Origin of the sequence: Mycobacterium sp. (genome assembly GCF_032159775.1) — a bacterium.
GTDB lineage: Bacteria > Actinomycetota > Actinomycetes > Mycobacteriales > Mycobacteriaceae > Mycobacterium.
This window is the reverse complement of sequence record NZ_JAVHWK010000028.1, coordinates 1-51,657: the sequence shown is the minus strand read 5'-3', so window position 1 is coordinate 51,657 and position 51,657 is coordinate 1. Positions and strand designations below refer to the sequence as shown.

General features: G+C 64.6%; 46 protein-coding genes, 1 other RNA gene and 1 pseudogene. 33 read left to right on the top strand and 15 right to left on the bottom strand.

Annotated features, from left to right (window positions below; genetic code table 11):
- Positions 1-760, bottom strand: a 760-nt coding sequence (locus tag QOJ24_RS03225; RefSeq protein WP_526259037.1) for a GntR family transcriptional regulator, incomplete at its 3' end; no start/stop codon positions are given.
- Between the two features lie 121 nt (positions 761-881).
- Here QOJ24_RS03225 and QOJ24_RS03220 point away from each other — a divergent pair.
- A complete protein-coding gene (locus tag QOJ24_RS03220; RefSeq protein WP_526259036.1) occupies positions 882-1,256 on the top strand; it encodes a hypothetical protein in 375 nt (124 codons plus the stop codon).
- Here QOJ24_RS03220 and QOJ24_RS03215 read toward each other — a convergent pair.
- The gene (locus tag QOJ24_RS03215) at positions 1,253-2,515 is read right to left on the bottom strand and encodes an HNH endonuclease (RefSeq protein ID WP_526259034.1); all 1,263 of its coding nucleotides are present in this window, start codon (positions 2,513-2,515) and stop codon (positions 1,253-1,255) included. The two genes, QOJ24_RS03220 and QOJ24_RS03215, sit on opposite strands and share 4 nt — an antisense overlap.
- A gap of 63 nt (positions 2,516-2,578) precedes the next feature.
- On the opposite strand from QOJ24_RS03215, the gene QOJ24_RS03210 reads away from it, so the two are divergent.
- Positions 2,579-2,983 carry a TIGR03618 family F420-dependent PPOX class oxidoreductase gene (locus QOJ24_RS03210; RefSeq protein WP_526259032.1) on the top strand — a complete coding sequence of 135 codons (405 nt, stop codon included), beginning with the start codon at positions 2,579-2,581 and terminating at the stop codon, positions 2,981-2,983.
- A 250-nt stretch (positions 2,984-3,233) separates the two neighbouring features.
- On the opposite strand, the gene QOJ24_RS03205 is transcribed toward QOJ24_RS03210, so the two are convergent.
- Positions 3,234-4,601, bottom strand: a complete 1,368-nt coding sequence (locus QOJ24_RS03205) for an FAD-dependent oxidoreductase (RefSeq protein WP_526259030.1) — start codon at positions 4,599-4,601, stop codon at positions 3,234-3,236.
- 148 nt (positions 4,602-4,749) lie between these two features.
- Here QOJ24_RS03205 and prfB point away from each other — a divergent pair, with 148 nt between their 5' ends.
- Genes prfB through QOJ24_RS03170 form a run of 7 tightly spaced genes read left to right on the top strand, consistent with a single transcriptional unit; the run spans position 4,750 to position 10,248 of the window.
- Complete coding sequence (gene prfB / locus QOJ24_RS03200) at positions 4,750-5,865, top strand: peptide chain release factor 2 (protein ID WP_526259028.1); 1,116 nt, start codon at positions 4,750-4,752, stop codon at positions 5,863-5,865.
- Positions 5,855-6,835: a mechanosensitive ion channel family protein gene (locus QOJ24_RS03195; RefSeq protein WP_526259026.1), complete on the top strand. Its 981-nt coding sequence runs from the start codon at positions 5,855-5,857 to the stop codon at positions 6,833-6,835. Before prfB ends, QOJ24_RS03195 begins: the two co-directional genes overlap by 11 nt.
- Positions 6,832-7,281 (top strand): Rv3103c family proline-rich protein, encoded by a 450-nt coding sequence (locus QOJ24_RS03190; protein ID WP_526259024.1) that lies wholly within the window; start codon positions 6,832-6,834, stop codon positions 7,279-7,281. Before QOJ24_RS03195 ends, QOJ24_RS03190 begins: the two co-directional genes overlap by 4 nt.
- 45 nt (positions 7,282-7,326) lie before the next feature.
- Positions 7,327-8,016 (top strand): cell division ATP-binding protein FtsE, encoded by a 690-nt coding sequence (gene ftsE, locus QOJ24_RS03185; RefSeq protein WP_526259043.1) that lies wholly within the window; start codon positions 7,327-7,329, stop codon positions 8,014-8,016.
- On the top strand, positions 8,016-8,909 hold the full coding sequence (gene ftsX / locus QOJ24_RS03180; RefSeq protein WP_526259022.1) for a permease-like cell division protein FtsX: 894 nt from the start codon (positions 8,016-8,018) through the stop codon (positions 8,907-8,909). The genes ftsE and ftsX overlap by 1 nt, the downstream gene beginning before the upstream one ends.
- 2 nt (positions 8,910-8,911) lie before the next feature.
- Positions 8,912-9,406, top strand: a complete 495-nt coding sequence (gene smpB / locus QOJ24_RS03175) for an SsrA-binding protein SmpB (RefSeq protein WP_526259020.1) — start codon at positions 8,912-8,914, stop codon at positions 9,404-9,406.
- Positions 9,403-10,248: an EamA family transporter gene (locus QOJ24_RS03170; RefSeq protein ID WP_526259041.1), complete on the top strand. Its 846-nt coding sequence runs from the start codon at positions 9,403-9,405 to the stop codon at positions 10,246-10,248. Before smpB ends, QOJ24_RS03170 begins: the two co-directional genes overlap by 4 nt.
- Before the next feature lie 33 nt (positions 10,249-10,281).
- Here QOJ24_RS03170 and QOJ24_RS03165 read toward each other — a convergent pair whose 3' ends face one another.
- On the bottom strand, positions 10,282-11,139 hold the full coding sequence (locus QOJ24_RS03165) for a GAP family protein (protein ID WP_526259019.1): 858 nt from the start codon (positions 11,137-11,139) through the stop codon (positions 10,282-10,284).
- A gap of 85 nt (positions 11,140-11,224) precedes the next feature.
- On the opposite strand from QOJ24_RS03165, the gene QOJ24_RS03160 reads away from it, so the two are divergent.
- The 4 genes from QOJ24_RS03160 (at position 11,225) to ssrA (ending at position 16,643) form a co-directional block, all read left to right on the top strand.
- Entirely contained in the window at positions 11,225-13,474 is a 2,250-nt protein-coding gene (locus QOJ24_RS03160) for a putative bifunctional diguanylate cyclase/phosphodiesterase (protein ID WP_526259017.1), read from the top strand.
- Between the two features lie 46 nt (positions 13,475-13,520).
- Positions 13,521-14,363 carry a maleylpyruvate isomerase family mycothiol-dependent enzyme gene (locus QOJ24_RS03155; RefSeq protein WP_526259015.1) on the top strand — a complete coding sequence of 281 codons (843 nt, stop codon included), beginning with the start codon at positions 13,521-13,523 and terminating at the stop codon, positions 14,361-14,363.
- A gap of 114 nt (positions 14,364-14,477) precedes the next feature.
- Positions 14,478-16,190 carry an ABC transporter substrate-binding protein gene (locus QOJ24_RS03150; RefSeq protein WP_526259013.1) on the top strand — a complete coding sequence of 571 codons (1,713 nt, stop codon included), beginning with the start codon at positions 14,478-14,480 and terminating at the stop codon, positions 16,188-16,190.
- 84 nt (positions 16,191-16,274) lie between these two features.
- Positions 16,275-16,643, top strand: a transfer-messenger RNA (tmRNA) gene (gene ssrA / locus QOJ24_RS03145).
- A gap of 67 nt (positions 16,644-16,710) precedes the next feature.
- On the opposite strand, the gene QOJ24_RS03140 is transcribed toward ssrA, so the two are convergent.
- Both QOJ24_RS03140 and QOJ24_RS03135 read right to left on the bottom strand, forming a co-directional pair.
- Positions 16,711-17,106 carry a hypothetical protein gene (locus tag QOJ24_RS03140; protein WP_526259011.1) on the bottom strand — a complete coding sequence of 132 codons (396 nt, stop codon included), beginning with the start codon at positions 17,104-17,106 and terminating at the stop codon, positions 16,711-16,713.
- 171 nt (positions 17,107-17,277) lie between these two features.
- Complete coding sequence (locus QOJ24_RS03135) at positions 17,278-18,321, bottom strand: zinc-binding dehydrogenase (protein ID WP_526259009.1); 1,044 nt, start codon at positions 18,319-18,321, stop codon at positions 17,278-17,280.
- A gap of 125 nt (positions 18,322-18,446) precedes the next feature.
- On the opposite strand from QOJ24_RS03135, the gene QOJ24_RS03130 reads away from it, so the two are divergent.
- A complete protein-coding gene (locus QOJ24_RS03130) occupies positions 18,447-19,088 on the top strand; it encodes a hypothetical protein (protein ID WP_526259007.1) in 642 nt (213 codons plus the stop codon).
- A gap of 252 nt (positions 19,089-19,340) precedes the next feature.
- On the opposite strand, the gene QOJ24_RS03125 is transcribed toward QOJ24_RS03130, so the two are convergent.
- The 3 genes from QOJ24_RS03125 to QOJ24_RS03115 are packed head-to-tail and all read right to left on the bottom strand — an operon-like array spanning position 19,341 to position 21,381.
- Entirely contained in the window at positions 19,341-20,558 is a 1,218-nt protein-coding gene (locus tag QOJ24_RS03125) for an MFS transporter (RefSeq protein WP_526259005.1), read from the bottom strand.
- Positions 20,555-21,148, bottom strand: a complete 594-nt coding sequence (locus tag QOJ24_RS03120; protein ID WP_526259004.1) for an NAD-dependent epimerase/dehydratase family protein — start codon at positions 21,146-21,148, stop codon at positions 20,555-20,557. The genes QOJ24_RS03125 and QOJ24_RS03120 overlap by 4 nt, the downstream gene beginning before the upstream one ends.
- 11 nt (positions 21,149-21,159) lie before the next feature.
- Positions 21,160-21,381: a hypothetical protein gene (locus tag QOJ24_RS03115; RefSeq protein WP_526259002.1), complete on the bottom strand. Its 222-nt coding sequence runs from the start codon at positions 21,379-21,381 to the stop codon at positions 21,160-21,162.
- A gap of 67 nt (positions 21,382-21,448) precedes the next feature.
- Here QOJ24_RS03115 and pdxR point away from each other — a divergent pair, with 67 nt between their 5' ends.
- The 3 genes and pseudogenes from pdxR to QOJ24_RS03100 all read left to right on the top strand — a co-directional run.
- Positions 21,449-22,882, top strand: coding sequence for a MocR-like pyridoxine biosynthesis transcription factor PdxR (pdxR, locus tag QOJ24_RS03110; RefSeq protein ID WP_526259000.1), 1,434 nt, complete (start codon positions 21,449-21,451; stop codon positions 22,880-22,882).
- Between the two features lie 143 nt (positions 22,883-23,025).
- A complete protein-coding gene (locus QOJ24_RS03105; RefSeq protein ID WP_526258998.1) occupies positions 23,026-23,337 on the top strand; it encodes an FAD-dependent oxidoreductase in 312 nt (103 codons plus the stop codon).
- Positions 23,338-23,436: 99 nt separating this feature from the next.
- Positions 23,437-23,889 (top strand): annotated as a pseudogene (locus QOJ24_RS03100) (FAD-dependent oxidoreductase); the annotation flags it as partial.
- A gap of 628 nt (positions 23,890-24,517) precedes the next feature.
- Here QOJ24_RS03100 and QOJ24_RS03095 read toward each other — a convergent pair.
- Positions 24,518-25,279, bottom strand: a complete 762-nt coding sequence (locus QOJ24_RS03095) for a bestrophin-like domain (RefSeq protein WP_526258996.1) — start codon at positions 25,277-25,279, stop codon at positions 24,518-24,520.
- Between the two features lie 208 nt (positions 25,280-25,487).
- Between QOJ24_RS03095 and QOJ24_RS03090 the strand changes: the two genes are divergently transcribed.
- The gene (locus QOJ24_RS03090; RefSeq protein ID WP_526258994.1) at positions 25,488-27,266 is read left to right on the top strand and encodes an NAD-binding protein; all 1,779 of its coding nucleotides are present in this window, start codon (positions 25,488-25,490) and stop codon (positions 27,264-27,266) included.
- On the opposite strand, the gene QOJ24_RS03085 is transcribed toward QOJ24_RS03090, so the two are convergent.
- Positions 27,267-31,487, bottom strand: a complete 4,221-nt coding sequence (locus QOJ24_RS03085) for an nSTAND1 domain-containing NTPase (RefSeq protein ID WP_526258992.1) — start codon at positions 31,485-31,487, stop codon at positions 27,267-27,269.
- A 106-nt stretch (positions 31,488-31,593) separates the two neighbouring features.
- Here QOJ24_RS03085 and QOJ24_RS03080 point away from each other — a divergent pair, with 106 nt between their 5' ends.
- The 7 genes from QOJ24_RS03080 (at position 31,594) to QOJ24_RS03050 (ending at position 38,515) form a co-directional block, all read left to right on the top strand.
- The gene (locus QOJ24_RS03080; protein WP_526258990.1) at positions 31,594-32,328 is read left to right on the top strand and encodes a VIT1/CCC1 transporter family protein; all 735 of its coding nucleotides are present in this window, start codon (positions 31,594-31,596) and stop codon (positions 32,326-32,328) included.
- A 122-nt stretch (positions 32,329-32,450) separates the two neighbouring features.
- Entirely contained in the window at positions 32,451-33,347 is an 897-nt protein-coding gene (locus tag QOJ24_RS03075; RefSeq protein ID WP_526258989.1) for an EamA family transporter, read from the top strand.
- A gap of 15 nt (positions 33,348-33,362) precedes the next feature.
- Positions 33,363-34,733, top strand: a complete 1,371-nt coding sequence (locus tag QOJ24_RS03070) for an MFS transporter (RefSeq protein ID WP_526258987.1) — start codon at positions 33,363-33,365, stop codon at positions 34,731-34,733.
- 38 nt (positions 34,734-34,771) lie between these two features.
- Positions 34,772-36,331 carry an alpha/beta fold hydrolase gene (locus QOJ24_RS03065; RefSeq protein WP_526259039.1) on the top strand — a complete coding sequence of 520 codons (1,560 nt, stop codon included), beginning with the start codon at positions 34,772-34,774 and terminating at the stop codon, positions 36,329-36,331.
- 141 nt (positions 36,332-36,472) lie between these two features.
- Positions 36,473-37,111, top strand: coding sequence for an HD domain-containing protein (locus QOJ24_RS03060; protein WP_526258985.1), 639 nt, complete (start codon positions 36,473-36,475; stop codon positions 37,109-37,111).
- 13 nt (positions 37,112-37,124) lie between these two features.
- Positions 37,125-38,063, top strand: coding sequence for an NADP-dependent oxidoreductase (locus QOJ24_RS03055; RefSeq protein WP_526258983.1), 939 nt, complete (start codon positions 37,125-37,127; stop codon positions 38,061-38,063).
- A complete protein-coding gene (locus QOJ24_RS03050; protein ID WP_526258981.1) occupies positions 38,060-38,515 on the top strand; it encodes a cupin domain-containing protein in 456 nt (151 codons plus the stop codon). Before QOJ24_RS03055 ends, QOJ24_RS03050 begins: the two co-directional genes overlap by 4 nt.
- A gap of 11 nt (positions 38,516-38,526) precedes the next feature.
- Here the strand turns inward: QOJ24_RS03050 and QOJ24_RS03045 are convergent, their stop codons facing one another.
- A complete protein-coding gene (locus tag QOJ24_RS03045) occupies positions 38,527-38,952 on the bottom strand; it encodes a hypothetical protein (protein WP_526258979.1) in 426 nt (141 codons plus the stop codon).
- A gap of 79 nt (positions 38,953-39,031) precedes the next feature.
- On the opposite strand from QOJ24_RS03045, the gene QOJ24_RS03040 reads away from it, so the two are divergent.
- Positions 39,032-39,181: a hypothetical protein gene (locus QOJ24_RS03040; protein ID WP_526258977.1), complete on the top strand. Its 150-nt coding sequence runs from the start codon at positions 39,032-39,034 to the stop codon at positions 39,179-39,181.
- Between the two features lie 14 nt (positions 39,182-39,195).
- On the opposite strand, the gene QOJ24_RS03035 is transcribed toward QOJ24_RS03040, so the two are convergent.
- Entirely contained in the window at positions 39,196-40,356 is a 1,161-nt protein-coding gene (locus QOJ24_RS03035; RefSeq protein WP_526258975.1) for a hypothetical protein, read from the bottom strand.
- A 209-nt stretch (positions 40,357-40,565) separates the two neighbouring features.
- Between QOJ24_RS03035 and QOJ24_RS03030 the strand changes: the two genes are divergently transcribed.
- The 6 genes from QOJ24_RS03030 to QOJ24_RS03005 are packed head-to-tail and all read left to right on the top strand — an operon-like array spanning position 40,566 to position 46,896.
- Positions 40,566-41,954 carry a purine-cytosine permease family protein gene (locus tag QOJ24_RS03030; RefSeq protein WP_526258973.1) on the top strand — a complete coding sequence of 463 codons (1,389 nt, stop codon included), beginning with the start codon at positions 40,566-40,568 and terminating at the stop codon, positions 41,952-41,954.
- 11 nt (positions 41,955-41,965) lie between these two features.
- Positions 41,966-43,225, top strand: coding sequence for a flavin-containing monooxygenase (locus QOJ24_RS03025; protein WP_526258971.1), 1,260 nt, complete (start codon positions 41,966-41,968; stop codon positions 43,223-43,225).
- Positions 43,222-43,650: a RidA family protein gene (locus QOJ24_RS03020; protein WP_526258969.1), complete on the top strand. Its 429-nt coding sequence runs from the start codon at positions 43,222-43,224 to the stop codon at positions 43,648-43,650. The genes QOJ24_RS03025 and QOJ24_RS03020 overlap by 4 nt, the downstream gene beginning before the upstream one ends.
- Positions 43,647-44,321, top strand: coding sequence for a DUF1028 domain-containing protein (locus QOJ24_RS03015; RefSeq protein WP_526258967.1), 675 nt, complete (start codon positions 43,647-43,649; stop codon positions 44,319-44,321). Before QOJ24_RS03020 ends, QOJ24_RS03015 begins: the two co-directional genes overlap by 4 nt.
- Positions 44,318-45,472 (top strand): M20 family metallopeptidase, encoded by a 1,155-nt coding sequence (locus tag QOJ24_RS03010; protein WP_526258965.1) that lies wholly within the window; start codon positions 44,318-44,320, stop codon positions 45,470-45,472. The genes QOJ24_RS03015 and QOJ24_RS03010 overlap by 4 nt, the downstream gene beginning before the upstream one ends.
- Entirely contained in the window at positions 45,469-46,896 is a 1,428-nt protein-coding gene (locus QOJ24_RS03005) for an aspartate ammonia-lyase (RefSeq protein WP_526258963.1), read from the top strand. Before QOJ24_RS03010 ends, QOJ24_RS03005 begins: the two co-directional genes overlap by 4 nt.
- Here QOJ24_RS03005 and QOJ24_RS03000 read toward each other — a convergent pair.
- On the bottom strand, positions 46,893-48,395 hold the full coding sequence (locus QOJ24_RS03000) for an aldehyde dehydrogenase (protein WP_526258961.1): 1,503 nt from the start codon (positions 48,393-48,395) through the stop codon (positions 46,893-46,895). The two genes, QOJ24_RS03005 and QOJ24_RS03000, sit on opposite strands and share 4 nt — an antisense overlap.
- A 16-nt stretch (positions 48,396-48,411) precedes the next feature.
- Positions 48,412-50,532, bottom strand: coding sequence for an oxidoreductase (locus QOJ24_RS02995; RefSeq protein ID WP_526258959.1), 2,121 nt, complete (start codon positions 50,530-50,532; stop codon positions 48,412-48,414).
- A 124-nt stretch (positions 50,533-50,656) separates the two neighbouring features.
- Here QOJ24_RS02995 and QOJ24_RS02990 point away from each other — a divergent pair, with 124 nt between their 5' ends.
- Positions 50,657-51,589, top strand: coding sequence for a LysR substrate-binding domain-containing protein (locus QOJ24_RS02990; protein ID WP_526258958.1), 933 nt, complete (start codon positions 50,657-50,659; stop codon positions 51,587-51,589).
- The last annotated feature ends 68 nt before the right edge of the window (positions 51,590-51,657 follow it).

Here is a 51,657-nt window from a genome sequence, read left to right as displayed (position 1 = left end):
CATCGGTTCGGTCGCGGCGGAGGCGCTGCACTGTGAGGCTGAAGACGCCGGGGACGTAGTGCTCTTGCGACATCAGGACTGGAACACCGCCCGCGGACCGTTCTGTCTGCTCGAGGCGCAGCAGGGGACTATTGCGCGGGCAGTCCAGCATCTTGGCCAGGCGAACGCTGGCGACAACCGGTGAGATCTCCGCGACGCCGCCCACTAGATGGACGCCGCATCGGCTTTCCAGGAACTGGTAGATCGATCCGCCGTCATAGGAAGGCGACCCCGCTGCCTCGAGGATGCTGAGTGGGATCACGTCGAAGCCGTGGGTTGCGGGCACTCCGTCGACGCGGATGAGGCGCTCGACTCTGAAGGCTTCGGCATCTTCGGGCAGCTCGAGAGCGGCGGTGATCCACGCCCTGATCGGCCCGACCTTCGCCTCCAAGACTTCGACATTGAGGTTGGCCTTGGCGGCCGTAACCGCTTCTGTGACTCCGATGTCGAGGTCGAGGACGCTGTGGACTCGTGTCCGCTTGGGCGTCACGAAGGTGCCGACACCATGAACGCGACGGATCAATCCGTCGCGCTCGAGCCCACTGAGTATCTCGCGCAGTGTCGGTCTGCTGATGCCGTAGCGCTTCGCGAAGTCCGGTTCGGACGGCAGCTTCTCGTTCGGCGCGTATGTGCCGTTCGTTATCTCGGTCGCGAGCTGCTGGCGCACCTCTTCGGAGAGCAACTGCCGCTGCTCGCGTCGTACGTCCGGGCCCTGAGCCACAGTTGTAAGATGTCAGACAACTTACGTGCTGTCAACGGATGCGACTCGAATCGGAATGTCACTGACACAAGAGCGAGGTCATCCGCGACCGAGGTCATAGCGGCAGCCCTACCATGGCCGTGTGTGGGAATTCGGCATGCTGGTGCTGCTCATCGGCGCGATTGCTCTAATCGCGGCCCCGTGGATCATGCGTCGTCGCGGTATGCGGGGCGGCCCAGGTGGGATGGCGCAGGGCAACCTTGTGGTCACAGGTGTCAGCCCACGGCCCGACGAGACCGGTCGGCAGTTCGTGACGATCACCGGAGTCATCAACGGTCCGACCGTCAACGAGCACGTGGTCTATCAGCGGCTCGAGGTGAATGTGAACGACTGGCCGACGATGGGACAGCTGTTCCCCGTCGTCTACGCGCCGAACAACCCGGATAAGTGGGCGTTCGCGCCGTCGGAGCCTCCGCCCGCCTCGGGGCCACCGATCAATCCGCCCCCCTATAGCTAGGCGGCGTTCTCGGCCATCGCGATGCCGATCCTGACTTCCAGCTTCGTCATTTCGATGTCGGGCAAGCCCGGTAGCGGCGGCGCCATCGATCTGTAGCGGTGCTTGGTCGGTGTCACGAATTGAGCTGTGTGCACACCACTTTCGTCGTTGCCTGCGGTGACCCGCCAGCCCGGCGATTCTTTGACGTAGTTGCAGCGTTCGCACTCGCCCAAACCGTTTTCGGCACTTGTCGGTCCGTCGCGGTGTCGAGGTTGGGCGTGATCGCGATGTCGGATCGGCGCATCGCAATACGGGGTGCGACAGGTGTGGTCGCGTAGCCCGATGAACATTGCCAACCCTTTGGGAAAGAACCGCGACCGCGACTCCATCGCTACCAACTGACCCGACTTCGGATGACGGTAGAGCCGTCGGAGCGTGCATCGTGACCGCTCGTCGGTGACCGCTTTGTGCACCAAGCCGCGCGCCACTGACGCCGGGATCGGCCCGTATCCGCTCACCTCGGCCGGCGTGTCATCGTCGCCCAGCAGTGTCTCGTCGGTGATCACCAGGTTCACCGCGATCGGCTCCGCCGCATCGACAGGTCCGCCGGTGACGCGCTCGAAAAACGTGTCGGCCATGACCTGGCCGCGCGAGCGTTCGTCGTAGGTAGTGTCGGCGGCCCGCCTGAGCGCGGCGTATGCACCGACACCCTTGGCGACAGGCAACAGCACAGTCACATAAGTCATCGTGTCCGGCGCCGGGCGGATCGTCACCGTGCGATCAGCCTCGGCCTTCGCCGCCCGGTCCACCACCGCCTGAGGATCGAGGCGGTAGGCGATCTTCTTGGCTTCAGCCTCGATGCGCTTGTCGCCCTTGCCGTCGAGGCCGGCGACATCGGCGCACATCTCGGCATCCAACGTCCGTCGGTCTTCCACGGTCAAGTAGGCCGATTCCCGCACGATCAGCGTCGCCCGCCATTCCGAGAGCGCCCCGCACTCCAGAGCGGCCAGCGTGTGGGGCATCTCGAACACCAACGCGGTGGCGAACCCCAGATGCCTGCCGCCGCGCGTCGGGGAGTCGCGTCGCGCCAACCCCACCTCGCTCGCGAGCCCACGGCATTGCTTGGCCCGCGGTACACCGGCGCCGGCCTCGGCGGTGCGGCGTTTCTCGGCCAGCACCGCTGTCAGCCGAGCCTGACCGGCAGCAGCCGCCGACTTCACTCGCTCCAGTCGGGCGATCTCGTCGATCAACCCGGCCTCGTCAGTGTCGATCTCGAACATGTGTTCGAATCTACGTCACCGCACCGACAAATACGCTGGAGACCAACACCCGGAAGGAACCGCATGCCCAAACCCCTGCCCGACGATCTGCTCGACCTACTCCGCAAGCCCAGCCCGTGCTTCGTGGCCACCGTCATGCCCGACGGCTCGCCGCAGCTGACGCAGACCTGGGTCACCACCGACGGCGAGCACGTCGTGGTCAACATCGTCGAGGGCCATCAGAAGGCGAGAAACCTCGCCCGCGATAGCCGAGTGGCCGTCAACATCGTCGACCCCGACAATGTGTTCCGCTACTACGCCGTCCGCGGCCGTGTCGTCGACATGACGACAGAGGGTGGCAGCGAAAGCATTGACGAGATCTCGCAGAAGTATCTCGGAATCCCGTACCCGAACTTCACCGGTCAACCAGAAACCCGCGTGGTGATCACCATCGCCGCGGACTCCGTGACGCCGCCTGCCCGCGACTGACTCATGGCTCGGCCGGCTTTGCCCCGGCCGCAGACCCCAGACGTTTCATGATCGCGTCGCGAACTGCATCTGCTCGCACGCCGATCGCGGAGAACATCTCCGGTTCTTCGACCAACCCGAGAACGATGTGCTCAGTACCTATATCCTCGCCGCCCCCGAATCTCGCTACCGCCACTGGCGAACATCTGCCGGCACGACACCCAGCGAGGCGAGCTGATGCGGTGAAGCGTTCGAACACGGGTAGCCGGAGTCAGCTGTGGGCGATCCGCAGCAGCTCGGCCACACTGGTCAACTTGACCCGTGGCCTGCCCCCTGTGCCACCGGCGCCGCGCTCGTGGTCGTCGATGAGCTTCCAGTGGTCGTCGGTGACGACCTTCGGCTGCCGCTCGACGAACCATTCCGCCAACACCTCTGAATGGTTCTCGGCGAAATCGGCCAGGTCCGCATCAGCCAAGTCGCCGACCAGCGTGTCGACGGTCTCCTGCGAGTCGCTCTTGTTGCTGCCGATCACGCCCGTCGGTCCGCGCTTGATCCAGCCGACCACGTATTCGTTGCGGCTGCCCTCGACTCGGCCCCTTGAGTGGGGGATGGTGCCGTTCTTGTCGTCGAACGGCAGTCCCGGTGTCGCCACCCCCCGGTAACCGACCGCACGGACCACCAACTGGGCGGGCACCTCTTCGCGCTCGCCGGTGTCCTTAGCCGAGACCCGGCCCGTGTCGTCGGCGACGAGTTCGTTGCGACCCAACACGATCGACTCGACCTTGCCGTCACCCTTGATCTCGATGGGCGACGTGCGGAACCGGAACACGATCCGCCGCTTGGCCCCCTTGGGTGCCGCGTCGGCGTACCCGCGCAACACCTTGATGTTGTTGCGGACGGTTTTGCCCGCAGCCTCGAGGTCTTCATCGCTGATGTCTTCGAAATCGGCGGGGTCGACGATCACGTCGACGTCACCGAGGCCCTCCAGGTGGCCGAGCTCGCGCAGCTCCAGTGTGGTGAACGGTGCCTGAAGCGGTCCGCGCCTACCGATGACGAGCACCTCCTCGACACCGCGGTCGTGCAGCACCTGCAGAGCGTGATCGGCGATATCGGTGGTACCCAGGACGTCCGGATCGGTGACGAGGATGCGGGCCACGTCGAGCGCGACATTGCCGTTGCCGACCACTACGGCCCTGCCGGTGGACAGGTCGGGTGCCATCTCCTCGAAGTGCGGGTGGGCGTTGTACCAGCCGACGAAGTCGACGGCGGCCACGCTGCCCGGCAGATCTTCGCCGGGGATGTTCAACGGGCGGTCGGACTGCGCGCCGACGGCATAGATCACCGCGTCGTAGCGGTCGGCCAGCTCGGTGGTCTGGACGTGCTCGCCGACGACGATGTTTCCGAAGAACCGGAACCTCGGATCGAGGGCAGTCTTCTCGAACTGGGCGCTGATCGATTTGATCTTCGGATGGTCGGGCGCAACGCCGGAGCGCACCAAGCCCCACGGAGTCGGCAGCATCTCGAGCATGTCGACTCGGACGTCGGCTTCGTCGTCGGAGTCCGCGAACTTCAGTAGTGACGCCGCGGCGAAATATCCGGACGGGCCGGAGCCGACGATCGCTATGTGGTACGGGCGCATTCGGTGACCCTCACTGTCGCTGCTCAGCGGCCCGCAAGGGGCTGTCGCATGGTCGCCGAGGCTCGTTTCCCCCACCTGATGCTAGAACGCGCACCCGCGCTGCTGCCGCTGGTCAGGAAGAACTCCCTGGCCGGTACCCTGAACTTCCGTGGATCCCGACCGTCAAGCCGATATCGCCGCACTCGACGCCACCCTCACGACGGTGGAGCGGGTGCTCGATGTCGACGGGCTCCGCGGCCGCATCGAGAAGCTGGAACACGAGGCATCCGACCCGAATCTCTGGGACGACCAAACCCGCGCCCAGAAGGTCACCAGTGAGCTTTCCCACACCCAAGGCGAGTTGCGCCGCGTCGAGGAGCTGCGCCAGCGCCTCGAAGATCTGCCGGTGCTCTACGAAATGGCCGCCGAGGAGGCCGGGGCGAGCGGCGACGACGCGCTGGCCGAGGCCGACGCCGAGTACAAGGCGCTGCACGAGGACATCGCGGCGATGGAGGTGCGCACCCTCCTCGCAGGCGAGTACGACGAGCGCGAGGCCTTGGTCAACATCCGTTCCGGTGCGGGCGGGGTGGACGCGGCGGATTGGGCCGAGATGCTGATGCGGATGTACATCCGCTGGGCGGAGCAACACAAGTACCCGGTCGAGGTGTTCGACACCTCCTACGCCGAGGAAGCAGGCATCAAGAGCGCGACGTTCGCGGTGCACGCCCCGTTCGCCTACGGCACGTTGTCGGTGGAGCAGGGCACCCACCGCTTGGTGCGCATCAGCCCGTTCGACAACCAGAGTCGACGCCAGACGTCCTTCGCCGAGGTCGAAGTGCTTCCCGTGGTGGATACCACCGACCACATCGAGATTCCCGATGCCGACGTGCGGGTCGACGTCTACCGATCCAGTGGTCCCGGTGGGCAGTCGGTGAACACCACCGACTCGGCGGTTCGACTCACGCACATCCCGACCGGTATCGTCGTCACTTGCCAGAACGAGAAGTCGCAATTGCAGAACAAGGTCTCGGCAATGCGGGTTCTCCAAGCAAAGCTGTTGGAACGCAAGCGTTTAGAAGAACGTGCTGAGTTGGATGCGTTGAAGGGTGACGGCGGCAGCTCGTGGGGCAACCAGATGCGCTCCTATGTTCTGCACCCGTACCAGATGGTCAAGGACCTGCGCACCGAATACGAAGTCGGAAATCCCGCAGCAGTACTGGACGGAGACATCGACGGGTTCCTTGAGGCCGGAATCCGTTGGCGCAACACAAACGATGACGAATAGCACCGTACTTGCATTGAATTTGGCCGATGGCTGGAGTGGTTTCTGGCGCGGCGATATCGGCGTCTGGCTTCTGGACCGCGGGGTGCGGATAGCCCTGCTGGTGATCGGCGGCCTGCTGGCCGCCCGGTTCATCAACTGGTTCGCCAACAGGGTCGTACGACGGATCGACGCCACATACCGGGAAAGCGACCAGTTGGTGCGCTCCGAGAGCACCAAACATCGCCAGGCCGTCGCATCAGTGATCTCGTGGGTATCGGTGGCGATACTGTTCGTGATCGTCGCGGTCGAGATCACCGACATCGTCGCGATCCCGGTCGGCTCGCTGGTGGCCCCGGCCGCGGTGCTCGGTGCCGCGCTCGGTTTCGGCGCGCAGCGCATCGTGCAGGACCTGCTGGCCGGCTTCTTCATCATCACCGAGAAGCAGTACGGCTTCGGCGATCTGGTGTCGCTGACGGTCGCCGGCATCGCCGCCCCGGCCGAGGGCACCGTCGAGGACGTCACGCTGCGGGTGACGAAGCTCCGATCCGCCGAAGGTGAGATGTTCACCATCCCCAACGGGCAGATCGTCAAGACGCTGAACCTGTCCAAGGACTGGGCACGCGCGGTCGTCGACATCCCCGTGCCGACATCGGCGGACCTCAATGCCGTCAATGACGTCCTGCACGACGTCGCGGAACGGGCCGTCGAGGATCCGGCTTTGAAGGATCTGCTCCTCGATGCCCCACAGATGATGGGCGTGGAGAGCATCGAGCTGGACACCGTCAACCTGCGGATGGTTGCGCGTACCTTGCCGGGCAAGCAGTACGAGGTGGGCCGTCGGCTCCGCGTTCTCGTGGTTCGGGCTCTGCGCCGGGCAGGCATCGTCGCGTCCGACGGAAACGTCCCGATGGTCGCCGCGATCCCGCATTCGTCGGAGGTGTCCGCAGGCGAGGGAGCGGAGACGCAGGCCGCGCCGGAGCAGAAGCAATGACGTCGTGGTTCAAGACGAAGCTCGGCGGCCGCTTTCGGCTGTCGACCTTAGTGCTCATCGCAGCGTTCGTTGCGCTGTTCTGGGTGCAGCAGTCCGTCCAGCCCCAGCCAACACCGGAGGCACCCGTTCCCGCCGTCGTCCCGCCCGGCTTCGTTCCCGACCCGAACTACACCTGGGTGCCGCGCACACAGGTCCGGCGGCCGAAGGAGCCGGAGTACACGACCACCACCACCGCTCCGACGACGACGACCGAGACAACGACACCGGCGCCGCAGGACACCACGACGAGCCCGACATCGCCGAGCCCGACGACGACGGTGGTCGATCCAGATGGCCCCGGTGGCCCGCTCGGACCGCAGACGCTGATACAGACCCCGACCGTAACGGCGCCGCCCGCCACGCCCGCCCCTGGCGCGGTGCCCGCCACGCCAGAAGCGCCGAGATAGCTCGGCGGAGCCTGCCTTGTCCCACCGCTACACTGGCGAGCCGTGATGATCACGCTCGACAACGTCAGCAAGCTGTACAAGTCCTCTGCGCGTCCCGCGCTGGACAATGTCTCGCTATCGATCGACAAAGGTGAGTTCGTGTTTCTCATCGGTCCTTCGGGTTCGGGCAAGTCGACGTTCATGCGATTGCTGCTCGCCGAGGACTCGCCGACCAAGGGTGACGTGCGGGTGTCGAAGTTTCACGTCAACAAGCTGCCCGGCAGGCACGTCCCCAGCCTGCGGCAGGTCATCGGTTGTGTTTTCCAGGACTTCCGGCTGCTCCAGCAGAAGTCGGTCTTCGAGAACGTGGCATTCGCCCTCGAGGTGATCGGCAAGCGGCGTGACGTGATCAACCGCGTGGTGCCCGATGTGCTGGAGATGGTCGGTCTTTCCGGTAAGGCGAACCGGCTACCGGGCGAGCTTTCCGGCGGCGAGCAGCAGCGCGTCGCGATCGCACGTGCCTTCGTCAACCGCCCACTGGTGCTTCTGGCCGACGAGCCGACGGGAAACCTTGATCCCGAGACCAGCAAGGACATCATGGATCTGCTCGAGCGCATCAACCGCACCGGGACGACGGTTCTGATGGCCACCCACGACCACCACATCGTCGACTCGATGCGTCAGCGCGTTGTCGAGCTCAGCCTGGGCAGGCTCGTCCGTGACGAGCAGCGCGGCATCTACGGAATGGATCGCTAGTGCGCTTCGGCTTCCTGGTCAACGAGGTTTGGAACGGTCTTCGTCGCAACGTCACCATGACGATCGCGATGATTCTGACCACCGCGATCTCCATCGGGCTGTTCGGTGGCGGCCTGCTGGTGGTGCGGCTTGCCGACAACTCCCGCGCCATTTACCTGGACCGGGTCGAAAGCCAGGTCTTCCTGACCAACGATGTCTCGGCCAACGACCCGACCTGCGACGCCGATCCATGCAAGGAGCTGCGACAGAGGATCGAGGACCGTGACGACGTGCGCTCCGTGCGGTTCCTCAATCGCGACGATGCCTACAACGACGCGATCAAGAAGTTCCCGCAGTACAAGGATGTCGCGGGCAAGGACGCGTTTCCCGCATCGTTTGTCGTCAAGCTGGACAATCCAGAACAGCACAAGGACTTCGACGATTCGATCGCAGGGCAGCCGGGCGTACTCAACGTGCTGAACCAGAAGGACTTGATCGACAGGCTCTTCGCGGTGCTCGACGGGCTGTCGAACGCGGCCTTCGCGGTGGCGCTCGTGCAGGCCGTTGGGGCGATTCTGTTGATAGCCAACATGGTTCAGGTCGCCGCCTACACGCGCAGAACCGAAGTGGGAATCATGCGGCTGGTCGGCGCAAGCCGCTGGTATACCCAGCTGCCGTTCCTGGTGGAAGCCTGTTTGGCCGCCTTCATCGGAGTGGTCATTTCGATCGTCGGCTTGATCATCGTGCGCGCGCTGTTTCTGGAGAACGCGCTCAACCAGTTCTATGAAGCCAATCTCATTGCGAGAGTGGACTATGCCGACATCCTCTACATTGCCCCGGTGCTGATATTCGTCGGTGTCGTGATGGCCGGCATCACGGCTTATGCGACCTTGCGTCTCTACGTCCGAAGATAGCCGTGGCCAAGAAAGCGGACCCGACGAGGTCAAGCAACAACCGGGTGGTCGCGACCAACCGTAAAGCGCGACACAACTATTCGATCCTCGAGACGTTCGAGGCCGGGGTTGCACTGATGGGCACCGAGGTTAAAAGTCTGCGCGACGGCCAGGCTTCGTTGGCCGACGCCTTCGCGACCGTCGACGACGGCGAGATTTGGTTGCGGAACCTGCACATCCCGGAATATCACCACGGCAGCTGGACCAATCACACACCGCGGCGCAACCGCAAATTGTTGTTGCACCGCAAACAGATCGACATGCTGGTCGGCAAGATCCGGGACGGGAACCTGACGCTGGTGCCGCTGTCGCTGTATTTCTCCGACGGCAAGGTCAAGGTGGAGCTCGCGCTGGCCCGCGGTAAGCAGGCGCACGACAAGCGCCAAGACATCGCACGTCGAGACGCGCAACGCGAGGTGACCCGTGAGCTGGGTAGGCGCGCCAAGGGCATGAGCTGATCGGGATCGCCCTCGCGCTGGCTTCGGCGTTCGGGTACGGCATCAGCGATTTCGTCGGCGGAATCGCATCACGCCGTGTTGCGGCACTGCGCGTGGTGCTGGTGTCCTACCCGGTCGCGTTGGTGCTGCTGTTGGGGCTGGCGCTGATCGTCGGCGGGGACATCTCCGGCGACGCGATGTTCTGGGGCGGCCTGTGCGGCGTCTCCCAGGCGTTCGGCATCTGGTGGTTCTACGCCGCGTTGGGCGCGGGTCCGATCGCGGTGGTGTCACCGCTGACGGCGATTCTGGTCGCCGGCATCCCGGTCGGCGTGGGCCTGGCGCTGGGGGAGCGGCCCGGAGCCGTCGCAGGCGCCGGCGTCGTGCTCGCTCTGGTCGCTGTCGTCCTGGTGAGCCGCGAGGTGACCGACGAGGATGTCGCCCCGCACCGGTTCACCAGGAAGGTGGCCTGGCTGACAGTGGGCTCAGGCGTGGCGTTCGGGCTGAACTTCGTGCTGATCGCCCAGGCGCCGCCCGAGGCGGAGCTCTGGCCGTTGGTGTTTGCGCGGCTGGCGGCCAGCCTGCTCGTGGTCGTCATCGCGGTGGTGACGGGAAATGTCCGGATACCGAGCGGAACACCGCTGAGGTTGGCGCTGCTGGCGGCGGTACTCGACGTTGGGGCGAACATCGCGATGCTGTTGGCGCTTCATGCGTCTCTGTTGTCGCTGGCCGGCGTGCTGATGTCGCTGTATCCGGCGGCGACGGTACTGCTTGCCATCGGGGTGCTGCGGGAGAGGGTCACCCGGTGGCAGGCCGCCGGCATGGTGCTGGCCCTTGCGGCCGTCGCCATGATTGCCGCCGGTTAGTCGCTTCGCCGGGGCAGTGCCGGGCAACGCGCCTCACAGGCTGCCGATGCCGTTGACTATCAGCAAGGCGGCCACGACGGCGATGATGACGGCGATGAGCTGCCTGCGTCGGGGGAGCACCCAATCATGCACCCGCAGCATGACCGTTTGAGTACGGTCCGGTGCGACAAGCGCGCTGACGAGCGGGATCTCGGCGAACGCCAGAGCCACGACGTGGTAGACGGCCAACGCAACGACCTGTGTGCCCGCCGGGGCGCCCGAGGCGAGGATGGCCGCCAGCGCGGCGATGAACTGTAGTGGTGTCGCAAGCCAGGCGCCTGCGACAAACGCCACCCACAGCGATCCGCCCTGCATCGCAACGCCCGCGCGCGTCGTGAGCCGCGACCAGGCGCCCGGGGTCGACGGCACCACCGCCGGTGGCTGCGTCTCAACGTCGGGTACCGCCACCCTGGTCCCCCGTCGGCTCGGGAACCGCACCGCGATCATCGTGGCCAACAGGAAGGCGAGCACGCCGATGGTCACCTGGACCAGCCCGACGGTCGAGGTGGCGGTCGTCGACTCCAGGTCCTTGATGTAGTCCAGCGCGAGGTCATGCAGGAGCAACAGCACACTAAGTCCAACGCCGAATCCCATGGCCAGGCCGCCGAGCCAGAACGCGAGCAGTTGGAGCATGGGCCGTGGACGCGAGATCACGAGGATGGTGATGCCGATTCTCAGCGGGTCGGCCATCGCCGCCAAGGCCATCACCAGCACCGCGCCCCACACGACGGGGACGCTACCCCGCGGCGGCGGGTGGCGCTCCGTGGCGCCAACCAGGCCGCCGTGAGTTTGCTCCGCACCCACCGGATGCGGCAACAGGTGAACTGAGGCCACCTCTTGATAGGGCATCATGGCAGATAACAGTTGCCAGACAGCGCGACGAGGAAGAGGTCAGGTGAGGGTCACGGGCAGCCGGCTCCGGCTTGGTTTGTTTGCCGTGGTATTCGCGTTGCTCTGCGTCAATGCGCTTGCGGTTTGGGGCCAGCAAGCGGCCCAGGTGGTGTTCACAGCACTGCAGGCGACCATCGGCCTGGCGGCCATCGTGTGCGCATTTGTGGTCGCGCGCCGCAAACGCGGCCTGGCCAGGTCATGGCGGCTGGCGGTGGTCGCGGCCTTCGTTGGTTCGCTGGTCGGCGACCTGCTCTGGTATGCGGGCCGCGCAACCGTCGAAGGCACGGCACCGCCCCTTGCCGTAGCGACCTATTTCCTGCCCCCACTGCTCACCCTGGTCATCACCGTGCTTCTGGTGCGCTCCGGTGGACCCATTCCCCGAGGGCGCGGTGCGGCACGCGGTTCGCGCGTCATCATGGTCCTGGACGGGCTGATATCGACCATCACGTTCTCGCTTTTGGTGCTGATCTCCGGCTTCGGCGACAAGACCGGCGCAGTCCTGCCCCGGTCGGACAACACCGCCGTGCTTGTCGTCTATGCGTCGCTCGAACTCGTCGTCGTGGTGACCGCGATGCTCACCATGATCGCCTACCGCCAGGACCGCGCCTATCGGGCGAACTACCTCCTGCTGGCCGCCGGTGTGATCACCATCGCCTCGTCGGACCGGATGGTGACCTATTTTCGTACCGTCGGCATTGAGGGCGGCCACCTCTGGGGCAGCATCGGGTTCGTTCTCGGCCAACTGCTGATCGTGTACGCCGTGCTGGATCTGCCGGCGTATCCGGTATCGAAGCGAGCACGAGACGCCGTCGACTGGGTGCAGCTCGCGCTGCCCTACGTCGGGTTTCTCGGAATGGCGGTGCTGTACTCCTTCCATCTCTATATGGGAAAGCGGCTGAGCGGATTCGAGCTGAGCGCTGCGGTGGTGCTGGTGATGCTGGTTGCCGTTCGGCAGATGATCGCCATGCGCTCACAACGACAGCTGACTGAGCGGCTGTACGACGCGCAGGGCCGCCTCGCCCATCAGGTGCACCATGACTCGTTGACCGGACTGCCCAACCGACTGCTGTTCGGGCAGCGTCTCGACGACGCGATCGGCGCTGGACCGTTCGTACTGATCTTCGTCGACCTCGACGACTTCAAGGAGGTCAACGACCGCTTCGGCCATGCCGGCGGCGACGAACTGCTGCGCGCGGTTGGCGAGCGACTTCAGCGCTGCATCGGCGACGCCGACACGCTGGCGCGCATCGGCGGCGACGAGTTCGCGATCCTGATCGACGGTGAATTGGAGGCGCCCGAGGTGGTCGCGGACCGCATTCGGGTCGCCCTGCGCGATCCGTTCGCGATACACGGTTCCTCGATCCGCGTCCGCGCCAGCATGGGACTGGTTCGTCCCGAACTCAGTGAGCCGCCGCCGACATCTGACGATCTGCTCCGGCAGGCCGACGTCTCGATGTACGCGGGCAAGCGGGTCGGCAAGGACACCGCGGTGATCTATCGGCCGTCACTCGGCGTCTCGACGGACTTTCCGACCGCGCTTCGACAAGCCAAGGGCGGCGTACCAGCCGGCTTCAGCCTGGCTTACCAGCCTGTGGTCCAGCTTCCCGACAGCACGCCCGTCGCGATCGAGGCACTCGCGCGGTGGACTGCGCCCAACGGAGCCGACATCCAACCCGACGCGTTCGTCGCCGCGGCGGAAGCCGCCGGTCTTGGCGCCGCGCTTGACGCCATGGTGCTGGATCTGGCCTGCACGGAGCTCGAGTCGGCAGGCGGGGACCTCGTTCTGCACGTCAACATCGGTGCAGCGCGGCTGGGCAGCCCGGAATTCGAGCGGCAGGTCCGAGAAACGCTCGACCGTTGCGGACTGACGCCGAGCCAGCTCGTTCTGGAGATCACCGAGACGGTGCCAGTGGTCGATCTGGCCGACGCAGCCGCGCAGATCGCCCGCCTGAACGAGATGGGGATCACCGTCGCGTTGGACGACTTCGGTGCGGGATACAGCTCGCTGACCTATCTGCACGCGCTGCCCGTGCAGATCATAAAACTGGATCGCGGTTTGGCGGTCGGCCCGGAGCCGGCTCGGATCGAAACGCTGTACCGCTCGGTCATCAGGCTGTGCGACTCGCTCGGCATCGAGGTCATCGCCGAAGGCATCGAGTCGACGGCGCAAGCCGACACGGTTTTCGCCGCAGGCTGCCGGTTGGCGCAGGGCCACCTGTTCGGGCGGGCGGTGCCGATCTCCGATGTCCAATTTCACCGACCGACGGTTTCCGTGCCTCAACACTCCGGGGATTAGCGGCAGTTCGCGGTCGCTCGTACGCGGGGAGCGGTACCGTCGGCCCGTGAACAGCCCCCCGCGGCCGGTGACCCGGCTAGACAAATCCGAGGTACTGAGCGGACTTTTCGCCAGCTGGGACGCGATCGACCGGGCCGTCGACGACTTGCCCGACGATGCCTGGGACACGGCGACGTCGCTGCCGGGCTGGACCGTGCACGATGTCGTCGCGCACGTGACCGGCACCGAGTCGATGTTGCAGGGCGCAGGCACTCCGGAAGCGGACATCGACGTGTCGACGCTCCAGCACGTCCGCAACGACATCGGCGTGCTGAACGAACGCTGGGTGCGCAAGCTGCGGGGCCTTCCGCATGCGGATCTGCTGGAGCGCTTCCGCGCGACGACGGCGCAGCGCCGCGAGGCGCTGTCTGCAATGGGGGAAGGGCAGTGGCACGAGCTGACTGCCACGCCGGCGGGACCGGACAGCTACGGCAGGTTCATGCGCGTGCGGATCTTCGACTGCTGGATGCATGAGCACGACGTCCGTGAAGCCGTCGGGCGCTCGACTAATGACGGAGCCTTCGCCGGGGCGGACTCCCGATTGGCGCTCGACGAGATCGCGGCGAGCATGGGCTTCGTCGTCGGCAAGCTCGGCGGGGCACCCGAAGGGTCGCGGATACGGCTCGAATTGACCGGCCCGCTGTCGCGCACCATCAACGTGGCCGTCGATCAGCGCGCCCGGGTGGTCGACGAACTCGACGCAGAACCGACGGCGACGATCAGCCTCGACGGTCTGCTCTTCACCCGACTCGCAGGCGGTCGCACGGCCGTCGATCACGACGCCATCACCTACACCGGCAATCAGACGGTCGGCAGGCGGATCGTCGAGCACGTGAACTACGTGATCTAAGCGAGCAATTTTCCACATCTTTGCGGACGCTCTGAATTTGAGATCTTTTCCCACGACTATCGTGCTAACTTCGTTTGCTGGCTGAATGTCAGCTGTGAACTCACCGGGGGAAACATGAAGATTCAAGGCAGGCGTTGGGCGCTGGCCGCAGTTACGGCGGCACTGGTCGTGGCGGGCTGCTCGCCCGGTGACAAATCCGAACCCGGAGACTCCGCGCCCCCGAAGCCTGCGGACTCGATCACCCGCATCAAGGACAAGGGCGTGACCGCCAAGGGCGGCACTGTCTATGTGTTGAATTCCGCCGACTTCGCGTCGCTGGACCCTGTGAACAATTACATGACCGATTCCAGTGAGGTTGGTCGGCTCATGAATCGGACGCTGACGTTCGTCAAAGACACCCCTGGCGAGGACCTCTCGGTGCAACCCGACCTGGCCGAGTCGTTAGGCGACTCTAGTGACGGCGGCAAGACATGGACCTACAAGCTGCGCGAGGGCTTGAAATACGAGGATGGCAAACCGATCACCGCAGCCGACGTGAAGTACGGGGTTCAGCGTTCATTTGCGCAGGACGTGTACGACATGGGCGCGACGTACATGGTCGACCTGCTGGCGAATGAGACCGACTACGCCGGGCCTTACGCGACGCCCGAGAAGGACCTGACCTCCGTCGAAACGCCCGACGACCGCACGCTGGTGTTCCATTTCAAGGGGCCGCAAGCCGATGCGGACTGGATGCTGTCGCAGATGTATACCGCGCCGGTCCCCAAGGCCGCTGATATCAAGCAGGCCTACGCAGACCGCCCCCTCGCGTCGGGGCCGTACAAGATCGAGAAATATACGCGCGACGAATCGCTGGTCCTAGTCCGCAATGATCAGTGGGACCCCGCTACCGACCCGAATCGACCGGCGTATCCCGACCGGTTCGAATTCTCCGTCGGTACTGGCGGCGATGCCACCAAACGCCTGCTCGCGTCGAAAGGCGACGACGCGTATGCCGTGACCCTCAACACGTCGCTGTTGGAAGCGCCGAAACTCGACGATCCGTCGGTTGACGCGCGGTTCATCAACGGGCCGGGACCTTGTGTCGATTACTTGGCGATGAACACACAAAAAATCACCGACCCGGATGTACGCCACGCAGTCGCCCTCGCGGCCGACCGGCTGAGCATTCAGCAAGCATACGGAGGCGATCTGTTTGGCACGATCGCCGATTCGATCAACCCGCCGACAGTTGTTGGCTTCTCGGCTCCGGATCTCGGCCTGAAGCCGCAGGGCGATGCGGAGGCTGCCAAAAAGCTCTTGGCGGGCAAGGCCGTTCCCCCATTGCGTCTGGCGATCACCGCGGAAGGGCGGTTGTTCAAGGTCACCAGCGGCTTGCTCAAGAAGAATCTGAACGCTGTGGGTATCGACGTGACCATTGACGAATACAAAACGGACGACGAGTACGCCGCTGCCATCGAAGGTGATGACCCACCGGGCCTTTCGTTCGAAGGGTGGTGTGCGGACTGGCCGACACCGGCTACGGTCGTCCCCGCGGTGTTTGGTCCCGATCCTGACGGCAAGACGTACGGATCGAGCAACATCACCCGGTATTACGACCCCGCGACGGCGAAGGAAATGCAGGACCTGTTGTCGTCGACCGAACCCGCATCCGCCGTCACCACCAAGTTGATCGATCTCGGCAACAAAATTCAGACGTCGGCTTGGCCGCTGTTGCCGACAATCCTGAACAACACCCCGGAGGTCGTCGGCGCCAACCTGACCAACGCAGGCATCTCACCGCTCTTCGGAGTGTTCGACCTCAACACCGTCGCGGTGAAGAAGTGATGTATCTGGGACTATTTAAGCCCTGGCCATTGTTACTGTCACCGCTAGAATGAAATGTCCTGCCGAAAGTCGGTAGGGATGCGAGGGGCTGAACGGTTTCGACTTCGCGCATCGAATCAAGGGAAGCGTGCCGGTGCAGGCAAGAGACCACCGTAAGCGTCATTGCAACCAATTAAGCGCCGATTCTAATCAGCGCGACTACGCACTCGCTGCCTAAGCGACTGCGTGTCTGTCAGACCGGGAGCGCCCTCGGCCCGGACCCTGGCATCAGCTAGAGGGACAAACCGCTCAGTCCGGTCGCGGGACTGGGTGGGACATCAAACAGCGACTGGGATCGTCATCCTGACTTGTTCGCGTGATCAGGAGATCCAAGTAGAGACATAGCGAACTGCGCACGGAGAAGCCTCGAGGAAGTGCCGTAGGACCCGGGTTCGATTCCCGGCAGCTCCACAAGATAGAAGCAGGTCAGGACATTTAGTCCTGACCTGCTTCTTTTTAGGCACGGGCTTGGCGCACTTTCCTAGCCGTGGCTGCCCGGTCCGTATTCGCCGAAGAAGTGGCATCCGATCGGGTTGGTTGCGCAGTAAGAACCCGGTTCAGGTGCTGGGGCTGGCGGAGGCGGCGTCCGCACGGGTTCCGAACCGATCCATATATGGCTGTCCATCGGTTCGCCGGTGTTGCCATCCGTGATGGAGACGTTGCCTTCACCGAACGGGACGTACCAATAGTCGTGGCAGACATTCGGGTCCCAACCGAACTGTGCCAACGGCCCTAACGGCACAGGTTGTCCTGGACACCACGTTCCGACGGGATGCTCGGCGGCGGCAGAGCCGGCGCCCAGCCCCAATCCGGCCGCAGCGATGGCGCCTGAGGTCAACGCCCCGACAACGATGTGCCTCATCTTGGTGGTGTGCATGTTCTTTCCTGCGTCCGTCGCGGCCTCCGGGGCTACGAATGATCTGGTGTGCGGTAGCTGATATTTGACGCATCGGCCAATATTCCCTGGTGCTGCAACGCAATCGAACTCCACCAGCGTTGCTACCGATCCCAATAACGAGATATCGAGGGTTCGACTGGGCCGACACCCTTAGGTGCGCCGCGGGTCGATCAAGGTGACGCCAACGGGCGCGGCAGTGTCGAGCGATGGCAACAGACGCGCACCTTCGGTCAGCCCTACTACTTGTTCGACCAGTGTCTGCGGGCGCAACGCACCCGCTTCGATCAGACGCAGCATGCTGGGATAGTCCGCGCTGGCCATGCCATGACTGCCGAGAATGTCCAGTTCCCAAGCGATTACCCGCTCCATCGGCACCGCAGGGTGCCCGCTAACGCTGGGTAGCAGCCCGACCTGAACATGACGTCCTCGGCGTCGCAGGCTGTAGATGGCGTCCGCGCATGTGGCTGCGGTGCCGACCGCGTCGACCGCGACGTGGCTGCCACCGCCGGTGAGCTCGTGCACCTGGGCGACCACATCGCGACCATCGGCGAGGACGGAGTGCTCTGCCCCCAGGCTCCGCGCCAAGTCCAGAGCTGCGGGGGTGCGGTCGACTGCCACAACCCTGGCGCCTGCGGCGACTGCGATCTGCACGGCGCTCAGGCCCACGCCGCCGACCCCGACAACCGTGATCCACTCGTCGCGGCGTATGCCCGCTCGGGCCGTCAGCGCGCGGTAGGCGGTAGCGAACCGGCAGCCAAGTGCAGCCGCCGCGGCATCTCCAATGACATCGGAGACGGCGACCAAGTTGGTATCAGCAGAATGCAGGGCCACGTACTCGGCGAAGGAGCCCCAGTGCGTGAAACCCGGCTGGGTCTGGTTCGGACACACCTGAGCCTGACCGTTCACGCACCACTGGCAGGCGCCGCAGCCGCACACGAAAGGTGTCGTGACTCGGTCGCCGACCGCCCATCGTCGTACGTCGGCGCCCACCGCAGCTACGACGCCGACCAACTCGTGACCTGGAACGTGGGGGAGATGTACGCCGTTGTCGTGCCCGGCCCACGCATGCCAGTCACTGCGACAAAGACCGGTACTGTGCACCTTCACGACAACGCCCGCGGGTGATGGTGCCGGATCGGCGACCGTCCGGACGTCTACAGAACCACCGAACTCGTCAAAGACGACCGCGCGCATGGCATCAAGTCTGCTCGCATATAGCGCGGCTCAGGTTGTTGACATTGTCAAACGCGAGGAGCGGGGCCCTTGCTGTGTCCAGCGTTGTCACCCGGTTCTTGTGCAAGCTCTGACACTCTGTGCGGGTGGATCTGATGTGGGGTGTCGTCGCTCTGACGGTCGCGACGTTGACGGTGCTGCTGGCGCTGCGACGGTTCCTCATGGTGGGAAGCGCGTTGGTGTTCTCCCGCTATGTCGCAGTCGGCGGGTTGGTGGCGTTCTCCACGGACCGTCACGACTCCACCGACCCTCACTGCGGCGGCGCCTACGGCGTGCGGTTCGAGGTGGGCGGGCCCGGGGTCTTCCACAACGTCTCGGTGCACCTGTTCGGTGTGCCGGAATCGGACCACGGCACCGAGTTGCAACGCCCCGCGGTGCGGCACACCATGGCCGCCGGTGACGTTCCGATCGAGTGGACCTTCCGGCTTCCCGGCGAAGCGGCAGAGCGGGCGTGGGTGATGGTGACGTGGGTCCGGCCTTATCTGCAGGGCGTCGAATCGGAGGCGCTTGCGCAGTGGCTGCTGACCGGCCGCCTCTACGAATGGCGGTGGTATTCCGATACGACCCGTTACGTGCGGACGGTGATTCGGTTTCTTGCCCGACGGTGGTCGATGCCGGCAGGTGAGTCGATGCGCGAGTTGCCGCTGTACGGGCGGTGGCGGCGCACCTCATCGAACACAAGCGCCGATCTGTTGGGTCCCGCTACCCGCCCGCCGCCGATGGTCTGAAATGGGCCCTTCTGCCACTCCGTCCACCGCGCCTCTCTCGGCTTCTCTTCTCCTGGGCACCAGGTGGGCCGGCCTGGGCGGCACCCGCTAGCCCCAAAGCGGACCAGACCCAAACCGCGAAGGGCGAAGGCGGCCAAAGCTATTCAGCAATTGCTCGCTTCAGGATCTGCGTGGTGTTCACGGTGTTTCCTTATTTCGTCGCGCATCCGAAACTGGCGGTCCCGTGGATGGAAGTGGACACCGCCGCCGTTGCTACCGATCTCGACATCGCGAGCTTGCGCTGCCCAGGTTCCGCTGCGCCCGGAGGCCGACGAGCGCCAAGAGCACACTCAGTGTGGTGTACCAAAAGACCGTCGGCACCAGGCCAATCCGACTCTCGAGCTGGCCGGCGACGACGACAGGCACTCCGAAAGCGAGGTAGCAGACGAGGTAGATGCTGGCGACGACGCCCGCCCGTTGATGCGCCGGTGCAAGCGGTAAGACCAGCCGCAGGGATGCGGTGAAAGACGCACCGAACCCCACACCGGCGACGCCTTGTCCGGCGATCATGATTGCCACGCTTCCGGCGCAGACGCCACTGATGATGCCGACGGCCCCGAGGACGGATGCGTAGATGCCGACAATCATCGAGCGGCGGGGGTCCAGGCGGACGAACATGAGCCCGACCGCAGCCGACATTGCCGGCGCGATGAACCCCGACAATCCGTTGAGCAGGCCGCTGTTCAGCAGGAAGACACTGCGCACCAAGCTCGGGGCGATCCCGCCCGATAGGCCTGAGAGCATCCAGACTGCGGCGATCACGGGCACTGCAGCCGTGAACTCCCTTCGCGTAGCGGGTGGGATGGCGACGCGGGGGACCAGGGAGCCGAGCGCACCGGGCACCGGCGGCGCGCTCTCTGGTGACATGGCGACGACGACGATTCCCAGGACCGTCATGATGGCGAGAACGGTGAAGACGATGGCATTCGCGTCAGTCGTGAATTGGATCGCAAGGCCCGTCAGCAAGGATCCGACTCCGAGCCCCCCGGTCAGGCCGACGCTGCCAAGGATCGTGGCCAGCCTCTTGCGATTCGGCGGGGCGAGTTCGACAAGCGCCGCGGTGAAAGCAGTTGTTGCTGAGCCGGTGGCAAAACCCTGCACGATCCGACCCGCGATCACCCACCCGATGTCAGGCGCCAGCAGGAACATGACGTTAGATGCGAGCTGAATGATGAGTGCTCCTAGTAGAACTGGGCGACGGCCGACGTGGTCGGAGAGCGATCCCATCGTGAGAACGGCGGCGAGGAATCCGATCGCGAAAACCGCGAACGCGACCGTGAGAATCGCTGCGGGCAGGTCCCACTTTTCCCGGTAGTCGACCAGCAGCGGCATCAGCGCGCCTGCCGCGAGATACAGACTCGTGAACGTGATTGCCGCACCCGCCATCGCCAATCCCGCGGGGAGGGCGCGGCGACTGAGCGAGTGGGTCATTCGACGACGGTCAAGATGCCCGAGGGGGCGTCGAGCGCTTCGAGCGTCCGAGCTGCAGCGGTGTCGATGTGCACGCGTGGCGCCGGAGGCAGTTCACCCTCGAAGTAGGTGTCGGGCCCGTAGAGCAGGCCATAGCGCAGGATGACGCCGCTGGCCGCGAGCACAGCTCGCTCGAGTGAGGCGACCGCATCGGCTTCCAGCCCGGGCCCCATCGTCCATGCAACGCTCTGCGCCACAACCTTCGTCGGGCCCACGCCTTTCAACGCGTCGAGCAGATTGCGGGTGCCTTCCACGCGAATGCGGGCATTGAGGCGCGAATCCTCCGGCAGGTTTTCCAGCGCGTCGGGAAGGTCGGTCAGCTCGTGTAGTAGTACGTCGGGCGTGAACCCACGAACGGCGCTGAAGAGGCCCGAACGATCAAAGACATCGCAGACGATCGGTTGGGCGCCGAGGGCAGCGAGCCGGTCGGCTTTCCCGGCCGACCTCGTCATTGCGCCGACGATGTAGCCGGCATCAACCAGTAGCGGCACCAGGCGGCTGCCAAGGACTCCGGATGCACCCGCGAGAAAAACGCGGCGTGAACTTGTCATCACCTTGTCTTTCAGTGGGCGCCGAGTAGATACGGCATGGTCCCTTGGGGAATCAAACTGACGTCGGGCGCCAGGTTGGTGATCTCGACGTTGCCGTCCGATCGGCACGTCATTCCTGGGCCGTTCCCGACGCAGGTCTTTGGGAGGGCCGTGGCCGTGGGTGCGGTCACGATCGCGACAGCGGCGACGCCCGCCGCCAGCAGCGGTGTGACAAATGTCAGTTTGATTCGCATGATGGTGCTCCTTGTCGATTGGTTCCGACGCTACGGGCTAAGTGGCCTAGGCGTATGGTCCATTTCCATGACAGATGACTGGGCCACTTTCGTCGGTAAGCCGCCTCTGGTGTCCGGCACTGACCTGCATCTGGATCTCATCGGGCCCGGGATGCGCGTAGGGCTCATGAATGCTTTGCGCGAGGCCGTGCGCACAGGACGTCTGGTGCCCGGGACCCGGCTGCCGTCGACCCGCTCGCTCGCCGCCGACCTCGGCGTCGCCCGCAACACCGTGGCCGACGCGTATGCCGAACTCATTGCCGAGGGATGGCTGACAGCTCGGCAGGGGTCCGGGACCCGGGTTGCCGGGCGGGCCGCGCCACGCCGGGTCACGAATGCCGCTGCCGCAGCGAGAGCCCCGCTCCGTCTCACTTACGGCCTGCTGCCGGGGTCGCCGAACCTTGCGGAGTTTCCTCGCACACAGTGGCTTACCGCAGCCCGTCGCGCTTTGACCGCGGCGCCGCACGACGCCTTCGGCTACGGAGACGCACTCGGCCGCCTCGAGCTGCGTACCGTGCTTGCGGAATATCTGGCGCGGGCCCGCGGTGTCTACGCCGAGCCGGAGCGCATCATCATCTGCTCGGGATTCCACCACGGCCTGATGCTGACGGCACAGGCACTACGGGCGCGGCGGGTACGTGCCGTAGCTGTTGAGTCGTACGGTTTCGACGTCTATCGTGATCTGCTGACCGACGCCGGCCTGCGCACGCCACCTGTCTACGTCGACGAAAGTGGCGCGCGCACCGGCGATTTGGCACGAATGAACGGAGTAGGCGCGGTTCTTCTGACACCGGCTCACCAGTATCCGACGGGAGTCGAGCTGCGACCAGACCGGCGCGCGACGGCGGTCGACTGGGCGCGTGCCACCGGCGGACTGATCTTGGAGGACGACTACGACGGGGAGTTCAGATACGACCGCCAGCCGGTAGGCGCGCTACAGGGGCTTGACCCGGAGAGAGTGGTGTACTTCGGCTCGGCGAGTAAGTCTCTGGCGCCGGGTCTCCGACTCGCCTGGATGGTGGTGCCCGAGGGACTGGTGCCCGACATCGTGGCGGCCAAAGGGTACGTCGAATGGTCAAGCACGCTCGACCAGTTGACGCTTGCGGAATTCATCGCGTCGGGCGCGTACGACCGGCATGTGCGCTCGATGCGGCTGCGCTACCGGCGCCGCCGCGACGAGTTGGTAGCGGCACTTGCGCAGAGAGCCCCTGGTATTCGTGTGACCGGCATGGCCGCTGGGTTGCAAGCGGTTGTCGAACTCCCACGCGGCACTGAGCGCTCGGTCGTGCAGTCGGCGGCCCGAGAAGGGCTGGCGGTCAGCGGAATGGCGGAGTTTCGCTACGAAGAGGCGGACTCCGAGTGGCGATTGTCGGAGCAGGATGCGCTGGTAATCGGATACGCGGCTCCCTCGGACAGTGCTTGGGCGGGGACCCTCGATGCACTGTGCAAGGTGATGCCATAGATGGCATTGCTGAACCGACGGCACGCGTAGGCGAGCGTTTGACACCGTCGGCCCTCAACAGAACCAGAAGTGCCCTACTTTTGGGCAGCGGCTACGGCTTCGCGTTCGACCGGCCGCACGTGGGTGGCGAAGGAGCAGGCGAGATGCGGGTTGTCATTATCGGGGGTGGCCTTGCCGGAGTGTCTGCGGCACTGCACGCCGCCGAGTTGGGCGCAGAGGTCACGCTGATCGAGCGGGGGCGCGTCGGCGGCACCGCGTTCAACAGCGGTCCCGCGCCGGTGCGGACACTGGCCAACGCGCAGCGGGTGGCCGCCTACCTCCATGAGCGCAAGCGCATCGCCGGCCACATTCGGTCCGCCGGGGTCACCTCGTTGAAGAGGCCGGCGACGTCCGCTTCGTCGACGCCCACACCCTTGCCGCGGCCGACGGCCGCACGTGGACGGCGGATCGGGTGATCATCGCCGTCGGCGGCAGGGCAGGGCGGGGCGGCTACCCATCCCTGGGGCCGAGCTCGGCCTGACCTACGAGGACGTGCGCAACGTGACCGCTCTGCCCGAGAGAGGGTCTGCGTCATCGGGGCGGCCGACGCGGGCTGCCAGCTCACGTCGATCCTGGCCGATTTCGGTTGTGCCGTAACGCTTGTCGAATACGGGCCTCGGATCGTCCCGCGCGCGGACATCGATGTCTCGGTCGCGCTCGAACACGCTTTCCAAGGGCGCGGCATCGAGGTCATCACCAGCGCCTCAGTCCACCAACTCGAGGGACTCGATCCCGGTGTGCGCGTGCGCTATCGAGTCGGCGACGACTCCAGAGTGGTCGACGTGGACGCCGCGTTCTTCGCGTCGGCTGCCGACCTCGTCGACGCCGCCGCAGCCGTCGTGGTCACCGAGCGCGGCTACGTGACAGTCGACGCCTTCGCTGCCCCGAACGTCCCTCACATCTTCGCGGCAGGCGACGTCGACGGGAACAGCATGCTCGTCAGCACCACGCCATCAGTTCTGGAATGACGGGTTGGACTGCGAACCTTAGCCGACCTTCGTCAACGTGAACTCGGAGGTGGGACCGCGGGAACCGGAGGGGTCGGTGCTGCCACACACGCCTGGGCCTCCCTGGCTGAAGGCAGTCCCGGCCAATGTGACTGCGTCCCAGGAGTATACGGTCGTTCCCTGAGCGCGGCTGTTGTCGTCGCACGTGAGAGCGTCGGGGCGGATCGCTGTCATGGTCCAGCGGTCGCCCGCCAACTGCGCCTGCCCGCTGTAGGGTGCGTTCCCGGCCGACGAATTCGACGCTGCGACAGTTGCGCATCCGATGCCACATGGTGTGATCGTCCACGCAGTGGTGTTTCCGGATTGCACAGTGAAGGTGTAGGTCCCGCTTAACTCCGCCGGGGGAGCCGCCGGAGCAGGAACAGAGGGCGAAGTTGGGGTAGTCGGACCGCCGGCCCAGGCGATACTCGGGGCGCCGGTAGCCACCACAAAAAGGACGGCCGCGCCACCAAGCATCCGTGCGATATTCATGTGTCCCCCAATGTCGCCGTCCGATGCCGGTGAGCTGTTGTAGGGAGTATCGCCTTCCTGTCGCGGCGATATGAGCTATTGAGGAAACCTCGCACAGGCGCGGAAAGCCTGCCGCCGCTTAAGCCTTACCTAATTGATCCAACGCGACGCGCAGCGAAGTGCTGGGGATTTTGACCAGTCCACCGTAGGGCTGATCCATTTCGAGCATCATGAAGATCGGGCCGGCGAGTGCAAGTGCAGCAACGAGCAACGCTGCCACCACGCTGGCATTGCGAGGTGCGTAAAGCCCGAAACTGGCGAAGATAACGGTTAGCCAGGCCACGACGACAACAAAGAATGCCCAGGGAAATCTGCTCCCGATCTGTTCGATGGTCGTCCAACGCGACTCCGCTATCGTGTTGGTGATCTGCAGCGCATTGCCCCGGAGCCACCGCTGTTGTTCCGTCTGCGGCGATAGCGCAAAGAGATCCCGCTGAACCAGCACGATTCCGGCTCCGCTGCTGAGTGCTGTGAGCGACACCGCACTGTCTTCCTCCGGCCAAATCTGACTTATTCGTTCTGCGAGCAATTGCTTGGCGAGAGCCCGGATTTGCGCGGTCTCCGGTCCGTACTCGGCCAAGGTCCGATCGAGCATGATGAATTGCACGCCCGCACTGCGCAGTTCACCTTCTCTCTCGCCGAGCGAGCCGATCGAGGAGCCGGTGAGGAGGCCGAGCACCACCGCCGACAGCGTCGCCAGCATGGCCATCACGATCCTGATAGCGTCACGAGATTCTGTGCCCAGATGCTGATCAGGAAGGATTTTCCCAAGAAACATCCCTAGCATTGCGCCGCCGAAAATGATCGCGAAGACAGCGACGCCGATCAAAATGTCTTTCATCCGCTTCTCCGCTTGTCGGCAGCCGTTCCGATCGGCCCACTTCTGGTCTCAATCCGGTCGAATGCTACATCGAGCCACACAGTGTCATTCGCTGAATAGGACGCCATGTCGCTTCCCCTTCGCAGCAACATATGATCGGTTACGCTGCCCCCATGGCGCTCCGGCATGCTGCGCGCAAAGACACCAGTACTCACGTGATCAGGTATCGATGATGCCCTCGAGGTCCTTTCGAGGCTTCATCGCTGAGTTTCGATGGGCCTTGCTCGGTTTCGCCGCCGTGATCGCGTTGACCCTTGGCTGGCTGGGATATACGGAATACCTGAACGAGCAGTACATCGAGGGGGCAATGAAGCACCCTCCCGGGGCGACCGATATTGCCTACAACACCTTCAAGCTGTTCTTGATGGGCTCACCTGGCACCACTGGGCTACCGGTCAAGATCGAGATCGCTCGGATCCTCGCCCCGGTCGTGTCCGGTTGGGCCGCACTGAGCGGGCTGGCCCTGTTGTTTCACGATCGGTTCCAACAGCTCCGCATCCCGCTGATGCGGGGCCACGTCATCATCTGCGGACTCGGCTATGTCGGCAGCTTGTTCGGGGCCCGTCTTCGCCAGGCCGGCTATCAGGTCGTCGTTGTCGAATTGGACCCCGCGAACTCGTCCCTGCAGGCATGTCGCAGTTGGCGCAGCCCAGTCATTTTGGGTGACGCGCAGCTGGAAGCCACGCTGCGTGAGGCCGGGCTGCCACGTGCGGCCCGACTTCTCGCGGTGTGCCCGGACGATGCGGTGAACACCGAGATCGTCGCCGTCGCGAGACGTTCGACGACCGGCCGCCGACGCGGTCAGCTGCGATGTCTGGCTCGAATCGAAAACCCGGAGCTGTGCCGGTTGTTGCGCGTCCAGGAGGCCAACTCCAACGATGGTGCTCAATCGTCGCTGGACTTCTTCAACATTGACGAGATCGGCGCGCGGCTGTGCCTCGACGATTTCCCCTTTACGGCCGCTGGGGAGAGCGGCCAGCCGCACATTCTCGTCAGCCGCCTTGATGCGATGGGGACCTGGTTGGTGAAACACGCGGCCTGGGACTGGTTTACAGACCGAACTGACGAAACGCCACTGTGGGTAACGGTTGTCGACGACCAGGCCCGGGACCGCCTTCGCGGGCTCCTCGACCAATACCCGGCCATTGAATCGGTGTGCCGGTTCATCGAATCGTCGATGTCGGTGCGTGATCTGCATCGACTCGACGCGATGCAGGCCGAGGCGGGAGCGCCCCCCATAACGCGCGCCTACGTGAGCGCATATCGCGACGAAGACGCGATTGAGGCCATGCTCAGATTGCGTCACGACCTTGATCCGAAGGTGCCGATCGTCGTCGCGCTGTCACGTACGGATGGGGTGGCCCGGCTCATCACCGACGCGACCGGCAGCGGTGAACTGACGAACGTCAGCGTGTTCCCGGCGCTGGAGCGCACGTGCACGGCCGAATTTGTAGCCGGCGGTTCATTCGAGCGGATCGCGGTGGCCATTCACGACCGTTGGCGCGCAGGGCAACTCGCCGTCGGCAAGGATGCGCCGCCGTGGTCAGAACTGGACGAGTCGCGTAAGGAATCCAATCGAGCCCAAGCCCGCGACATGCCAGTCAAACTGCGCAGCATCGGGTGCACGATCGCTCCGCTGCATGACATAAGCGCACCAGCGTTCGAATTCACCGACGAGGAGTTCGAGATGCTTGCGATCGCCGAGCACAAACGATGGGTAACCGAACGACTGGAGTCCGGTTGGCGGCTGGGGCCCAAAGATATTGACCAGAAGACCACGCCTTATCTGATTCCGTTCGACGAGCTGCCCGACGACATCGCCGACCTCGACCGCGACGCGGTGCGTCAGATCCCCGACGCACTAGCCTTGGTCGATCTCAAAGCCATCCGGTCCGCCACGACCTCGGGCCGTGTTGGACAGCCGACGCTCGTCAGCGGTGATCGGTAGCTAGTCCGGCGGAATCGGCAAATCTGGGCAGACCTTGATGTAGTCGATGTCGGGCGACACCCACTCGTTCCACTGTTTGTGACTCATGTTCTCAGTTAGCTTGTCGCACAGGTCTTTTGCACTTGCGTTGGATGGCCAGACCCGCACAGTGCCGTCGGTGCTGCCGGAAACGATGCGCTGCCCGTCGGGACTGAACACCACGCTGTCCACGTTGTCGGTGTGCGCGGTCAAGGCATCACCTACCTGCTGACCGGACTCGACGTCCCACAACCGGACGGTTTCGTCGCGGCTCGCGGAAGCGATTGTGCGGCCGTCCGGGCTGTACGCCAAGGAAACGACCCTGTCCTCATGGCCTTTCATCGGCTGACCGATCATGTCGAGCCCGTCGGCATCCAAAACTTGGATGAAACCGTCGACACCGGCGGCCGCCACGCGACGCCCGTCCGGGCTGAACGTCACGGCCCATACAATCCTCTGCGCCTCGCCGATCGTGGTTGCCCCAACCAATCGACCCGTGTTGGCGTCCCACAACCTCACGGAGCCGGTGTTGTCGCCCTCGTTGCCGCCGGAGACGATGCGTTTACCGTCAGGACTGAACGAAACACTGTTCACGCGTTCGCCGTGTTGCCATGGCTGTCCGACGGGACGGAACGCTTTGACATCCCACAACCGGACGGTGCCATCATGGTCATTCGCCACGCCGATCGACGTGTCTCCACCGCCGATGGCCAAACGGCGTCCATCGGGACTGAACGCCAGGCTCGTCAGTGGCCCCTGCTCGGGATTGATCGGATCACCAACAAGCGTGCCCGCGTTTGCGTCCCACATCCGCACCATGCCGTCGGCGCCGGCGACGGCGAGACGCTTTCCATCCGGGCTGAACACGGCGCTGGACAACGGCTTGTCGCTGTCGACAAGCGGCTTGCCGATCGGGCGGCCGTTGTCGGCGTCCCACATCCGAACCGTGCCGTCGGCACCCGCCGACGCGATGCGCTTTCCGTCCGGGCTCACCGCCACACTGGACACGCCCCCGATATGGCCGATGAGCGGCCGACGTATGCCGACATCCCACAATCGGATCGTCCCGTCCTGCGATCCCGATAGCAGTCGGGTTCCGTCGGGGCTGAACGATAGAGTCCAGACTCCACCCTTCTGGCCCTTCATGGGCGCACCAAGCAACTGTCGGGTGTCGGGGTCCCACAGCCGCACCGCACCATCACCACTCCCGGAGGCAAGCCGGCGACCGTCGGGGCTGAATGCCACGCTGAGCACGCGGCTCCCGCGGGCGGCAAGGGGCTCGCCGATCGGCAGCCCGGTTTCGGCGTCCCACAACCGCACATCCCCGTCGCCGCCCGCGGACGCGATCCTGCGGCCGTCTGGGCTGAACGCCACATCGATCACTTCGCCGGTGTGACCAATTAGCGAAGGCCCGGACTGCTGCCCGGTCCTGACGTCCCATAACCTCAGCGTTCCGTCGGCGTTCCCCGTGACGATGCGTCGCCCGTCGGGACTGAACTCCACGCTGATGACCCTGTCTGGGTGTCTCAGCGGTTGGCCGATGGGCGTGGCGGTGTCGGCGTTCCACAGCCGCACGGTATGGTCCACGCTGCCGGACGCGAGCATGTGCCCGTCCGGGCTGAACGATACCGCCCACACCTGGTCTTGATGGCCCATCATCGGTTGGCCGATGGGTTGGCCCGTATCGGCGTTCCACAGCCGTACGGTGAAATCGTCACTGACGGAGGCGATTTTGTGACCGTCGGGACTGAACGTGGCACCGTCGATCCACTTGGTGTGTCCGACCAAGTCCGGACCCAGCTGAAGGCCCGTCTGAGCGTCATACAAGCGCAACGTTCCGTTATCGCCTCCTGTCACGAAGCGGCGGCCATCAGGGCTGAAGATGGCACCGAAGACCCCCATCCCTGGGTCGATCAGCTTGAGGGTGTTGAATGTATCGACACCGACGGAGTAGATGCTCTGGTCAAATATATTCGGGGAGAGCGCGTTCGCGGCAAGTAGCTCCAGCAAGGCCCTTGCATCACTGCCCGGCCTGCTGCCGTTCAACATGCTGTCAGCGTCGGAGGCCAGCCGCACACTAGTCGCCTGGCGGAATCGGTCTTGCGCCTGATGGCGGGCGCTGACGGCATAGACGAGCCCAACGACGGCAACCACGGCGACTGCCGCGGTAATCGCAACAACGGCACGCAAGATCCGCGACCGCTTGCGAAGATCGATTGCATGAGCTTCGGCCTGTGCTTGCCGTTCTTGCGCATTGCGCAATTCGGCATGCCGACGTTCCTCCTCCGCGGCGACCCGCTCGTTCTCGCTTTGTCGAGAAGCGTCGAGGTATTCACGAACAGGATTCATCCGCTGCGTGAATGTAGCTGAGCTGACCACGTTTTCAGCATCCGCCAACCGTGACCCTGCGAGAAGCCATGCCGGATCCTTGCCGTTGCTTCGCCACGCCGTGTCGGCTCGCTCGACATCATCGGCGACCTGCAGCTCCTGGCGTTGCTCGCGAAGCCAGCCTGCCAACTCATCCCACTGGCGCAGCAGGCTTTCCAGGGCGACCTCGACCACGATGTGGCCGTCGCGCTGGTCCTTCAGTAACAGCCGCTTGGCCACCAGAGCGTCGATCAGTGGTCTGCTTTCCTCGGGCAGGTCTTCATAGCGAGCCACCCGACGCATCGGCTGATCATTATGTGGATTGACCGTGGCGAGCCACGGAATGAAAGCAGCGCGCAGACAATCGAGTTGGCGGCTGCGTTGGTCGGAATCAGTGGCGAGGACCTCGTTGATCTCGGTCTCGACGACGCGGCGCATCCCACCCATCGCGTCGTACTGCTGAACCGTCAACTCACCGGTCGAGCCGTAGTCGGCGTACAGCCGCGCCAACGTCAGCGACAGCATTGGCAGTGTGTCGGCGCCCTCGGCGGCATCAACGAGAAGTCTCTCCACCAAGTCCGGTGAAATCGCGAGGCGACGGCCCCCGTCACTTGCCCGAGCGGCCGGGCCGGTGATCACCTCCTTGAACTGGGTCGGCGGCATTGGCTTGAGGTCGTCGAACACCCTCGACTCGACGCCGACCAGTTCCGGGTGAGTCTGCATGACCTCATATCGATCGGTTCGAATGGTCGCCACCACGATGAGGCTCAGCGGTTTCAGATCCGTTCGCACCGTCAATCGCCGAATCAACGACATCAGCTGCGCGCCTTGAGCTCCGGCGTCTGCGGAGAACAGTTCCTCGGCTTGGTCCAGCGGCAGAATCAGCGTTGGAGGGATCGGTTTCTCATCGCCGTGAACCGGATCCGGTAGCCGGTCCGCCGCCGCCTTCTGTAGCTCGATCAGCAACTCGCGAAGTCGCTCGATGTCGTCCGTGCACGCGGACTTGATTTCACCGAGGCTTGGTGCCGATATGCCCAGCTTGTCGCGAGCATGCCAAATAGCCGCAGCCAGGCCGGCATCTCCGGTGAGCGCATTGCGGCCGGGCCGCACGACACCCAACAGCGCGAAACGACGATCTTCGCGTGCCAACCGCGGCATCAATCCTGCGCGAAGGAACGACGACTTGCCCGTGCCCGACGGGCCAAGGACGACGAACAGCGCTTTCGTCTCGGCCAGTCTCATGCCCCGGAGTTCGTCCAAACCGTGCACGATCGGCGCGTCCCGGCCGAAAAACACTGCGGCGTCGACCTGTTCGAACGGATCCCAACCGCGATATGGTGCCCGACCGACGTCGTCGGGCGGTGGCCAGACGAAAGAATTCGCGCTGATGCCGGTCCCGCGAATGGCATCTCGTAACCGGTACAACCCACCCGTGGAGAACATGACCGGTGGTCCGCCGCCGACATCGATCGAGGTCATGTCGCTCTCGCCGAAGAGGTCGCACCGCTGCCACTCTGACGTCAGGTCGTCACCGGCCGAGGGCTCGAGGCGGGCACACAATATCTGCTTGTTCAGATTCTCCGCGACACGATACTCAGTCCTGCACTCGTGGGATGCCTCCCAGTTGTTCGACAGGAGGCAGACGACTGCTTCACACTTGGCGCTCGCCTGCTGCAGTCTGTCTTTCCATCGCTCTCCCGGTCGCAGGCCCACATCAGGATCGATGTCGAGGAAGATGTCGGTCGCCAGCGGCGGCTCTTGTTCTACGAGCCAGCGCTTCAACGCCAACGCCTCGCGGGAGTCGAGACTTGAATGGCTTAGGAATATTCGCGACATATCATCTTCATAGGGGTTAGCTCTGAGGGTAAACCGCCCTGTCGGATCGGAAAGTCGCTTTGCGGGAAATCATCGGCAGCGTCAGCGGTCGGACTAACCTCAAACCATGACAGCAACACCGGGACCGGGCGCGCCCAACACTTCGAACGCGCAGCCACACCACGGCTCTGTTGCCAACAAACTCAACTGGCTGCGCGCCGCAGTTCTGGGCGCCAACGACGGGATCGTGTCGACGGCAGGCATTGTCATCGGCGTCGCCGCCGCCACCGCCGAACGGGGGCCAGTGCTCACCGCAGGCATCGCGGGCCTGGCGGCTGGCGCGCTGTCGATGGCGGTCGGCGAATATGTGTCCGTCAGCACGCAGCGCGATACCGAACGGGCACTGCTCGAGACAGAAACTCAAGAACTGAAGCTGCAGCCCGACGCTGAATTAGACGAGCTGGTGGCGCTTTACGAGGCAAGAGGTCTCTCCGCGGAGACCGCGCGCCAAGCCGCCACGGAACTGACCGCTCACAATCCGCTCGCCGCCCATGCGGAACTCGAACTGCGTCTTGATCCGGAGCAACTGACCAATCCATGGTTGGCCGCCATCTCGTCGGCCGTGTCGTTCACGATCGGCGCACTGCTGCCACTGATTGCGATTCTTCTTCCGCCCGCGTCGACGCGCATCGCGATCACCGTCGCCGCGGTGCTGCTCGCGCTGGCGATCACCGGCTGGGTCGCTGCCCGACTCGGTGGCGCCAAACCACTTCTCCCGATCCTGCGCGTGACCATCGGCGGCGCGCTGGCCATGGCAATCACATTCGGTATCGGCCACCTCGTTGGCGCGACGATCGGATAGCGCCGGCGTGTGGCAAACACCCATAATTGTCGATCTCGACAGTTACGCTGCGCTGAGAAGTCGGGAGGAGAGCCGACAGCAAGTTTCTCCGACCGGCGAACATTGACGTAGGGGAGGCGCAGATGTCACGCATCGGCGCAGGTCAGATGCCCGAAAATCTGGCATTCGGTGCCGCCTTGAGCTCGCTGTCCTTCTTTTGCACCGCCGTGATGAGCGCTCTGGTGAAAGCAACCGAGGAGCTCACGTCGACCGCGGTCGTGCTGCTGTTCCAGAATTTGATCTGCCTTCTGATCTTCGTCCCGATCACCCTCCATCGCGGCTGGGCTTCGCTTCGAACCGACAAGATCGGTTTGCATATCCTGCGGGCTGCGACTGGAACCGCTGCCTGGTATGCGCTGTTCGTCGCCATCACGCTGATGCCGCTGACGAACGCGATCCTGCTGACGTTCAGTGCTCCGCTGTGGATGCCCGTGATCGCGTGGGTGGTGTTCCGCCACCGCGCCGGTACCGCAACATGGATAGGCGCGGCGATCGGTTTCATCGGTGTGGTCTTCGTCCTGCAGCCCCACCATGCGGACTTCAACATCGGTGCCGTCTACGCATTGGCCGGCGCGTTCTTTCTCGCTGTCGCGCTCATGTCCGTCGGCTGGCTGGGAGCAACCGAGCCGATGCCCCGAATCCTCTTCTATTACTTTCTTTTCTCCACCGTGCTGGTCGCTCCGTTCGCCTTGATCGATTGGAAGCCGTTCGGAGCGCGGGCGTCGATCTACCTCATCGGCATCGCGTTGACACTGCTCGTGGGTCAGGTGCTCATCGTCTTCGCATATCGCTACGCGTCGGCGGTCAAGGTGGGTCCCTTCATCTACACGGTCATCGTTTTCACCGCACTGATCGACTGGGCCATCTGGGACCGGGCGCCGACGCTCTTCGTCGTCCTGGGCATGGCGCTGGTGATCGGCGGAGGGATCATCGCGATTCGCAAGAAGTCTGATGCGCCGCTGACCGCCGTCGACAAGTAGCCGCCGCTCACGAAGATGACAGAAATTGCGCGCACATCGGCGGACCACAACCCACGTCACGGTGACGTGGACCTTCGCAACGAAGGCACGGGCCCCGAGCGACGGGTGGTTATCGTCGCAATTCTCGCGCAGGCCGTCGAGTACTTCGATTTCTTTGTCTTTGCGACCGCTTCGGCCATCTTCCTTGGCCCCCTATTTTTTTCGGAACTGAGCGGGACGACTGCCACTCTTGCCTCGTTTGCGACGTTCGCCGTTGGCTTCGTGGCCCGCCCCCTCGGCGGAGCAGTCGCCGGACACTACGGCGACAAATACGGCCGTAAACCTGTTCTCGTGGCGTCAAACCTTCTCATGGGAGTGAGTACGTTTGTCATCGGTCTCCTGCCGACCGCAGCTGCCATCGGTTGGGCGGCACCGATCATCCTGATTGCTCTGCGAATCCTGCAAGGCTTCGCTCTCGGCGGCCAGTGGGGCGGTGCGTCCCTGCTGCTGACGGAGAACTCCCCGCCAAGTCGTCGAGGGTTCTTCGGTAGCTTCGTTCAGTTCGGGGCGCAGCTGGGACTCATCGGCGGGCTGTCGAGCTATCTTGTTCTGTCGCTTGCCTTCACAGACCAGCAGATGATGTCGTGGGGATGGCGCATTCCCTTTCTGAGCGGAATCGTGATGGTCGCGATCGGCCTCTATATCCACCGCGCGATCAAAGACACCCCGACGTTCCGCCGCCTCCAGGAGGAGCGTGCGTCACTCGAGACTGGACCGGCGCGAGCCGACTCTGCGCCGATCGCGGCAGTGATCAAGTCTCACTGGCGAACGATTCTTCTCGCCGGTGGTGCATTCGTGCTGCCAAATGCCGTCGCGTTCGTCATCGTTTCGGGCGTGCTGAACTACGGGGTCCAGACTCTCGAGCTGAGCCAAGGTGCGGTCCTCGGCGTCATCCTCGCCGCGTGCGTCTGCCCCCTGGTCTGTATCCCGTACTTCGCTCACCTCAGCGATCGGTACGGCCGGCCACGTCTTTTTCTGATCGGTGCTCTCGGTGTGGCGATATGGGCATGGCCGATGTTCGGCCTCATCGACACGGCCAACCTGTGGCTCATGTTGCTTGCGCTCGTTGTCTGCTTCGTCGGGCACTCGATGATGTTCGGGCCGCAAGTCGCGCTCTACGCGGAACTGTTCCCCACCGAAGTGCGTTACTCCGGGGCATCACTGGGATATCAGGTCGGGACCGTGTTCGGCGGTGGCCTCGCCCCGTTCATCACCGCATCCTTGCTGTCGGCCACCGGCACCAGCTGGTCGGTGGCCGGCTACATCGACGTGCTCGCTGCCATCAGCATCGCCTCGATTGTGCTGCTGCGGCACCAAGCCAATGCCGGAGCCAAGGAAATGACGTGATGACCGTGCGTCTGCGCCACCTCGCGTTCGTGGCTTTGGTGATCGTGCTCGGTGCTGGTTCGTCGGCGTGTCCGCCGGCGATCGCTGACACCGGCGCGGCCGACCCCTACGTCGATCAGCTAGCCGCAGCGGCGGACACGCCCACTTTGAGCTGGGCTGACTGCGATGACGGATTCCTTTGCGCAACCGCGGAAGTCCCGTTGGACTACAACCGGCTAGGCGATGAGCAGATTGAGCTAGCGGTGATCAAGCTTCCCGCGACCGATCCACAAAACAGAATCGGAACGCTATTCATCAATTTTGGCGGTCCCGGTCAGTCCGGCGTTGACCGGCTTCGCGGACGTGCGAGGTGGCCGTGGTTGTTCTCCGAGGAACTGCGATCGCGATTCGATCTCGTTTCTTGGGATCAGCGGGGGGTGGCGCGCAGCGCCGCGGTGCGCTGTTTTCCCGACGCGGCCGAACAATGGCGGTTTCTTGTACCGAGTCCGGGGCTGCCCATGGATGCTCGCGGGGAGCAGGCACTCTTCGCTTGGTCAAAAGAGTTCGCCGATCGCTGCGAGCAGCAGGCCGGCCCGATCCTGAACCACGTCTCGTCCGCCAACACAGCACGCGATCTCGAGTTGTTGCGCCGGGCCGTGGGTGACGCGTCATTGACGTATCACGGCATTTCGTACGGCTCCCAGCTGGGCGCGATCTACGCAAACCTCTTTCCGGGGCGCGTGCGTGCGATGGTGTTGGACGGATCAATCGACTTCCAAGGCAACGCCGACGGTCACGGCTCAGAAGGAACAACGGTCCCGCTCAACACCCGGCAAGATATCGCTACCGGCACGGCCGCGGCGTTCGAGGAGTTCTTGCGGGACTGTTCGGCGGCCGGTCAGCGCTGCGCGTTCTCCGAAGGAGATCCCAGGGCAAAATGGGCGGCGCTGGCCGAACGTTCGCGCACGTCACCTGTTGTCGTTTACGGCCACCCGTGGACCTACCCGGAGATGGTTGTCGCAACGCTCGCGAAGCCCACCACTTACCCTCAGCTAGCCGAGCTGCTGCAACAGTTTTCCGAAACAGGTACCGCGGCGCCGGAACTGATCGATGCGATCACGGGCAGCGACCCGCCCCCAACTGACGTAGACAAATTGTATTTGGCCAATCGAGAAGAAGCGTACGACGCGATCCAGTGCAGCGACAGTACTGTGCCGACCAAGCTCGCCGCTTACAGCCGAGCAGCATTGGCGGCCGACTCGGCGTCACCGGACTTCGGCCGCATCTCTGTCTTCGACGTGATGCCGTGCGCGTTCTGGCAAGGCCACGACGCCGACCGTTACACAGGCCCATGGAACCGACGCACATCCGCGCCAATTCTGGTGTTGAACACAAGAAATGACCCCGCCACTCCGTTGGCGGGCGCATATCAGGGTGCAGCGCAGTTGTCTGACGCCCGAGTGGTAGTGACGGAGGGCTCAGGACATACCAGCATGTACGTCGCGAGCACCTGCGCAGAGCGCGTCAAACGCGAATACCTGTTCTCCGGCCTCCTGCCGCCCGCAGGTACCGGCTGCAACCGCGACCTATCACCGTTCGATCAGGTGCCGGGGGGCTGAAGCCTCGCCCAGCTCGCTGCTCCCGCCGCGTCGCAATTTGAGGGATTCATGGCCGGACGAGGGCGGCGCACAACGCGTGGTCGCGGTGAGCATGGATGACACACGCAGTTCGACGATCACATGCAGAAAGGGGCGGTCGTCATGTCAGAACTCATCGCAGGTGTGGAGGTTCCCGAGACCGCGGCGGTCGCCGAATCCGCGCGCTTTCTCTTGGAGACGAGCAGCCCGCTGATCTATCACCACTCCCGTAGGGTCTTCTTCTTCGGCCAACTGCACGCCCACCGGCTCGGCGTGAAGCCGGATCCCGAACTCCTCTACCTGGCTGCCATGTTTCACGATACCGGCCTTGCCACGCCGTTCTCCGATGCGGAACAGCGTTTCGAGGTCGACGGAGCCGACCACGCGCGCAAGTTTCTGCTCGAGCGCGGCTTCTCCGCCGCGGCCGCCGAGACGGTGTGGACGGCTATCGCGCTGCACACGACGCCCGGAATTCCCGACCGGATGGGCCCGGAGATCGCGGCCACCTATCTCGGTGTGCTGACCGACGCCATCGGGTTCGGCCTCGACGAGTTGCACAGCGACCAGGTGACCGAAATCCTCGCCGCCCACCCACGAGGAGATTTCAAGAATGAGTTTCTCAGCGCCCAGTTCGACGGCTTCAAGAACCGACCGGAGACGACCAACGGAACCGTGAACTCCGACATCCTGGAGCACTTCCTGCCCAATCACCGGCGCACAACCACTGTCGAGCGCATCATCAGCTCGGCATGGCCGAGCTGACCGGAGGACTGACATGCAAGCCATAACGGTGCGAGACCGCGACGCCGGTGTCGGCGGGCTCACCCTGGCCGACCTGCCCTACCCTCACGCCGCGGAGAACGACGTCATCGTGGCGGTCCACGCCGCCGGCTTCACCCCCGGCGAACTCGAGTGGCCCGCAACTTGGACCGACCGGGCCGGCCGCGACCGCACGCCGACCGTTCCTGGCCACGAACTGTCCGGGGTCGTCGTCGAGCTGGGCTACGGAACCACCGGCCTCACCGTCGGCCAGCGGGTTTTCGGCCTCACCGACTGGACCCGTGACGGCACGCTGGCCGAATACACCTCGGCCGAGGCACGCAACCTTGCCCCTCTTGCCGCCGACATCGATCACACCGTGGCGGCAGCGTTGCCGATTTCAGGGTTGACGGCATGGCAGGGACTGTTCGTTCATGCCCGACTCGCGACCGGCCAGACCGTTGTGGTCCACGGTGCAGCCGGAGGTGTGGGGTCGATCGCCGTCCAGCTCGCGCGCGAGGTGGGTGCGCGGGTGATCGGCACTGGACGTACTGACGACCGCGACGTCGTGCTCGGCCTCGGCGCACAGGCGTTCGTGGATCTGGACACCGAGCCTTTGGAAAGCGTCGGCGAAGTCGATGTGGTCTTCGACGTCATCGGCGGCGACGTTCTCGAGCGGTCAACCGCGCTGGTCCGCCGCGGGGGCACCCTGGTGACCATCGCCATGCCACCCACCGCGCAACCGAAGGAGGGGCGTGCCGTCTTCTTCGTGGTCGAGCCCGACCGCGCGCAGCTCACAGAACTGGCCCAGCGTGTGCGCGACGGCCGCTTGAAGCTGCTCGTCGGCGCTGTGCGCCCCCTTGCCGAGACGGCCGATGCCTTTGCCCGCCACCGACGCACTCGCGGTAAGACGATCATCCGGGTGGCAACTGACCGAAAAGGAGAAAGTTCATGAACCCCGCACGTATCGCCTATGGCCTGCTGATCTCGGCGTTGACAGCCGCCGCCGTCGGTTGCGCGCCGGGGGCAGGGCCCCAGCCTGGCATTGCTTCGGCACAACCCGCACAACCGTCCGAGACTCTGGCACCCCTCTTCGAAGAGGCACTTCCGAACGTCCCGGGGAAGACCTTCACCTCGGCGATCGTGACGTTCCCGCCTGCTGCGCGGGCCGTGCCCCACCGCCACGGCGATGCCTTCGTCTACGCCTACGTGTTGGAGGGTTCTGTGAGTAGCCAGCTGGAAGGCGAGCCCGCGCGGGTGTATCACCAAGGTGAGAATTGGTCCGAGCAGCCGGGCGCGCACCATCTGGCCACCGAGAACACGAGCACGACTGAACCGGCGAAACTGCTCGTGGTCTTCATCGCCACGACAGGTGAACAACTCAAGGTCGACGATCCGCACAGCTGAGTGGCGAAACGTCAGGTCGAAGGCAGCAGCGGATCGATCAACGCCAGTTCTGCGGTGCTCACCCAGGACGGGTTGGACTGCTGAGGCGAACGGAACGCTTCCATCGCGCGCAGCTCCGGCACCGAAAACAGCTGCGCGGCCCTCACCGGCTCGGTGAACAGCCGAATATGAACCGGCACATACAAGTGACCGTCCTTGCCGGCCACCTTGCCGATGACCCGGCCCGCTCCCCAGAGACCCCTGTCGGGGTGCGCCGAAACCCAGAACAACACGCGGTGTTCTGGCTGGATGAGTCGCGACCGATAGTTGTCGGCCACGCACCAGGACGGCTTCGCCTCACACGTCGCGAGCATGGGCGCTATGGGCGTTATGCGCGGATTGCACTTGATGACCCACGCTCCCAACGATTCGAGGGTCACGCTCCGTGTCGGCGCCACCGAAAAAGGCTAACGGGAGTCCGACTGTGGTGAAGGAGCGTCGCAGCGGGTATGCCGAGTGTGACCCCGAGGAGGTTTCGTGAGCACACCCGACCATGTGGAGAACACAGGCGATAATCTTCGTCACGCAGCGGAAGTTCAAAAGCAGGCGCAGGACGACCAATCCGAGACGCACCTGCCGTCCGACCAGGAGGCACCCGTCGTGGCTCCGCCCGACTTCAACACGTAGCGGCGTCTCCGAAGTCAGATCAGTGCGTCGGTCGTCTTGCGGCAGACGATGAGCGCCTCGATGTAGTCCCAGCGATAGCGGTCGGGCGCCTCCGCGACGCGAACCTCGAGTTCTTCGAGGAACTCGGCGAGCAGACCGGCGGCAGCCTCGCCTTCGAGTGCGAAGGCACGAGAGAGCAGCGGCCCTCCCCATGCAGAGACGCTCCTGACGTAGTCGCGTGCGAAGACCGCCCGATCGTCGTGTCTATACGGGTTGTCGAGTCGGAAGAGCTCGATGCTCTCGAGCGTCAGGCCGGCGAATGCGCCGCTCGCCTCGAACGGCGCCCGGAACTCGTCGAGCGTGCGTGCCCATACCGGAACGACCGCAGCGGCGACGGTCGCACCGCCGATGCGTCCCGCGCGACGCCACTCGGCGAGTAACAGGTTCATGTCTCCGACGATCTCGACATACAGGCCCGTCCTATCCGGACATGGCGCGGGTGAGGCCGGGACGGCTGCGATGAAACACCCTCCCGGCGCCAGCTCCACCGCGCGCATCTCAAGCATTCGCTCCCACTGCCGCTGCGCTGCGACGCGCCAGGCGCCCCGCTCGTCTCCGTCCACGTGGTTCGGGTAACCGGGAAACACCGAGCCTGTCGAGGCCAGTCCCGCGGACTCGGCGACCCAGTGCATGGTCGTCCCGGTCACTGCCAAATGCACTGTGCCGGGCGGAAAGGACGGCGCTCGGTGCAGCGGGATGCCGGCCATGGACACGACAGCGGCGGGTGGCGGATCGCGGTCCAGCGCCCGCCGACAGGCCGCGCCGTGAGCCTCCGGCGAGGCGTAGTGAACGCCCGTGCCCACGTCGACGACCCCGGGGCCGTCATCAGTCTCCGGGATGGCGACCAGCACCCCCTCGTCCTCCTGCTGGCCGAAGGCGTCACGCATGTGCGCTGCGGCGACCCGCCATGCGTTCGTCGGGAGATCGACCAGCGCGTAAACCATCGGCCAGCCTGAGCGCTGCGCCACGAGATCCCGGATGAGGCCGTGCGAGTTCACGCCGTCGGCGGCGCCCAGATCGGATACGCAGAGCACGGGCACGTCCGCCAGTTGCTCGGCGGCGGTCATCACAGCTGGATGGATCGCCTCGAAGGCGGCGCGCTGCGAGAGGGCGTGCCGCGCATAGTCGTCCGCCATGCTCAACAGCTCGGAGCGTTTCGGGGGCATCGTTGCTTCAAGGTCCATACGCGCTCCGTTGCTCGACGCGGCGGTCAATGGGAACCATACGGACTTCGCTGTGCGGAATCGTCGCGCGCGTCATCTGTGGAACAGATGCGAATCAGCAGAAACCACTGTTTGTCATCTGACCTTCGGTGGAGAAAGGTCAGTTCTCAGAAGGGATAACCATGCCAAACGAAACCGTCATCGAGAAGCACACCATCGGCTACGTGCCGCCGGAAGATCGCCACGGCAAGGTGCGAGACCTGTTCACCCTGTGGTTCGGAACGAACATCGCACCACTTCCCGTCGTGACCGGCGCCGCAGGCATCACGGTCTTCAACCTGAACCTGTTCTGGTGCATCATCGCGATCATCGTCGGCCATCTCGTGGGCGGCGTCTTCATGGCGTTGCACTCGGCCCAGGGCCCACAGATGGGCATCCCGCAGATGATTCAGAGTCGGGGTCAGTTCGGCTCGTACGGGGCGCTGATCGTCGTCGTGATCGCGGCAGTGATGTATCTGGCGTTCTTCGCCTCCAACATCGTGTTGGCCGGTCAGTCGCTACACGGAATCTTCGAGGGGGTGCCGGTATATGTAGGCATCATTCTCGGTGCGCTGGGCTCCGGTCTGATCTGCGTGGTCGGCTATCGTTTCATCCACGCGCTCAACAAGATCGGCACCGTGGTGCTGGGCGTGGGCATCGTCGTCGCGATCGCTGCGATCTTCACCCGAGGCGTCCCGGGCAACTTCTGGACTCAGGGTTCTTACACCACGGCAGGCTTCTTGGCGACGGTCTCGCTGGGCGCGCTGTGGCAGATAGCTTTCGCCCCATATGTTTCGGACTACTCGCGCTACCTGCCGGCCGATGTCGGTGTCCGTGCGACGTTCGTCGCCACGTACCTGGGCTGCACCCTCGGCTCGATCCTGCCGTTCACGTTCGGCGCGGTGGTGGCACTGGCCATGACGCCGGGCGATGACGTCATGGCGGGTGTTGACGAGACCACCGGTGCACTGGGCCCGATGTTGCTCGTGCTGTTCCTGGTGTCGGTGATCAGCCACAACGCGCTGAACCTGTACGGCACCGTCCTGTCGCTGATCACCTGCGTGCAGACCTTTGTCGCGCGTTGGATTCCCACCGCGCGCACTCGCGTCGTTCTCTCCGCTGCGGTGATTGTCGTGTCGGCGTACTTCGCGATCGGTGTCTCGGGCGACTTCATCTCGCACTTCGTCGATATCGTGCTGGCACTGCTGGTCGTCCTCGTGCCGTGGACGGCGATCAACCTGATCGACTTCTATCTGATCCATCGGGGCAACTACGACCTGGACTCGATCTTCGCTCCGGACGGCGGCATCTACGGCCGGTTCAACACCAAGGCGATCGTCGCTTACGTGATCGGCATCGCCGTGCAGATCCCGTTCATGAACACGCCTATCTACACCGGTCCGGTCGCGGACTACCTGGGTGGGGCGGACCTCAGTTGGATCATCGGTCTGGTTGCCACCGGTCCGATCTACTACCTGATGGCGCGCGGGACGAAACTCGCTCCCAGCGAGCTGCGCACGGTCAACGTCTGATGGAGGTTGTGATGTCGAACCACGAAGTAGAGGTTCTCATCGTCGGCGCCGGTCAGGCCGGCATCTCGATGAGCGAACATCTCAGCTTGCAAGGTGTGCCGCACCTGGTCCTGGAGCGCGACCGCATCGCCGAACGGTGGCGCACCGGCCGGTGGGATTCCCTTGTGGCGAACGGCCCCGCATGGCATGACCGATTCCCGGGACAAGAATTCAACATCAGCCCCGATGCGTTCGCCACGAAAGATCAGGTCGCGGACTACTTCACGGCCTACGCGGAGAAGATCGACGCACCGATCCGTACCGGGGTGGAGGTGAACTCCGTGCGGAAGAACAACGGCAGACCGGGTTTCCACGTGGAAACGTCCGACGGCAGCATCGAGGCCCGCTATGTCGTGGCCGCGACGGGGCCGTTCCAGAAGCCGATCATCCCGGCGGTCGTACCGGAGAGCGCGGGACTTCATCAGATTCATTCCAGTTCGTATCGCAATCCACAACAGTTGCCCGAGGGCGGCGTCCTCGTCATCGGCGCGGGATCGTCGGGAGTGCAGATCGCCGACGAACTGCGGCAATCAGGCCGCAAGGTCTACCTCGCAGTCGGGCCGCATGACCGCCCGCCAAGAAGCTATCGCGGCCGCGACTTCTGCTGGTGGCTCGGAGTCCTTGGCAAATGGGATCTTTCGGCTCCACCGCTTGGCGCCGAGCACGTCACGATCGCCGTCAGTGGAGCACACGGCGGACACACCGTCGACTTCCGCGGTCTCGCCGACAGCGGTATCACACTCCTCGGTCTGGCAGGTGCGTACGACGACGGCTTCATGCACTTTGCGCCCGACCTGCGCACCAACATCGAGAACGGCGATGCGAATTACTTGAGCATGCTCGACGAGGCCGACGCGTACATCGCCAGGAACGGACTGGATCTCCCCCAGGAGCCGCAGGCCCGCGCCTTCGGTCCGGATCCGGACTGTGTGACGAATCCCATCGGTGAACTGGACCTCGCGGCCGCAGGCGTCACCTCCATCATCTGGGCCGTCGGTTTCACCTTCGACTACGGCTGGCTCCAGGTCGACGCGTTCGACGACAGCGGTAAGCCCAGGCATCAACGCGGCGTGTCGTCGGAGCCGGGGGTCTATTTTCTGGGGCTGCCGTGGCAATCGCGACGTGGGTCGAGCTTCATCTGGGGCGTGTGGCATGACGCCAAATACCTCGCTGATCAGATCGCAGGCCAACGCGCCTACCTGGCTTATGCGCCGGAGGGGACGCCGTCATGAACCACAAGCGAATTCGGCCGTTCAACACCAAAGACACCTATCCCGAACAGAACCTCGACAACGACTTGTGCCAGGCCGTCGTCGCCGGGGGAGTGGTCTATCTGCGCGGCCAGATCGGGCAGGATCTCGACACCCGCGAATCGGTGGGCATCGGCGACGTCGCCGCACAAGCCGAAAAGGCGATGAGCAACATCGCGATGCTGCTCGACGAGGCGGGCAGCTCGATGCACGACATCGTCAAAGTCACCGTCTACCTCACCGATATCCGTTATCGCGAAACGGTATACAGAGTCATGGGACGCTGGCTGGAAGGTGTGTACCCGGTGTCGACGGGATTGGTCGTCGAAGCGCTCGCCCGCCCGGAGTGGCTGGTGGAGATCGACGCCACCGCCGTGCTCAGCGAACCGCAGGAAACCGGCCGATGACGTTCTCTCTTGTTGCGCGAGATCGCGCTAGCGGCGCGTTCGGCATCGTCGTGTGCTCGTCGAGCCCGGCAGTCGCATCGCGGTGTGCACACCCGCGGTCGACCGTCGGCGTGGTTGCCTCTCAGAACGTCACGAACCCCGCGCTCGGCCCGCGGGTGCTCGATTTGCTCGCAAGCGGATCCGGCGCCGACGCCGCGCTCAAAGCCGCTCTGGCGCAGGAGAAATTTCCCGACTACCGACAGGTGACCGTCGTCGATGCCGGGGGCAACACAGCGGTCCACTCAGGAGCCAACAGCCTGGGGGTGCACACCCACGCAGTGGGTGATCAAGCCGTCGCGGCGGGCAATCTGCTCAAGGACGAAGGCGTGATCACCGCATTGCTGACCGGCTACGCGCACAGCGCCTCGGCCGCCTTCGAAGAACGTCTGCTCGATGGATTGCGTGCCGCGGAGGCTGCCGGCGGTGAAGAGGGCCAGGTGCACTCCGCGGGAATGGTTGTGGTGGAAGATGTTTCGTGGCCGGTGACCGACCTGCGGGTCGACTACGCCGACGACCCCTTGGCTGACCTGATCGAGTTGTGGCACGTGTGGAAGCCGCAGAAGAACGACTACCGGGTCCGCGGCATCAATCCGACCAGGGCACCGTCCTACGGAGTGCCGGGGGACCTGTGACAGCCGACTCCGTGATAGCCGAGGGTGTGGCCGCGGCCCATCCGCAGTTGATCCGGCTCTCCCGAGATCTCTACGAGCACCCGGAAACGGCGTGGGAAGAGGTTCGCTCGTCACGGAGGGTCGCCGAGCAGTTGTCGGACAACGGCTTTGACGTCACGAATGCCTACTGTGGGCTCGACACCGCGTTCGCCGCGCGTACGGGCAGTGGTGACCTGCACTTTGCGCTGTGCGCCGAATACGATGCATTGCCTGGCCTCGGACACGCTTGCGGGCACAATCTGATCTCCGCGATCACCGTCGGAGCGGCGCTCGCGCTGGCACCTGTGGTCGATGATTTCGGGCTGACGTTGACGGTGATCGGCACGCCCGCCGAAGAAGGCGGCGGCGGCAAGATCGAGTTGCTCGAACGCGACGGGTTCGACGGACAGCACGCCGTTGCGATGGTGCACCCGGGGCCCGTCGATGTTCTTCGGGCACAGCCGTATGCCGTGTCGCACAGCCACATCGACTATCGCGGCAAGGCAGCACACGCAGCCGCCTACCCCGACCGGGGCATCAACGCCGCCGACGCGTTCACCATCGCGCAGGTGGCGATCGGACTGCTGCGTCAGCAACTGCCGTCGTCGGTGCGGGTGCACGGCATGGTCACTCGCGGCGGCGAGGCGCCGAACGCGATCGCCGAACACACCGAGGGACGCTGGTATGTGCGTGCCGAGAACCTTGCCGAACTCGCCGAGGTCGAGCCGAGGGTCATGCGCTGCTTCGAGGCTGGCGCCCTGGCGTCAGGGGCCGAACTCACCGTGACAGCGGAGTCCAAGCCGTACGCGGAATTCCGAACCGACGAAGACCTTCTCGCGTGTTACGAGCGGCGGGCGACTGCGGCGGGTCGGCGCTTCGCCTCGGGCCCAGACACCTTGATGGCACGGGCGTCCACCGACATGGGCAACGTCTCTGCGGTTCTGCCCGCCATTCATCCCTACATCGGCATCGACTCGTTGCCCGCAGTCAATCACCAGGCGGAATTCGCTGCAGCGACCCTCACGCCGGCAGCCGAAACGGCGATCGCTCACGGCGCGCTCGCGCTGGCGGGCACCGTGGCGGACGCCGCCACTGCGCGGGCCATCCGCGACCGACTCCAGGAACGACGATGACCCCAGAGCACCAGTGTGCAGTCCGCACCGAGCACGATCTGCTCGGCGACCGGGACGTACCCGCCGATGTCTATTACGGGGTGCACACCGCGCGCGCTTTGGAGAACTTCCCCATTAGCGGCGTGCCCATCTCGCGTCGCAGCGACCTCGTGGTCGCGCTTGCCTCGGTGAAGCAGGCGGCCGCAGAGGCCAATCAACGACTCGGACAACTCGACACCGCGATCGCCGAAGCCATCGTCGCGGCGTGCATCGAGATCCGCGGCGGTGAGTTGCACGACCAGTTCGTCGTCGACGAGATCCAGGGTGGCGCCGGGACATCGACGAATATGAACGCAAACGAGGTCATCGCCAACCGGGCTCTGGAGATCCTCGGCCATCAGCGAGGTGACTACCACGTCATACATCCGCTCGAACACGTCAACCGTGGGCAGAGCACCAATGACGTGTATCCGACCGCGGTGAAGGTGGCCGTCGGGATCGCTGCCCGCTCGCTCGAACAGGCACTGCGCGGGCTGGTCGAGCACTGCAGGACCAAGTCAGGTGAATTCGCCGACCTGATGAAGCTCGGACGAACGCAGTTGCAGGACGCCGTACCGATGACTCTCGGCCAGGAGTTCGGCGCGTTCGCGATAACCATCGGCGAGGACGCCGACCGGCTCAACGAAGCGATGATGCTGGTGGCGGAAATCAACCTGGGCGGCACCGCGATCGGCACCGGGCTCAACGCGCACCCTGCGTATGCGGCGCTGGTGTGCGACCGTCTTCGTCATATCACCGGGCTGCCGCTGACCACGGCCGGGGATCTCGTCGAGGCCACCTCGGATGTCGGGGCCTTCGTGCAGTTGTCGGGCGTCACCAAACGAACCGCGGTGAAACTTTCCAAGATCTGCAACGATCTGCGGCTGCTCTCGTCGGGCCCACGTGCCGGCTTCAATGAGATCAACCTGCCGCCTGTGCAAGCCGGCTCCAGCATCATGCCCGGCAAGGTGAACCCGGTCATCCCGGAGGTTGTCAATCAAGTCGCCTTCGAGGTGATCGGCAACGACCTCACCATCACGATGGCCGCCGAAGCCGGACAACTCCAGCTCAATGCCTTCGAACCGATCATCGCCCGGGCGCTGCTGTCCTCGCTCAACCACCTCACGGCGGCGGTGACAGTCCTCGGCCAGCGCTGCATGCGCGGAATAACGGCCAACGCTGAACGGATGCACAACGCCGTGCTGGGATCAGCCAGCATCGCCACGGTGTTGAGTCCGCTTCTCGGTTACGAGGCCGCCACCGCCCTGGTGGCCGAAGCCATCGCCACCGGCGCGTCCATACCCGACCTCGTCCGCAAGACCGGTCTCATCGACGACACCGTGCTGACGCGCATCCTCAGTCCTGAAAACCTCTGTAGGCCAAACGGGCCCAAGGCGAACGACTAGAACCGGATCCACGTGGTCTTGAGGCCGGTGTACTTGTCGAGCGCATGCAACGACAAGTCACGTCCGAAGCCGCTCTGCTTGAAGCCACCGAAGGGCGTCTGGGCGCTCAACGCATCGACCGTGTTGACCGACACCGTGCCTGCTCGCAGTGCGGCGGCGACGGTATGGGCACGTCGCAGGTTGTTGGTCCACACCGACGCAGCCAATCCGTAGACCGTGTCGTTGGCCATCGCGATGGCTTCCGCGTCGTCATCGAAGGTCTGAACGGCCAACACCGGCCCGAAGACTTCTTCGGTGATGAGTTCGGCTGTCGGCGCCAGACCTGCGATCACGGTCGGTTCGACGAAACAGCCCCGCCCGTCCACCTGCCTGCGGTTACCTCCGGTCAGCGTTCGCCCGTCCCGTTCGGCGCGTTCGATGAAACCCATCACCGAGGCGGTGTGCGACTCGTCGACGAGTGCGCCCATTCCCGCGCTCGGATCAAGTGGGTTACCCGGGCTAAGCGCCTGCGCGCGCTGGACCAGATCGGCGATGAAGTCGTCGGCGACCGAACTCTGAACGAGCAGGCGGGAATTGGCCGAACACACGGCACCCTGGTTGTAGAAGGCGCCGAACACGGCCATCTCTGCCGCCTGGTCGAGGTCCGCGTCGGCGAACACCACGTTGGGGCTCTTGCCGCCACATTCCAGCCATACCTGCTTGAGGTTCGAGTCCGCGGCGTAGCGCAGGAACCTCCTGCCGGTTTCCGTCGAGCCAGTGAAGGCCAGCACGTCGACGTCTGAATGAAGGCCGAGGGCCGCCCCCGCGCTGGGACCGAGACCGGGGACGACGTTGAACACACCGGGCGGAAGGCCGGCTTCGACTGCCAGCTCCGCCAATCGCAAGGACGAAAGAGGTGCCTGCTCAGCGGGTTTCAACACCACGCTGTTGCCGACGGCCAGTGCGGGTGCAACCTTCCACACGGCCAGATCGAGGGGGAAGTTCCACGGCGTCACCGCGCCGACGACGCCAAGGGGCTCTCGGCTGACGAGGGCGAGATTGCCGGGTTCTGTAGGGGCGATCTCCCCGCTGATCTTGTCCAGCGCCTCGCCGTAGAAGGCGAAAAGGTCTGCAGCCGAGGGCACATCGACGTTGTACGCCTCGGTCACCAACTTGCCCATATCCAGGGAGTCGAGCAGGGCGAGTTCGGCGCGGTGCTCGCCGATGAGCTCGGCCAGCCGGGCCAGCACCCGTTTGCGTTCGGCAGGCGACGCTTTGGCCCATCCGCCGGACTCGAATGCTGCGCGCCCACTGGCAACTGCGGCATCGACGTCGGCGTCCTGCGCCGATGCGATCCGCGCGAGTAGCTCGCCGGTCGCCGGGTTGACCGACTCGAAGGTTTCGCCCGATTGCGCATCGCGAAACTGACCGTCGATGAAGATGCCGGTTCTCGGCGTCACGTCGGCGGCGAGAGCGGACCAGTGCGCAAGCGTGGTGGGTTCGGTGGCTGTGAGTACCAACGCAGGCTCCTTGCAGTTAACGGGCGGCGGCCGGCTGGACCGGCGTGATCGGCAGAAAGATGCGGTTCTCGGTGCTGAGTTGGGTGACCTCGCGTCGGAACGGGACCGGGCGGTCATCGGTCGGCTCGTCGAGTTCCTCGGCGTAGCGGTGTCCGGCCCACACGGCGGCGGCAATGGTCGCCGGCGCCCAGGCGTCGCCTGCCGCATGGACGCTCTTGAGTCCGGCTTGTGCCCATTGCGCCTCACGCGCCGTAAGAGTGTCCAGCAGTTGATTCTCGGGCAGTCGGGCCGTCACGAACACCGTTGCATCGGCAGATGTTTCGGACAGGTCGCCGGTGAAAATGCAAGCGGTGGTGACGGAATCCGCAGTGATGGCCGTCACGGCTGCATTGGTTCGCACATCCACGCCTGCCCGGATGACCCGCTTGCGGATTCGCGCGACCTCGAGGGTGTGCGTGGTCCACTGCGACACATGAGCGGCCGGGGTGATCAGTACGACATCGAAGCCCTCGGCGGCGAGCAGCTCGGACAGGACGCCGCCCATGTAATAGTGGTCGTCGTCATAGATCACTACCCGTCGGCCCCTCGGTCGGAGGCCTGCCATGAGGTCGTCGGGTGTGAGGATCTCGGCGTCGGGCGAGACGGGGAAGGGATGGGTGTGCCATCGGCCGACACCGTCTCGGCGCCAATGAGATCCAGTGGCCAGAAGAACGTGGTCGAAGTCGTTGTCGATGATGTCGTCGGCCGTCATCTCGCTCTGCATGAAGACGTCGATGTTGTCGAGTTTGCGGATCTGCGCAAGTCGGTAGTCGACCACCCGTATCCACGCCGACAGCCCGGGTAGCTGCGCTTCACGTTCGACGCGACCGCCCAACGCGCGGGTCGCTTCGGCAAGGCTCACGGTGTAGCCGCGGTTGCCGAGCGAGCGTGCGGCCTCCAGTCCCGTTGGGCCGGATCCGACGACGAGGACGTGTGAGTCGGACTTCTTCGGGCGTATGCGTTCGGGGTGCCAGCCACGGCGAAACTCTTCACCCATGGTCGGGTTCTGCGTACACCGAATCGGTGACATGGTGAAGTCTCCGGACACGCAGATGTTGCAGCCGATGCACTCCCGAATCTCGTCGAGTTGGCCCGTCTCGATCTTCTTCGGCAGGAACGGATCGGCAATGGAGGGACGGGCAGCACCGATGAGGTCGAGCACGCCGCTGCGGATCTGATGCACCATCGTGTCGGGTGACGTGAACCGGCCGACTCCCACAACGGGTTTGCTTGTCAGCTGCTTCAGTCCCCGCGCATATGGTTCCTGCTCGGCTTCCGGGCCGAAGCGCGACGTCACCGAGTCGTCTTCCCAGCTGCCCAGAACGAAGTCCCACAGATCGGGGTGTTCACCGAGCATTCCGATGACGTCCTCGATCTCGCTGCGGGTGATGCCCTCGTCGCCGAGCAACTCGTCGATGGTGATGCGGCAAGCGACGGCGGCTCTGCCGTCGACGGCTTCGACAGTGTCCTCGAGGATTTCGCGCAGCAGGCGCGCGCGGTTCTCCAGGCTTCCGCCGTACTCATCTGTGCGATTGTTGTAACGCCGCGACAGGAAGTGGTGCAGGCCGCCGAGGCAGTGGCCCGCGTAGACGTAGACGATGTCGAAATCGACCGCCAGGGACCGGCGGACCGCCTCGAGGTGCCAATGTCGCATGTCCGCGATGTCGGATTTGGTCATGGCGCGGGCTTGTACCGGGTCGTAGTTCCACGACACGACCGGCAGATGCTGTGGCGCCAGCGGGGTCTCACGGCTTATCAGGTTGGGGCTGTTGAGGCCGTTGTGGGCGAGCTCGATGCCGGCAAGTGCCCCGCCCTCGTGAATCTTCTCGGCGATCTTGGCGAGTGCGGGCATGTCATGGTCATCCCACAGCCGCAGCTCGATGAACGGACCGATGTCCGACGTGGGATGGATCTCGACCTGCTCGGTGCAGACCACCGCCCAGCCGCCCTCGGCCTTCACCTGGCGCATGTAGGCCTGGCTGGACGGGTCCCGGTAACCCATGCCGTTGCAGTGCGGCACCTGGAAGAACCTGTTCCGAGCGGTGACCGGCCCGATCTTGACCGGCTCGAACAGGATGTCGTATCTCGGGTCTCGCATGGATGAATCGTTCACGCCGGTCTTACCGCAGTCAATTAGGTGTTTTCGCTGAAGTGGATCTGCAATAGCGATACGGTCTGCTCGATTGCGGTCGTGGAGGAAAGCCCTGTCAAGGAGTGACGCAATGCCGCGACAAGCGGATGTGACGCTGATTCAACTGCGCTATTTCGTCAAGGCGGCCAGTCACCTGAGCATGACCAAGGCTGCTGACGAGTTGCGTATCGCGCAGTCGGCGGTTTCGGCCGCGGTTTCGCAACTCGAGCACCAGATCGGCACCCAGCTGTTCATCCGTCACCGGGCCCGCGGCTTGGTGCTGACGGCCGCGGGTGAGGAGATGCTGCGCGACACCCGCGGGCTACTGGATCACCTCGACGAAGTCCTCGACGTCGCCAGCGGCCACGTCGATCAGATTCGCGGACGGGTGCGGCTGGCATGCTTTGTCACCCTCGGTCCGTTCATCCTTCCCCGGCTGATCGCTGAGCTCGGCGAACAGCACCCCGACCTGCACGTCGACGTGATCGAAACCGAAGCCCACGCGATGCGCACGGCCCTGCGCAACGGCTCTGCAGAGGTTGCACTGACCTACGACCTGGGGCTGGGCGCCGGCGTCACGGCAGAGGTGCTCGGCGTGGCACCTCCCTATGTGGCACTGGCACGGGATCATCCGCTCGCCGACTCCGAGGCCGTCGATCTGGCCGACCTGGCCGACGAGCCGATGGTGCTGCTCGACCTGCCGGAAAGCCGTGAGTATTTCGAGACGATGCTCATCGCTGCGGGCGTCACGCCACAAATTCGGTACCGTTCGGCGAGCTACGAGACGGTGCGCGGGCTTGTGGCACGTGGACACGGCTATTCGATCCTCAATCAGCGACCCGCGTCGGCAGGCACCTACGACGGTGGGACGGTCGTGGCGGTACCGATCAAGGGCGACGCCCCCGCTCTGCCGGTGGTCCTGGCGCGGTCAGTCGCCGTGCGCACCACCGCCAGGGCCCGCGCAGTCGCGGTGGCAGCGCGGGCGATCTTCTCGGGCAGAGGAGACGCCGCTGACGAGCGGTGACATTCGGCCGCATCGTCAGGTTCCTGATTAATCGTCTTGATCGCGCAGCGTCAACCGGCGAGCGATGA

Bases quoted from the DNA above. Each gene is read 5' to 3' on its own strand.
- QOJ24_RS03215 (WP_526259034.1), bottom strand. From the start codon at position 2,515: ATGTTCGAGATCGACACTGACGAGGCCGGGTTGATCGACGAGATCGCC.
- QOJ24_RS03210 (WP_526259032.1), top strand. From the start codon at position 2,579: ATGCCCAAACCCCTGCCCGACGATCTGCTCGACCTACTCCGCAAGCCC.
- QOJ24_RS03205 (WP_526259030.1), bottom strand. From the start codon at position 4,601: ATGCGCCCGTACCACATAGCGATCGTCGGCTCCGGCCCGTCCGGATAT.
- QOJ24_RS03195 (WP_526259026.1), top strand. From the start codon at position 5,855: ATGACGAATAGCACCGTACTTGCATTGAATTTGGCCGATGGCTGGAGT.
- QOJ24_RS03190 (WP_526259024.1), top strand. From the start codon at position 6,832: ATGACGTCGTGGTTCAAGACGAAGCTCGGCGGCCGCTTTCGGCTGTCG.
- ftsE (WP_526259043.1), top strand. From the start codon at position 7,327: ATGATCACGCTCGACAACGTCAGCAAGCTGTACAAGTCCTCTGCGCGT.
- QOJ24_RS03165 (WP_526259019.1), bottom strand. From the start codon at position 11,139: ATGATGCCCTATCAAGAGGTGGCCTCAGTTCACCTGTTGCCGCATCCG.
- QOJ24_RS03150 (WP_526259013.1), top strand. From the start codon at position 14,478: ATGAAGATTCAAGGCAGGCGTTGGGCGCTGGCCGCAGTTACGGCGGCA.
- QOJ24_RS03140 (WP_526259011.1), bottom strand. From the start codon at position 17,106: ATGCACACCACCAAGATGAGGCACATCGTTGTCGGGGCGTTGACCTCA.
- QOJ24_RS03135 (WP_526259009.1), bottom strand. From the start codon at position 18,321: ATGCGCGCGGTCGTCTTTGACGAGTTCGGTGGTTCTGTAGACGTCCGG.
- QOJ24_RS03125 (WP_526259005.1), bottom strand. From the start codon at position 20,558: ATGACCCACTCGCTCAGTCGCCGCGCCCTCCCCGCGGGATTGGCGATG.
- QOJ24_RS03120 (WP_526259004.1), bottom strand. From the start codon at position 21,148: ATGACAAGTTCACGCCGCGTTTTTCTCGCGGGTGCATCCGGAGTCCTT.
- QOJ24_RS03115 (WP_526259002.1), bottom strand. From the start codon at position 21,381: ATGCGAATCAAACTGACATTTGTCACACCGCTGCTGGCGGCGGGCGTC.
- pdxR (WP_526259000.1), top strand. From the start codon at position 21,449: ATGACAGATGACTGGGCCACTTTCGTCGGTAAGCCGCCTCTGGTGTCC.
- QOJ24_RS03105 (WP_526258998.1), top strand. From the start codon at position 23,026: ATGCGGGTTGTCATTATCGGGGGTGGCCTTGCCGGAGTGTCTGCGGCA.
- QOJ24_RS03095 (WP_526258996.1), bottom strand. From the start codon at position 25,279: ATGAAAGACATTTTGATCGGCGTCGCTGTCTTCGCGATCATTTTCGGC.
- QOJ24_RS03090 (WP_526258994.1), top strand. From the start codon at position 25,488: ATGATGCCCTCGAGGTCCTTTCGAGGCTTCATCGCTGAGTTTCGATGG.
- QOJ24_RS03085 (WP_526258992.1), bottom strand. From the start codon at position 31,487: ATGTCGCGAATATTCCTAAGCCATTCAAGTCTCGACTCCCGCGAGGCG.
- QOJ24_RS03080 (WP_526258990.1), top strand. From the start codon at position 31,594: ATGACAGCAACACCGGGACCGGGCGCGCCCAACACTTCGAACGCGCAG.
- QOJ24_RS03075 (WP_526258989.1), top strand. From the start codon at position 32,451: ATGTCACGCATCGGCGCAGGTCAGATGCCCGAAAATCTGGCATTCGGT.
- QOJ24_RS03070 (WP_526258987.1), top strand. From the start codon at position 33,363: ATGACAGAAATTGCGCGCACATCGGCGGACCACAACCCACGTCACGGT.
- QOJ24_RS03060 (WP_526258985.1), top strand. From the start codon at position 36,473: ATGTCAGAACTCATCGCAGGTGTGGAGGTTCCCGAGACCGCGGCGGTC.
- QOJ24_RS03055 (WP_526258983.1), top strand. From the start codon at position 37,125: ATGCAAGCCATAACGGTGCGAGACCGCGACGCCGGTGTCGGCGGGCTC.
- QOJ24_RS03050 (WP_526258981.1), top strand. From the start codon at position 38,060: ATGAACCCCGCACGTATCGCCTATGGCCTGCTGATCTCGGCGTTGACA.
- QOJ24_RS03035 (WP_526258975.1), bottom strand. From the start codon at position 40,356: ATGGCGGACGACTATGCGCGGCACGCCCTCTCGCAGCGCGCCGCCTTC.
- QOJ24_RS03030 (WP_526258973.1), top strand. From the start codon at position 40,566: ATGCCAAACGAAACCGTCATCGAGAAGCACACCATCGGCTACGTGCCG.
- QOJ24_RS03025 (WP_526258971.1), top strand. From the start codon at position 41,966: ATGTCGAACCACGAAGTAGAGGTTCTCATCGTCGGCGCCGGTCAGGCC.
- QOJ24_RS03020 (WP_526258969.1), top strand. From the start codon at position 43,222: ATGAACCACAAGCGAATTCGGCCGTTCAACACCAAAGACACCTATCCC.
- QOJ24_RS03015 (WP_526258967.1), top strand. From the start codon at position 43,647: ATGACGTTCTCTCTTGTTGCGCGAGATCGCGCTAGCGGCGCGTTCGGC.
- QOJ24_RS03005 (WP_526258963.1), top strand. From the start codon at position 45,469: ATGACCCCAGAGCACCAGTGTGCAGTCCGCACCGAGCACGATCTGCTC.
- QOJ24_RS02995 (WP_526258959.1), bottom strand. From the start codon at position 50,532: ATGCGAGACCCGAGATACGACATCCTGTTCGAGCCGGTCAAGATCGGG.
- QOJ24_RS02990 (WP_526258958.1), top strand. From the start codon at position 50,657: ATGCCGCGACAAGCGGATGTGACGCTGATTCAACTGCGCTATTTCGTC.